This window comes from Corynebacterium sp. 74A (assembly GCF_008930665.1).
Lineage (GTDB): Bacteria > Actinomycetota > Actinomycetes > Mycobacteriales > Mycobacteriaceae > Corynebacterium > Corynebacterium megadyptis.
The window spans coordinates 1-57,085 of record NZ_PQMG01000003.1 but is presented as its reverse complement, the minus strand read 5'-3'; the positions used below and the strand labels follow the sequence as shown (position 1 = coordinate 57,085).

General features: G+C 63.3%; 53 protein-coding genes (1 of these 53 cut by a window edge). 37 read left to right on the top strand and 16 right to left on the bottom strand.

Annotated elements, in window-relative coordinates; all coding sequences use genetic code 11:
- Positions 1-528, top strand: partial view of a homoserine kinase gene (thrB, locus tag GBB11_RS05345; RefSeq protein WP_151549074.1) — the 3' portion only. It extends 396 nt beyond the left edge of the window; only the last 528 of its 924 coding nucleotides appear in the window; the start codon falls outside the window, past its left edge; its stop codon occupies positions 526-528.
- Between the two features lie 112 nt (positions 529-640).
- Here thrB and GBB11_RS05340 read toward each other — a convergent pair whose 3' ends face one another.
- From GBB11_RS05340 to modA, 3 genes are read right to left on the bottom strand one after another with little or no spacing between them, the layout of a single operon-like run.
- Positions 641-1,399, bottom strand: a complete 759-nt coding sequence (locus tag GBB11_RS05340; RefSeq protein ID WP_151549073.1) for a metalloregulator ArsR/SmtB family transcription factor — start codon at positions 1,397-1,399, stop codon at positions 641-643.
- Positions 1,400-1,410: 11 nt separating this feature from the next.
- Positions 1,411-3,402 carry an ATP-binding cassette domain-containing protein gene (locus GBB11_RS05335; RefSeq protein WP_151549072.1) on the bottom strand — a complete coding sequence of 664 codons (1,992 nt, stop codon included), beginning with the start codon at positions 3,400-3,402 and terminating at the stop codon, positions 1,411-1,413.
- A gap of 23 nt (positions 3,403-3,425) precedes the next feature.
- Positions 3,426-4,193 (bottom strand): molybdate ABC transporter substrate-binding protein, encoded by a 768-nt coding sequence (gene modA, locus GBB11_RS05330; RefSeq protein WP_192796323.1) that lies wholly within the window; start codon positions 4,191-4,193, stop codon positions 3,426-3,428.
- A gap of 133 nt (positions 4,194-4,326) precedes the next feature.
- Between modA and GBB11_RS05325 the strand changes: the two genes are divergently transcribed.
- Positions 4,327-4,899 (top strand): MogA/MoaB family molybdenum cofactor biosynthesis protein, encoded by a 573-nt coding sequence (locus GBB11_RS05325; RefSeq protein WP_369408537.1) that lies wholly within the window; start codon positions 4,327-4,329, stop codon positions 4,897-4,899.
- A gap of 19 nt (positions 4,900-4,918) precedes the next feature.
- Here the strand turns inward: GBB11_RS05325 and GBB11_RS05320 are convergent, their stop codons facing one another.
- The 3 genes from GBB11_RS05320 to glp all read right to left on the bottom strand — a co-directional run bounded on the left by GBB11_RS05320 (position 4,919) and on the right by glp (position 7,449).
- Positions 4,919-5,584, bottom strand: a complete 666-nt coding sequence (locus GBB11_RS05320; RefSeq protein WP_151549069.1) for a molybdenum cofactor guanylyltransferase — start codon at positions 5,582-5,584, stop codon at positions 4,919-4,921.
- Complete coding sequence (moaC, locus tag GBB11_RS05315) at positions 5,581-6,057, bottom strand: cyclic pyranopterin monophosphate synthase MoaC (RefSeq protein ID WP_151549354.1); 477 nt, start codon at positions 6,055-6,057, stop codon at positions 5,581-5,583. Before moaC ends, GBB11_RS05320 begins: the two co-directional genes overlap by 4 nt.
- Positions 6,058-6,165: 108 nt before the next feature.
- Positions 6,166-7,449, bottom strand: coding sequence for a gephyrin-like molybdotransferase Glp (glp, locus tag GBB11_RS05310; protein ID WP_151549068.1), 1,284 nt, complete (start codon positions 7,447-7,449; stop codon positions 6,166-6,168).
- Between the two features lie 64 nt (positions 7,450-7,513).
- Between glp and GBB11_RS05305 the strand changes: the two genes are divergently transcribed.
- Entirely contained in the window at positions 7,514-7,933 is a 420-nt protein-coding gene (locus tag GBB11_RS05305) for a molybdenum cofactor biosynthesis protein MoaE (RefSeq protein ID WP_370513510.1), read from the top strand.
- Positions 7,934-7,957: 24 nt separating this feature from the next.
- Here GBB11_RS05305 and GBB11_RS05300 read toward each other — a convergent pair whose 3' ends face one another.
- The 3 genes from GBB11_RS05300 to GBB11_RS05290 form a co-directional block, all read right to left on the bottom strand.
- Positions 7,958-8,215 (bottom strand): MoaD/ThiS family protein, encoded by a 258-nt coding sequence (locus GBB11_RS05300; protein ID WP_151549067.1) that lies wholly within the window; start codon positions 8,213-8,215, stop codon positions 7,958-7,960.
- Between the two features lie 59 nt (positions 8,216-8,274).
- The gene (moaA, locus tag GBB11_RS05295; protein WP_151549066.1) at positions 8,275-9,351 is read right to left on the bottom strand and encodes a GTP 3',8-cyclase MoaA; all 1,077 of its coding nucleotides are present in this window, start codon (positions 9,349-9,351) and stop codon (positions 8,275-8,277) included.
- A gap of 88 nt (positions 9,352-9,439) precedes the next feature.
- Positions 9,440-11,236 (bottom strand): long-chain fatty-acid--CoA ligase, encoded by a 1,797-nt coding sequence (locus tag GBB11_RS05290; RefSeq protein ID WP_151549065.1) that lies wholly within the window; start codon positions 11,234-11,236, stop codon positions 9,440-9,442.
- A 593-nt stretch (positions 11,237-11,829) separates the two neighbouring features.
- Between GBB11_RS05290 and rho the strand changes: the two genes are divergently transcribed.
- From rho to GBB11_RS10915, 20 genes are all read left to right on the top strand, one after another.
- Positions 11,830-13,845, top strand: coding sequence for a transcription termination factor Rho (rho, locus tag GBB11_RS05285; protein ID WP_192796322.1), 2,016 nt, complete (start codon positions 11,830-11,832; stop codon positions 13,843-13,845).
- Between the two features lies 1 nt (position 13,846).
- Positions 13,847-14,920, top strand: a complete 1,074-nt coding sequence (gene prfA, locus GBB11_RS05280) for a peptide chain release factor 1 (protein ID WP_151529950.1) — start codon at positions 13,847-13,849, stop codon at positions 14,918-14,920.
- Between the two features lies 1 nt (position 14,921).
- Positions 14,922-15,782 (top strand): peptide chain release factor N(5)-glutamine methyltransferase, encoded by an 861-nt coding sequence (gene prmC, locus GBB11_RS05275; protein WP_151549063.1) that lies wholly within the window; start codon positions 14,922-14,924, stop codon positions 15,780-15,782.
- A gap of 194 nt (positions 15,783-15,976) precedes the next feature.
- Positions 15,977-19,132, top strand: a complete 3,156-nt coding sequence (locus GBB11_RS05270) for an alkaline phosphatase (protein WP_151549062.1) — start codon at positions 15,977-15,979, stop codon at positions 19,130-19,132.
- Positions 19,133-19,238: 106 nt separating this feature from the next.
- Positions 19,239-20,054 carry a TIGR03943 family protein gene (locus tag GBB11_RS05265; protein WP_151549061.1) on the top strand — a complete coding sequence of 272 codons (816 nt, stop codon included), beginning with the start codon at positions 19,239-19,241 and terminating at the stop codon, positions 20,052-20,054.
- A gap of 15 nt (positions 20,055-20,069) precedes the next feature.
- Positions 20,070-21,101 carry a permease gene (locus GBB11_RS05260; protein ID WP_225979129.1) on the top strand — a complete coding sequence of 344 codons (1,032 nt, stop codon included), beginning with the start codon at positions 20,070-20,072 and terminating at the stop codon, positions 21,099-21,101.
- 176 nt (positions 21,102-21,277) lie between these two features.
- On the top strand, positions 21,278-21,934 hold the full coding sequence (locus GBB11_RS05255) for an L-threonylcarbamoyladenylate synthase (RefSeq protein WP_151549060.1): 657 nt from the start codon (positions 21,278-21,280) through the stop codon (positions 21,932-21,934).
- Between the two features lie 287 nt (positions 21,935-22,221).
- On the top strand, positions 22,222-23,421 hold the full coding sequence (locus tag GBB11_RS05250) for an MraY family glycosyltransferase (RefSeq protein WP_151549059.1): 1,200 nt from the start codon (positions 22,222-22,224) through the stop codon (positions 23,419-23,421).
- Between the two features lie 42 nt (positions 23,422-23,463).
- Complete coding sequence (locus tag GBB11_RS05245; protein ID WP_151529956.1) at positions 23,464-23,886, top strand: hypothetical protein; 423 nt, start codon at positions 23,464-23,466, stop codon at positions 23,884-23,886.
- A 475-nt stretch (positions 23,887-24,361) separates the two neighbouring features.
- The gene (gene atpB / locus GBB11_RS05240; protein WP_151549058.1) at positions 24,362-25,138 is read left to right on the top strand and encodes a F0F1 ATP synthase subunit A; all 777 of its coding nucleotides are present in this window, start codon (positions 24,362-24,364) and stop codon (positions 25,136-25,138) included.
- Between the two features lie 86 nt (positions 25,139-25,224).
- Positions 25,225-25,464: an ATP synthase F0 subunit C gene (locus GBB11_RS05235; RefSeq protein ID WP_018019996.1), complete on the top strand. Its 240-nt coding sequence runs from the start codon at positions 25,225-25,227 to the stop codon at positions 25,462-25,464.
- A 30-nt stretch (positions 25,465-25,494) separates the two neighbouring features.
- Positions 25,495-26,064, top strand: a complete 570-nt coding sequence (locus GBB11_RS05230) for a F0F1 ATP synthase subunit B (protein WP_151549057.1) — start codon at positions 25,495-25,497, stop codon at positions 26,062-26,064.
- A 5-nt stretch (positions 26,065-26,069) separates the two neighbouring features.
- Positions 26,070-26,888 carry a F0F1 ATP synthase subunit delta gene (locus GBB11_RS05225; RefSeq protein WP_151549351.1) on the top strand — a complete coding sequence of 273 codons (819 nt, stop codon included), beginning with the start codon at positions 26,070-26,072 and terminating at the stop codon, positions 26,886-26,888.
- Positions 26,889-26,944: 56 nt separating this feature from the next.
- Positions 26,945-28,621 carry a F0F1 ATP synthase subunit alpha gene (gene atpA, locus GBB11_RS05220; protein WP_192795993.1) on the top strand — a complete coding sequence of 559 codons (1,677 nt, stop codon included), beginning with the start codon at positions 26,945-26,947 and terminating at the stop codon, positions 28,619-28,621.
- Positions 28,622-28,672: 51 nt separating this feature from the next.
- Complete coding sequence (locus GBB11_RS05215) at positions 28,673-29,650, top strand: F0F1 ATP synthase subunit gamma (protein ID WP_151549056.1); 978 nt, start codon at positions 28,673-28,675, stop codon at positions 29,648-29,650.
- Between the two features lie 3 nt (positions 29,651-29,653).
- Positions 29,654-31,099, top strand: coding sequence for a F0F1 ATP synthase subunit beta (gene atpD, locus GBB11_RS05210; protein WP_151549055.1), 1,446 nt, complete (start codon positions 29,654-29,656; stop codon positions 31,097-31,099).
- A gap of 10 nt (positions 31,100-31,109) precedes the next feature.
- Positions 31,110-31,478, top strand: a complete 369-nt coding sequence (locus GBB11_RS05205; RefSeq protein WP_151549054.1) for a F0F1 ATP synthase subunit epsilon — start codon at positions 31,110-31,112, stop codon at positions 31,476-31,478.
- A gap of 271 nt (positions 31,479-31,749) precedes the next feature.
- Entirely contained in the window at positions 31,750-32,208 is a 459-nt protein-coding gene (locus GBB11_RS05200) for a DUF2550 domain-containing protein (RefSeq protein WP_225979127.1), read from the top strand.
- Positions 32,209-32,247: 39 nt separating this feature from the next.
- Positions 32,248-32,940: an endonuclease NucS gene (gene nucS, locus GBB11_RS05195; protein WP_151529964.1), complete on the top strand. Its 693-nt coding sequence runs from the start codon at positions 32,248-32,250 to the stop codon at positions 32,938-32,940.
- Positions 32,941-33,037: 97 nt separating this feature from the next.
- Positions 33,038-33,331, top strand: a complete 294-nt coding sequence (locus tag GBB11_RS10915; protein ID WP_192796161.1) for a hypothetical protein — start codon at positions 33,038-33,040, stop codon at positions 33,329-33,331.
- Between the two features lie 25 nt (positions 33,332-33,356).
- Here GBB11_RS10915 and mce read toward each other — a convergent pair whose 3' ends face one another.
- Complete coding sequence (mce, locus tag GBB11_RS05185; RefSeq protein WP_151549052.1) at positions 33,357-33,815, bottom strand: methylmalonyl-CoA epimerase; 459 nt, start codon at positions 33,813-33,815, stop codon at positions 33,357-33,359.
- A 175-nt stretch (positions 33,816-33,990) separates the two neighbouring features.
- Between mce and GBB11_RS05180 the strand changes: the two genes are divergently transcribed.
- The gene (locus GBB11_RS05180) at positions 33,991-34,332 is read left to right on the top strand and encodes a thiamine-binding protein (RefSeq protein WP_151549051.1); all 342 of its coding nucleotides are present in this window, start codon (positions 33,991-33,993) and stop codon (positions 34,330-34,332) included.
- An 8-nt stretch (positions 34,333-34,340) separates the two neighbouring features.
- Complete coding sequence (locus GBB11_RS05175) at positions 34,341-35,246, top strand: tetratricopeptide repeat protein (protein ID WP_151549050.1); 906 nt, start codon at positions 34,341-34,343, stop codon at positions 35,244-35,246.
- On the opposite strand, the gene glgB is transcribed toward GBB11_RS05175, so the two are convergent.
- On the bottom strand, positions 35,243-37,450 hold the full coding sequence (gene glgB / locus GBB11_RS05170; RefSeq protein ID WP_151549049.1) for a 1,4-alpha-glucan branching protein GlgB: 2,208 nt from the start codon (positions 37,448-37,450) through the stop codon (positions 35,243-35,245). The genes GBB11_RS05175 and glgB overlap by 4 nt on opposite strands.
- 326 nt (positions 37,451-37,776) lie before the next feature.
- Positions 37,777-39,807 carry an alpha-1,4-glucan--maltose-1-phosphate maltosyltransferase gene (locus GBB11_RS05165; protein WP_151549048.1) on the bottom strand — a complete coding sequence of 677 codons (2,031 nt, stop codon included), beginning with the start codon at positions 39,805-39,807 and terminating at the stop codon, positions 37,777-37,779.
- Between the two features lie 308 nt (positions 39,808-40,115).
- Here GBB11_RS05165 and GBB11_RS05160 point away from each other — a divergent pair, with 308 nt between their 5' ends.
- From GBB11_RS05160 to GBB11_RS05130, 7 genes are all read left to right on the top strand, one after another.
- A complete protein-coding gene (locus GBB11_RS05160) occupies positions 40,116-40,973 on the top strand; it encodes an ABC transporter ATP-binding protein (RefSeq protein WP_151549047.1) in 858 nt (285 codons plus the stop codon).
- Between the two features lie 20 nt (positions 40,974-40,993).
- The gene (locus tag GBB11_RS05155) at positions 40,994-41,815 is read left to right on the top strand and encodes an NUDIX hydrolase (RefSeq protein ID WP_151549046.1); all 822 of its coding nucleotides are present in this window, start codon (positions 40,994-40,996) and stop codon (positions 41,813-41,815) included.
- Between the two features lie 33 nt (positions 41,816-41,848).
- Positions 41,849-43,021: an SAM-dependent methyltransferase gene (locus GBB11_RS05150; protein WP_151549045.1), complete on the top strand. Its 1,173-nt coding sequence runs from the start codon at positions 41,849-41,851 to the stop codon at positions 43,019-43,021.
- 56 nt (positions 43,022-43,077) lie between these two features.
- Positions 43,078-43,875, top strand: a complete 798-nt coding sequence (locus tag GBB11_RS05145) for an electron transfer flavoprotein subunit beta/FixA family protein (RefSeq protein WP_151549044.1) — start codon at positions 43,078-43,080, stop codon at positions 43,873-43,875.
- Positions 43,876-43,905: 30 nt separating this feature from the next.
- Complete coding sequence (locus tag GBB11_RS05140) at positions 43,906-44,856, top strand: electron transfer flavoprotein subunit alpha/FixB family protein (protein WP_151549043.1); 951 nt, start codon at positions 43,906-43,908, stop codon at positions 44,854-44,856.
- 117 nt (positions 44,857-44,973) lie between these two features.
- Positions 44,974-46,098, top strand: a complete 1,125-nt coding sequence (locus GBB11_RS05135) for a cysteine desulfurase family protein (protein WP_151549349.1) — start codon at positions 44,974-44,976, stop codon at positions 46,096-46,098.
- 93 nt (positions 46,099-46,191) lie between these two features.
- Positions 46,192-47,268, top strand: a complete 1,077-nt coding sequence (locus GBB11_RS05130; protein ID WP_151549042.1) for a GTP-binding protein — start codon at positions 46,192-46,194, stop codon at positions 47,266-47,268.
- 42 nt (positions 47,269-47,310) lie between these two features.
- On the opposite strand, the gene GBB11_RS05125 is transcribed toward GBB11_RS05130, so the two are convergent.
- Complete coding sequence (locus tag GBB11_RS05125; RefSeq protein ID WP_151549041.1) at positions 47,311-48,084, bottom strand: spermidine synthase; 774 nt, start codon at positions 48,082-48,084, stop codon at positions 47,311-47,313.
- An 8-nt stretch (positions 48,085-48,092) separates the two neighbouring features.
- Positions 48,093-50,060: a chorismate-binding protein gene (locus tag GBB11_RS05120; protein WP_151549040.1), complete on the bottom strand. Its 1,968-nt coding sequence runs from the start codon at positions 50,058-50,060 to the stop codon at positions 48,093-48,095.
- A 104-nt stretch (positions 50,061-50,164) separates the two neighbouring features.
- Between GBB11_RS05120 and GBB11_RS05115 the strand changes: the two genes are divergently transcribed.
- From GBB11_RS05115 to GBB11_RS10830, 4 genes are all read left to right on the top strand, one after another.
- A complete protein-coding gene (locus GBB11_RS05115) occupies positions 50,165-50,848 on the top strand; it encodes an aminotransferase class IV (protein ID WP_151549039.1) in 684 nt (227 codons plus the stop codon).
- A gap of 247 nt (positions 50,849-51,095) precedes the next feature.
- Positions 51,096-52,193 carry a tRNA 2-thiouridine(34) synthase MnmA gene (mnmA, locus tag GBB11_RS05110; protein ID WP_151549038.1) on the top strand — a complete coding sequence of 366 codons (1,098 nt, stop codon included), beginning with the start codon at positions 51,096-51,098 and terminating at the stop codon, positions 52,191-52,193.
- Positions 52,193-53,179, top strand: coding sequence for a hypothetical protein (locus GBB11_RS05105; protein ID WP_151549037.1), 987 nt, complete (start codon positions 52,193-52,195; stop codon positions 53,177-53,179). Before mnmA ends, GBB11_RS05105 begins: the two co-directional genes overlap by 1 nt.
- Positions 53,180-53,326: 147 nt before the next feature.
- Positions 53,327-53,485, top strand: a complete 159-nt coding sequence (locus GBB11_RS10830) for a hypothetical protein (RefSeq protein ID WP_192796026.1) — start codon at positions 53,327-53,329, stop codon at positions 53,483-53,485.
- Between the two features lie 57 nt (positions 53,486-53,542).
- Here GBB11_RS10830 and GBB11_RS05100 read toward each other — a convergent pair whose 3' ends face one another.
- A complete protein-coding gene (locus GBB11_RS05100; protein ID WP_151549036.1) occupies positions 53,543-54,214 on the bottom strand; it encodes a 3'-5' exonuclease in 672 nt (223 codons plus the stop codon).
- Positions 54,215-54,356: 142 nt separating this feature from the next.
- Between GBB11_RS05100 and ligA the strand changes: the two genes are divergently transcribed.
- Positions 54,357-56,390, top strand: a complete 2,034-nt coding sequence (gene ligA / locus GBB11_RS05095; protein ID WP_151549035.1) for an NAD-dependent DNA ligase LigA — start codon at positions 54,357-54,359, stop codon at positions 56,388-56,390.
- Here the strand turns inward: ligA and GBB11_RS05090 are convergent.
- Positions 56,362-57,018 carry an amino acid-binding ACT domain protein gene (locus GBB11_RS05090; protein ID WP_192796027.1) on the bottom strand — a complete coding sequence of 219 codons (657 nt, stop codon included), beginning with the start codon at positions 57,016-57,018 and terminating at the stop codon, positions 56,362-56,364. The two genes, ligA and GBB11_RS05090, sit on opposite strands and share 29 nt — an antisense overlap.
- Between the last annotated feature and the right edge of the window lie 67 nt (positions 57,019-57,085).

Genomic DNA, 57,085 nt, shown 5'->3' with positions numbered 1-57,085 from the left:
GCTTTCGAAGGGCATCCCGATAACGCCGCGGCCTCCGTGCTGGGCGCCGCGGTGGTGTCGTGGACCGATATTCCCGTGGACGGGCGCACTCAGCCGCAATACCATGCGGTGTCGCTGCCAGTGCACGAGTCCATTCAGGCCACCGCCTTGGTGCCGGATTTCCACGCCTCTACCGATGCTGTGCGCAAGGTCCTGCCCTCGGATGTCACCCACATCGACGCTCGCTTTAACGTCTCGCGTACTGCCGTGATGGTGATGGCCCTGCAGCATCATCCAGAGTTGCTCTGGGAGGGCACTCGCGACCGGCTGCACCAGCCCTACCGAGCCGATGTGCTGCCTGTGACCGCTGAATGGGTCAACCGGCTGCGCAACCGCGGCTATGCCGCCTATCTCTCCGGTGCTGGCCCGACCGTGATGGTACTCTCCACCAAGCCGGTCGAGGCCGCGATCCTCGATGATGCCCGCGCCTCTGGGCTGAAAGTGATGGAATTGCCGGTAGCCGGTCCGGTGCGCGTCGAGCGCTCCTAAAACCTTATGGGCGCGGAAGCTGCTGGCTTTTTAGAAGCGCCATAAAGCCCCGTTGTTATCTGTGTCTGCGCGGCAGACGCGGCAACAACGGGGCTCGCTGCGTCAGTAGGAGCTAACTCTGCTGCGTAGAAGCGCAGTCCAGCCGAATATCGCATTGCCCTGGGCGCGCATAGGGAACCAAGGTCAAGGTGGTGTGGTGATCGGCCACGGTGCCCAGCGCGGCTTGGGCGAAGCCGTGGTGGATCGAGCAGACCAGCGGATCGGGTTGGGTGGACTCGGAAACAAAGGGACAGCGGTTCAAAGAAATGACCCGTCTCTCGGGCGCGGCGGGATCCTCCTGCGGTTCATCGGGGTCGTAGCCGGTCCGACGCATCAGGGTCACCAGCGCTGCTACCTGTTCTGCGTAGTCCGTGCAGTGCTCGCCGCCGTAGCCGACCCGCTGCGCCCAGCGGTGTCCTAGTTGCACCGCATTGCGATGGGCGGCAGAGCTATCTGTGGTGCAGGCCAAGAGCTGGGCGAGCTCATTGACCAGCTCGATCTGCTCGGTGCTGATCTCCGCCGAATCGGGGATACGGGCGTGGATCACCAAGCTGGGTCGGCCCCGCCCACCCGTGGCCGGGGTGGTACTACTACGCACCGCGCCGCGGGCGAGCAGTTCATCGATGTGGCCGCGTACGGTATTGACGTGCATGCCGGTATCGGATGCCAAGGCAGAGATGCTCGCGCCATCGGTGTGGGCGCGCACCGCCTCGAGCACGAGGCGTTGTTTGGCGCTCAGGGGCAGCGAATCGTCGAAAAGCGCGCGGGTGGGCGCGGGACCTGGTGACGGGCTGCTCGCAGGGCGGGACGACTCGGCATGCGGGGTGGGCATGGTGGAGTAGTTTACTCGGCGCACCGGCGCGGAGAACGCTCGGTGCGGGGCATGGGGTGTACCGAGGTGGCTAGCGCTTTGAAGGTGCAGCAGACCGTGCTGCCGACCTTCAGCCCCAGCTCGGCGACGCTGCGCGCGGTCACCGCGGCCCGCAGCAGCTGGGTGCTCTCGGCCACGCGCACGTGCACACTGACCTGTTCGCCGCTGTGTTCCAAGGCCACGACGGTGCCGTGGAGGCAGTTACGCGCCGAGGTGCGCGCGGTGGTGTCGCTGGGGGTGATACTCACGGCGGTGGGGGCGAGCAGCACGGCGACGTCGCTATTCGGAGATAGCGGGCTGGTGTGGCTCTCGGGCATGGGGGCTGTGTGGTCCTGGGTGGTGGCGTCGATCAGCTGCCCAGCACAGCGCACCGTCACCAGACCCGCGCTGTGCGAGACCACCGTGGCATGTAGCCGGTTGAGGCCGGCGAGATACGCCATGAACTCGGTCGGCGGCTGGTGCATCATCTCTTCCACGGGGCCGAAGGCGGTGACGTCTCCGGCCTCGAGGACTGCTGCGTAGTGCGCCAAGGTGGCGATATCAACCACATTGTGGCTAATGAGGAGCACGGTGCGCTGCTGGGCGCAGGCCTCGAGTACTGCCCGCCAGCGGCTGGCGCTCGCGGCGTCGAGGGCGGCCATGGGCTCGTCCAAGATGAGCGTATGCGGGCGAGCCGCCAGGCCGCGCAGCAGAGCCACTTGGGCTTGTTGGCCGCCCGAGAGCTCGGCAACGGGCAGCTCGGCGAGCTCCGCGAGGCCTGCCGCGACAAGCAACTGGGTGGCGGTCTCGGCGCTGCCACAGACCACCGTGAGTACCCGGTGCACCCGCATCCGAGGCGGCAGCGCGGGATCCTGGGTGAGGAGCACGATGCCGCGCTGCCGCATCGGCACCACCGTGCCTGCGGTACCTGCGGGGTCGAGGATCCGCTCGCCGAGCTGGATGCGAGTGCCATGGAGCTCGCCGACGATCATGCGCGCTAGGGTGGTTTTGCCCGCGCCGTTTTCGCCGACCAGTGCGGTGGTGCGGGCCTGGGGAAAGGTGGTGCTGTGTACGCCCTCGCCGATCGTCAGCGCTGCGGCTGTCTCGGTGGGGGCGGTGAGGTTGTCGAGAGCAGCCGCATCGATCGGGCCGAGCGTTGCTCGGTGGGCCTTCCCGGCGCTGTGGGGACGCAGCCATAGAGCCGCCCCGCCCAGTGCCGCCCCGAGCACCGCTACCGCCAGCAGCATGAGCACCGCTGCCAGCACGAGGGCGCGTTCGGGGTCGATCTCTCGCTCGAGATAAATACCGATCGGCAGGGTGCGGGTCACCCCAGGATAAGAGCCGGCGAAGGTGAGAGTGGTGCCGAACTCGCCCAGGGAGCGGGCACACGCCAAACCGGCCCCGCTAGCAAGCGCCGGCAGTACCGTGGGGATGAGGATATGCCGGTTGATCGCCCCCGTGCTCATCCCCACCGAGCGGGCCGAGGACTGTACTCGGGGACTCAGCTGGGCTAGTGCTTGTTCGATGGTGATGACCACGAAGGGCATAGCGATAAACACATGCGAGGCCACCACGCCTGGGAAGGCGAAAGCAAAGCGCAGCCCGAAGAGATTCAATAGCGGTGCGCCCACCCCGTAGACCCCGAGCAGCGTGGTGAGTGCCATGCCGCCCACCACCGGCGGCAACGCCAAGGGAAGCAGCACCAGCAGTCGGGTGATCGTGCGCCCAGCCCGCAAGGTGTGCACCCACAGCGCCACCGCCAAGCCGAGGACAGTGGAGATCAGCGTGGCCCAGAGCGCCGAGGAGATCGTCACCCCGATCAATTCCCGGGTGGCGGGTTCACGCACAATCTCCGGCACCCGGCTCCACGGCACCCGCCACAGCAGGGTGAGCACAGGGGCAATAATCACGCAAAGCCCACACCACGCGGCCACGATGATGGGAAGGGTTTGGCGGGTGCGGGCAGGGGTGAGTGCGGCAGGCATCGCGATGACTTCTGCGAGAAAAACTAGGAGCTGGCGGGGCTAAAGCCGTGGCGGGACCACGCCTCATCGGCGGCGCTACTATGCAGCGCCCGTACAAAGGCAGCGGCTTCTGGCTTCTTCTCGCTCTGCGCAACCACAGCGGCCAGATAGCGGTTAGGGCTCGCCTCGGCGCCGGGGATCTCGAAGGCGCGCACGGCGTCGCCGGCGGCGATCGCATCAGAGGCGTAGACCAACGCGGCATCGGCCCCGCCCGAGGTGACCTTGCCCAGAGTGTCGGTCACATTCGACTCCAGCGATGCGGGGCGAAGGGACGGCAGGGTGGCGTCGATAAGCGTCTGTGATGCCGCCCCGCAGGGCACCTGCTCATCGCAGAGCACGACGGTGGCATCGAGCAGGGACTCATCGAAACCGGTGATCTCGCCGGGATTATCCGCGGGTACAACCAACACCAGATAATTGCTGGCGATGACCTCGGGGCTGTCGACTACGCCTTGCTCGACGGCGCGGTTCATGGTGCGCTCATCGGCGGTGATGAGCACATCCGCGGGAGCACCATCGACCAGCTGCTGTACCAGCGCCGAGGAGCCCGCGTTGTGGATCACCAACTCGGCCGGGCTATCCAGCTCGGAGCCGAGATCCGCGAAGTCATCATTGAGCACCCGCGTCGAGGCGGCAGCGAAAACATCGAGTTGGGTGGCGTCTCCGCCGGGAACATCCGTGGGGGAGGAGCAGGCGCTGAGCACGCCGGCTGCGACGAACACACTACTCAACGTCGTCAGGAATGTACGCATGCACATATGGTACACAGCGTATCGCGGGTGACCGCGCTGCCTGCACACCTGACGCACTAGCCTACAGTGGCACTACGCAGCAGCCTGAACACTGCCTGCCCCGCCGCCGACACGCATGAGGAGCCACACTATCGTGACTGAACACATTGCCCACCAGCACACCCACCACAGCCCCCAACCCATTGCCTCCATGCCGGATATCTTCGGCGCGGTGATCACCGTCTCCGATCGCTGCGCCCGCGGGCAGCGGCAGGATCTCTCGGGCCCCATCGCCCGCGAGGGATTGCGCTCGCATGGGGTGACAGTGGAGGAGATCACGGTCGTCGAAGACGGCGTGGAGTCGGTGCAGGGCGCGATCATCGCGGCGATCGAGGCAGGCGCGCGGGTGGTGCTGACCACCGGCGGCACCGGGGTATCGCCGCGGGATCTAACCCCCGAGGCGACGGCACCCTTGCTCGATGTGGAACTGCGCCAAATCTCCACCCAGATCCTGCTGCGCGGGCTAGAGAAAACCCCGCTGGCGGCATTGTCGCGGGGACTGGTGGGCATCGCCCGCCGCCCAGGGCAGCAACCCGCAGTGATCGTCAACGCGCCGGGCTCGCGCGGTGGGGTGAAGGATGTGCTGGCAGTAGTAGGCCCGCTACTGAGTCACATTGTGGATCAAATGGACGGCAGCAGCGAGCACGAAAACCAAGAGCACCACTAGCCGCCTCGCGTTGCGAGCGCTAGCCGTGCCGCTGGCCGGTCGCCGGCGGAAACTCCGCCAACGCGGCGAGCGTGTCATAGTCACGTTCGGAGCCATCGCCCGTCACAGTAATGATGCGCTGATTCTTCATTAACGCCGATACGGCAGCCCCAGCGCATTCCTCTAGTGCCGCCACCGCCTGCTCTAATGCCGCGGTGCGCCACAAAGCGCACAAAGGCTGGCGGTGGCCATCGCTACTACGCACCAGAGCGACATCGCCGCCCGCTGTGTCCGCGCTGTGGGGCGCGTCTGCCTGCTCTGCCACATCCTCGCCACCGGCCACAGGTGCCGCGAGTGCCGCGGCCAGCTGCGGATAGAGCTGGGCAGAGTGGGGCGCGTCCACCGCGAGAACAAGCGTGGTGGGACTCGGCGTGCGATCCACCCTCAGCTGCTGCACACCTGCGGCGATGGCGGCGACAGGTCCAGCGAAGGTGGGACGTTCGGTGGCGCGCAGAACAGTCTCCGGCAGCTCCACCGGGCGGGTAGTGACCACGCAGATGGCCGTGGGTGTGGTGCTCGCCTCGATGGTGGCGAGGCAGTGATCGATCAGCCGGCGGCCCGCCACCTCGACGGTGGCTTTATCGCGGCCACCCATGCGACTGCCGCGGCCCCCGGCCAGCAGGATCACATCGAGCTGGGTGCTCATTGGGGGATCTCGCGGGACCAGTCGCCGGAGCGCCCACCTGACTTGGAGATGATCGCGCTGCGTCGAATATAGGCAGAACGATCCACGCCCTTAACCATGTCGATCACGGCGAGTGCCGCCACCGAGACCGCCGTGAGTGCTTCCATCTCCACACCGGTGCGATCAGCGGTGCGCACCGTGGCGGTAATGGCCACGTGATCGTCCTGCAATTCCAGTTCCACCGAGCAGCCATGCACGCCGATGGTGTGGGCCAGTGGGAGAAGCTCGGGCACTTTCTTTGCCGCCGAGATCCCGGCGATGCGGGCCACGGCGAGCACATCGCCCTTCGGGACGCGGTTATCGCTCAGCGCACTCATCACCTCGGGGGAACACGCCACCTCGCCATACGCGGTAGCTTCGCGCACGGTGGGGTTCTTGGCGGTCACATCCACCATGTAGGCGGTGCCCGCCTCGTTGAGGTGGGTGAAAGTCAGATCTTTGCTCATGAAACGTCCTTGGAAAATACGTAAGTCGTGGATAAAAGTACGGTGGCGCGCGCCCGAATCGTACTAGCCGGTGCTCAGCAGCCGGCGCACCGCCCTTTAGAGCCGGGTGCTGAGCACCGACACAGCTGCACCGTCGGTGATATCGCCTGCCCTAGGTGGCACGATCGCCAGCCCATCGGCGATCGCGAGCGAGCTAATGAGATGTGAGCCGAGGCCGCGATCATGGGCGGGTACCGCCCGCACCGTCGCATCGGTAATGGAGCCCTCGCGCTCAAGACACACGGGCACGAAACGGGCGCGCCGAGAATCGCTGGGGAAGTGCCCACCAGCGGTGGCGTGAATGATGGGAAGATCCCAGTGATCCGGGGTGCTCGCTCTGCTGCGTAGTAGCCGAATGAGCGGAGCTACGTAGAGGTGGAAGGACGCGTAGACACTCACCGGGTTGCCCGGCAGGCAGGTGATGAGGGTGTCGTGGATCATGCCGAGGCCCTGCGGCTTGCCGGGTTGTTGGGCGATGGGGCCGAACCATACTCCGTGGCGGCTGAGTACCTCCTTGACCACGTCGAAGGAGCCTGCCGATACTCCGCCGGAGGTGATGATCAGATCGGCGCGCTCGTTCAGCGACCGCAGGGTGTCTTCGAACTCCGCAGGGGAATCGGAGCTGCTGTGAACGCGGATGCATTCGGCGCCGAGAGCGGCAACCAGTGCTGCCAGCATTGGCCCATTGGAATCGGGGATGTGGCCCGCCCCGAGTTCCTCGCCGGGGCCGCGGAGCTCATCGCCGGTAGACAGTACTGCCACGGTGGGCAGGCGGTAGACGCTGAGCTCGGCGTAGCCGATGGAGATTGCCGTCGCGATCGCGCCGGCATCGAGCACCGTGCCTGCGGTGAGTACGAGTTGTCCGACGCTGACATCTTCCCCAGCGGCACGGATATGCTGGCCAGGAGCGGCTGTGCCGTTCAGGCGCACCTCGGCGGGGCAGTCGCTGCGCCCGATGGGCATATCCGAGGCCTCCACCGGCACTACGGCCAGCGGGGAGTCTGCGGGCGGGCCACTGAAATCGATGGGGGCGCCGGTCATGATGCGTACCGCTTCGCCCGAGCGCGGGGTGTGCGGGGCACTGCCGGCGGGCACGTCCGCGACCACCGGCAGGGTGGTGGTGCCGTCGGTGAGATCTGCGTGATGCACCAGGAAGCCGTCCATCGCCGAATTATGAAACACCGGGATGGGATAACGGGCGGGAAGGTCTGTGGCGAGCACTCGGCCGCGACAGTGTTCCGTCGCACACATCTCGGTGGAAGTATCAGTGGCGTTGAGGTAGCGCTGGCCGAGTTCGACGACGGCGCGCAGGTGATCGTCGACATTGCGAATCTGTGGCATAGTGGGCAAGTCTAGCGAGTAGCGATGAGCAGCGGAGTCAGCCGCAGCGTAGAAAGGATACCCCTTGGCCGTCACCAGTTCCGGAATGTGCACCGAGCCGATCGATATGGCCAAGCTTCATGCTTCGGTCGCACGCCCCGAGGCGGGTGCGGTGGTCACCTTCGATGGGCGGGTGCGCAATCACGATCACGGCCATAGCGTGAGCGCGCTCGAATACTCCGCGCATCCGGCGGCCTCACGCATCATCGCCGAGGTGGCAGACGACATCGCCGAGCGCTTCGATCTGCACGCGCTGGCCGTTTTTCATCGCACCGGTTCTCTGCGCATCGGAGACGTGGCGCTCGCCGCGGCAGTATCCTCTTCGCACCGTCAGGACTCTTTTGCCGCCATCGCGGCGCTTGTCGACGCCGTCAAGCTGCGTCTACCGGTGTGGAAGAAACAGTATTTCGCCGATGGCAGCTATGAGTGGTCGAACTGCGCTTAAGCCTTATCCAGCGGCGGCAGTAATTTAGCCGCCGGCGAAAGGCGGCAGGAGATCCATGCTCTCTACGGTCGCCAGCTGGCGGGATTCATCCGCCTCGAGGTGGTCGTCGATGAACACCGCACAGTTGGCAAGTACCGGCGCTGCGGTGGGGAAACGGCGGTGCAGCGCGGCCAGCGCATCGGACACCGCCGACTCCGCCGGCAGGTGCAGGGTAATGTGCTCGCGGCCCACCGCATCCGCAGCGGCGGCGAAGAAACGAACCTGAAGATTCACATCAGACATCACGGGCGGGTTCTCCTCTGAGACAATCACACGATTTGGGTCTGGGCGGCGGCCTATCTTTAGCCGCCGATTTCGGACATGAGGCGCTGGGGCTGGATGAAGCTGTGATCATCAATCCCGTGACCGGCTTTTTTCTCCGCCATGCCCGCGGCCCAGGCGGCCATGATCTCTTCATCACTCGCCCCCGAGCGCAGCAGCGTACGCAAGTCAGTTTCGCTGCGGGAGAATAAGCAATTGCGCATGAAGCCATCGGCGGTCAGTCGCGAGCGATCGCAGTCGCCACAGAAGGGACGCGTCACCGCGGCAATCACACCGATCTCCCCAGAGTGGTGCGGGTGCTGGCGCTCTACAGCATGCCACAGCTGGGCTGGGGAGGAACCGCGGGGTGTGGAGGATGCGGTGAGCTCAAAGTCTTCGGCGAGGGTGTCCACGATGTCCTGGGCGGTGATCATGATGTTGCGGTCCCATTTCTCGGGCGGGCCGAGGGGCATCTGCTCGATAAAGCGCAGCTGAGCACCGGTGCGCACCGCAAAGTGGGCGAGAGGCAGAATATCGCCTTCGTTCGAGTTAGGCATCACCACGGTATTGATCTTGACCGGAGTGAGCCCGACCTTGAGCGCGGTGTCGATGGAGGCCAGCACGTCATCGAGCCGGTCGCGCCGCGACAGGGTGTGATAGCGGTGGCGGTCGAGCGAATCCAAGGAGATATTCACGCGATTCAGGCCAGCGTCGACAAGCTCGGCGGCCCTTTTATCCAAGCCGAGTCCATTGCTGGTCAACGCGGTGAGCGGGGCGCGGCCTTCGTCGGTGCGCAAGCTGGTGGCGAAGGCAATGATGTCAGGAAGGGAGCGGCGGAGCAGGGGTTCGCCGCCGGTGAAGCGGAGCTGACGAATGCCGAGGCGTTCCACCGCGATGCGCAGGAGACGACACAGCTCCTCATCGGTGAGCGTCTTTTCCTGAGCTAGCCACTTCAGCCCCTCGGCCGGCATGCAATAGGTGCAACGCAAATTGCATTTATCGGTCAACGACACACGCAGATCGCGGGCCGTGCGGCCGAACCTATCCTCTAAGAGCAGGGTGGTTGGTTCGGACGCGGCCTCGCGCTGAAGGGAATGAGGGGCAGCGTCATTGTTCATGGTGCAGACAAGAGTATAGATACCCCGACTGTGATGCCACCACGCCCCTCGGGTTTTATGCGGCGCCCACGTGCGGTTCCCGCTGGACCTACTGCTGCGCTGCGGGATCTTTCCCCTCGTTGGCCCCGCGATCCGCCGGGCTGTCTGTGCGCTGCGTACTGTCCTGCGGGGTGGAGGCGCCGGGTCCGATCAGCTTGATCACCGAATAGTCTCCATCGCGCAGGTGCATGCGCAGATCCTTCTTGTCGAACTTATCCACGCTGGTCTTGTCGATGCGTTCGACAAAGGTCCAATACTCGGGCAGCATCCAGCGGGGCAGGCGCTCGCGCAGGCTATCGCGCAGCCGCTCCGCCGTCGCCCGGGTGGGATCTACTCCCGGGTGCAGCACCGTTACCGAGAGGGGGCGCTCGCCCCACTTATCGTCGGGGTAGCCGATCACTGCGGCCTCGACGACATCGTCGTGTTCCATCACCATGTTTTCCAGCTGCACCGAGTAAATCCACTCGCCACCGGAGCGGATCACATCCCGGGCACGGTCCTCGATGGTGAGGAAGCCATCCTTGGTCACCGAGCCCACATCGCCCGTCTTCAACCAGCCATCCTCGGTGAATTGTTCTGCGGCATGATCCACTGGTTCGCCGCGAAAGACCGAGGCCGGGTTTTCGCCGTGCTCGGTGGGGGAGTCATAGTAGCGCTCGGTCACATAATTGCCGCGCACCTGAATCTCGCCCTGGTTGCGGTCCGTGGAGGACTGGATAGCGCCATCGTTGACCACTCGGAACTCCACCGAGGGCGAGAAACGCCCCTGGGAGGTGCGATAGAGCCAGCGCCGCTCGCCGGAGGCGCCCACCGGCGGGCGCGAGACCGTGCCGACCGTGGAGGTTTCCGTCATACCCCACACGTGCACCACATCCACGCCATAGCGCTCCTCCCACAGCTGGATCAGCACCGGCGGCACGGGGGAGCCGCCAACGAATAGCTCGGTGAGGCTCATGCGCTGCGGCGGGTGGGAGAGATAATGCACCATGAGGGAAATCCACAGGGTGGGCACCCCATGCGCCATGCGCGGGTGGCAGGTCTCGATAATCTCCGCCAGCCGCGGGGCCGAGACATCGGAGCCGGGCAGGATCAGCGGGGTGCCAGACATAAAGGCCGTGACGGGCACACCCCAGCTCAACACGTGATAGATCGGCACGCAGCATAAAAAGGGCACGCCGTGGGCAATTGCCATCGCATCGGAGGAGCGCAACTCCAGGGTCTGGATATAAAGGGAACGGTGCGAATACGCCACGCCCTTCGGAGCGCCCGTGGTGCCGGTGGAATAGCACATGGCCGCGGCCGTGGTCTCATCCAATTCCGGCCAGTCATAGTGCGCTGGGCGCCCATCGAGCAGCGCCTCATAGGAGTACACGGGCAGATGCTCGGGAATGAGTGTGCGCAGCCGCTCGTGGTCCTCAAGCCCGATAAACACCACCGCGCTCACGGTGGGGCAGCCGCGCAGAATAGAGCCCAGCGGCGCGGCGAGAGAAGGATCGGCGACGATCACCCGCGACTCGGCGTGATTAATAATGTGACGAATCTGATCGTGCATCAGCTGCTTGTTCAGCGGCGCAAATACCGCCCCCATGCAGGAGGTGGCGAAGAGCACCTCGAGATGCTCGGCGCAGTTAAACATGAAGGTACTCACGCGCTGGTCGCCATCGATACCCAGCTCATCGCGCAGGGCATGAGCGAATGCGGCGGCACGGGAACCGATGTCCGCGAAGGTCGTGGTCTCGGGGCCATGAGTGGTCCACGTGGTCACTGTGGTGTCGCCGAACACGGTGGAGCCGTAGGTGAGGATTCGCGCCAAGGACAGGGGAATATCGTGCATGGTGCTGCGCATACGGTCTAGCTTAACTGCTTGCCGCGACACTCTTGTGTCTGATTGCGGGCCCAACCCCACATGGCACAATGCGGGCGATGCCTCTTCGCAGGAGAGTTACAGCTCTGTTATGATCGAGAGTCAGTAGCACGCAACTTAAGAATGATTGAGGATCGTGCTCTACGCTCTTGGTGCGAACACAGGCGTCAACGAGGCTTTAGACGTCGCACACTCCCCGCACACTCTTTGCCACTTCGCGGTGGCTAACTGCAGACTGCGGTGCGTGTGGTGCGGCTCACATCACATTGTTTGATCGCCCTTGTAGGAGGCGGCTGACCGCCACTGCTTATCGACGTTGCGTCGACGGCCGTGAGCCTGCACTCCGTGACGCCTCGCGTTTACGCCACGCGTATAGACTATCTGCCGACATTTCACCGCTGGGTAATCATGATCCACAGGTAGTCCCCATATCAAACTCCACAGTAGCTTTTAACCTCGAATGCCCATCCGTGCCCTACCGATTAGGGCAGGTGTTCGTATCCGCTGCATACGGCGTGTTTCCTGCACAGCCGCGGCGATCACGGGGGATGAAGAAAAGCGATGAAAGGAACTCTGTGACCGACAAGGACACTTCCGCTAAGGACCTGAACTCCCTGCGGCTGCCGGAACTCCGCGCGATGGCCCGCGACTTGGGTCTGCGTGGTCTCTCCGGTAAGCGCAAAGTTGAGCTCGTTGACGCCATTAAGGCCGCCCAGAACGGCGCGGCCGGAGGCAACGGGGGACAGGGCTCTCAGCGCGCTGCGGCGAAGAAGGATGCCTCCGATTCCTCCGCTGAGGCAGAGGATCACTCGCCACGTTCGCGACGTCGTCGCGCTACTACCAAGGCCCACACCCCCGAGCAGCACGACGCTGCCGATGAGAAGAAGGCCGAGAAGAACTCCGATAAGGGCGACAAGAACGAGAAGCCGGAAAAGGCCGCCGAGTCCTCCTCCCAGTCTTCCGAGACTGACGACGAGCCGGTGTACTACGAATCTCGCTCCGCAGCCCGCCGTGCCCGCCGCCATAAGCAGCGCCAGATTCAGCGCGAGCGTCGCGATAATGACCGCGGCGAGGACGATAATGAGCGCGGTGACTCCGAGGACAACTCCTCCAACGACAATCGTGATCGTCGCGACCGCGACAACCGCAACCGCGACCGTGATAACCGCGACAACCGTGATCGCGACAACCGCGGCAGGAACAAAAACCGCGATAACCGCGATGGCGATGATTCCGGTCGGGATGACAGCGATAACAACGACGACCAGGGCGGTAACCGCCGCAATCGCCGGGACCGCAATGACAGGGGCGGTCGCCGCAATCGTCGTGATCGCAACAACCGCCGTGGCCGTAATAATGACCGCAACAATGATCGCAATAACGATCGCGGCAACGACGGCCAGGATGATAATGACAACCGCAATGATGACCAGCTGCAGCCGGTAGGCGGCATCCTAGACATCGTGGATAACAACGTTGCCTTCGTGCGTACCACCGGCTACCAGGCCGGAACCCAGGACGTTTTTGTCAATCAGAACATGATTCGTAAAAACGGGCTGCGTCGCGGCGACGCCATTACCGGCCAGGCCAAGGTCGGCGGGAATAACCGCGGCAATAACCGCCGCCAGAAGTACAACCCGCTGGTCCGCGTGGATACCGTCAACGGCATGAGTGTGGACGAGGCTCGGCAGCGCCCAGACTTCTCCAAGCTCACCCCGCTGTATCCGAACCAGCGTCTGCGCTTGGAAACGGAGCAGCGGATCCTCACCACCCGTGTGATCGATCTGATCATGCCCATTGGTAAGGGACAGCGCGCACTGATCGTCTCCCCGCCGAAGGCTGGTAAGACGACGATTCTGCAGAACATTGCGAACGCTATCGCCACCAATAACCCGGAGTGCTACCTGATGGTGGTGCTGGTGGACGAGCGCCCCGAGGAAGTCACGGACATGCAGCGCAGCGTCAAGGGCGAGGTTATTGCCTCGACCTTCGACCGCCCGCCGAGCGAGCACACCGCCGTCGCCGAGCTTGCCATCGAGCGCGCCAAGCGCCTGGTGGAGCAGGGCGAGGACGTGGTGGTGTTGCTGGACTCCATCACTCGTCTGGGCCGCGCCTACAATAATTCCTCCCCAGCCTCGGGCCGCATCCTCTCCGGTGGTGTGGACTCCAATGCTCTCTACCCGCCGAAGCGTTTCCTCGGTGCTGCCCGCAATATCGAAAACGGCGGCAGCCTCACCATTATCGCCACGGCCATGGTGGAGACCGGCTCTGCCGGCGATACCGTGATTTTCGAGGAGTTCAAGGGCACCGGCAACGCCGAGCTGAAGCTGGATCGCAAGATCTCTGAGCGCCGCGTATTCCCGGCCGTGGATGTCAATCCCTCCGGCACCCGTAAGGATGAGCTGCTGCTCGCCCCGGAAGAGGCCCGCATCATGCACAAGCTCCGCCGTATCCTGTCTGCGCTGGACAATCAGCAGGCCATTGACCTGCTGATCAAGCAGCTGAAGAAGACCAAGAACAACGGCGAGTTCATGGTGCAGGTGGCATCCTCCGCGCCGATGGCGGCCGACCAGGAGGAGGAATACTCCTAATATGAGCCAAGTTTCAGCAGTTGATGACATCCTGGCCGAATATCACGGCTTGGAGCAGCAGATGGCTGATCCTGAACTCCATAACGATCAAAAGGCCGCGCGCCGCGTCGCAAAGCGCTACTCGGAGCTCGGCCCGATCGTGAAGGTGTATAAGGAACTGAAGTCCACCCGCGAGGACCACGAAGCCGCGAAGGAAATGGCCTATGAGGATCATGACTTCGCGGAGGAGGCCGAGCGGCTGGGGCAGCGCGCCATCGAACTCGAGGAGCAGCTCGCCGATCTGCTGGCGCCGCGCGATCCCCACGATGGCGATGACATCGTGATGGAAGTGAAGTCCGGTGCCGGCGGCGAAGAAGCCGCTCTCTTCGCCGGTGAGCTGGTGCGCATGTACCAGAAGTTCGCCGATAAGAATGGCTTTTCCACCGAGGTGCTGGATCTCGCCGAGTCTGATCTGGGTGGCGTCAAGGACATCACCCTCTCGATCCGCTCAAAGCAGCCCTCCCGCGATGGTGCGTGGAGCGTGTTCAAGTTCGAGGGCGGGGTGCACCGCGTGCAGCGGGTGCCCGTCACCGAATCGCAGGGTCGTATCCAGACCTCCGCGGCCGGTGTGCTCGTCTACCCCGAGCCCGATGAGGTCGAGGATGTGGAGATCGACGAAAAGGACATCCGCGTGGATGTCTATCGTTCCTCCGGTAAGGGCGGCCAAGGCGTGAACACCACCGACTCGGCCGTGCGCATCACCCACCTGCCCACGGGAGTGGTGGTGACCTGCCAGAAGGAGCGCTCGCAGATCCAGAACCGTGCCCGCGCCATGCAGGTGCTGGCCGCTCGTCTGCAGCAGATGCGCGAGGAAGAAGCCGAGGCGGAGGCTGCCGAGGGCCGCGCTAATCAGGTGCGCACCATGGACCGCTCGGAGCGTGTCCGCACCTACAATTGGCCGGAAAACCGCATCTCTGATCACCGCATCAACTACAAGGCCAATAACCTTGATTCGGTGCTGGATGGTCAGCTCGATGATCTCTTCACCGCGCTCCAGGCGGCCGAACGTGCCGCGCGCTTGGAGGCGGAGAACTAACGTGACCGACCTCACGGTCCGTCAAGCACTACAGAAAGCAACCGCTCGTCTCGCCGCGAGCGGTTGCTCTTCTGCGCTTCACGACGCCTCCTCGCTGCTCGCCCACCACCTCGGCATCGACCGCTCCCGCCTGTTTTTTCATCACGGTGACGTTCTGCCCCGACCCACGGACTTCGAGGAACTCCTTTCTCGCCGCACCACCAGGGAGCCGCTCCAGCACATTCTCGGCAGCGCCGCCTTCGGCCCCCTCGACCTTGCCGTGGGGCCCGGGGTATTCATTCCGCGCCCCGAAACCGAGGTACTCGCCGAATGGGCCGTGCAGCGCCTAGAGGACATGATGCACGCGGGGATAGCCGCGCCCCGCGTGGTGGATCTGTGCACCGGTTCGGGCGCGCTGGCCTGCTGGATTGCCGCGGCTGTGCCGCAGGCGCGGGTGAGCGCGGTGGAGCTGAGTGCGCGGGCGCGGGAATATACTACGCAGAACGCCGCGCAGTACCCGAACCTCGAGGTGCTCGCGGGTGACGCCACCGATCCGCAGCTGCTTAGGGCGCTGGATGGCCAGGTGGATCTGATAGTGACGAACCCGCCGTACGTGCCGGAGGACAGCGTCGTCGAGCCAGAGGTGGCCGCCGATCCTCATGCGGCAGTATTCGCTGGTGCGGACGGGATGAGCGTGATCGAGCCGATGATTCCCGTGCTGGCGCGGCTGCTTCGCCCCGGTGGAGCAGTGGGGATCGAACATGATGATGCCACCTCACAGTTAGTGCGGGCCGCCCTTGATCGGTGTGGAGCCTTCAGTCCCGCCGAGGTGCTCGACGATCTTAATGGCATCCATCGATTCGTGATAGCTTTCCGAAACTAACAAGTTTCTTATTCGTCACCGAGTATTCACATGTGTGTAGCGTCACGGTACGGGCCGTGTCACGCTCCCTTTTTAGAGTGATCCCTTGAGGCATCGACTATGCCCGAGCCACCTCAGTGCCCGCTGCGGTTTCCTAGAGCAGCGACGGCGAGTTGGCTCCCGACGTGGATAGCTAAAAGGGATACAACAGCATCATGGCGATATCGACTCGAGTGCCCCGACTGTGCGCATCGGGCCTGCTCATCGCAGCACTCACCGGATTCGGACTAGCCCCGCTCGGCCATGCCGAGGACACAGCAACACCCACCCCACCCAGCGACGGCGGCGACTGCATCTCCATCACTGACGACGGCACTGTCCGCGCTCCTGGGCCAGGCGACTGCGCTCGCTTCGGCACCGCGGGGCCGGGCCGGAGTGCGGAGACCGCCCGCAACGTGATCCTCATCGTGGGCGATGGCATGGATCAACAAACCATTACCGCAGCCCGGAATTATCTCAAGGGCGCGGGCGGACGGTTCGAGGGCATCGATAACCTGCCCGCCACCGGCACCTACACCCATCACTCCATTGACCGCGACGGCAGCTTCAACCTCGTCACAGACTCGGCCGCCTCCGCCACTGCGTGGACGAGCGGCACTAAAACTTATAACGGCGCCATCGGCGTGGACCTTGAGGGCGAGCCGGTGCCGAATATCGTCGAAATGGCCAAAAAAGCGGGCATGCGCACGGGCAATGTCACCACCTCGGAAATCCAGGATGCCACCCCAGCGGCGCTCGCGGCGCATGCGGTGGGGCGCAAGTGCTATGGGCCGGAAGAGGACAAGCACGAACGCTGCCAAGGAGGCGAGTACTCGGCGCAGTATCGCAACAATGGCGGATTGGGATCCATTTCGGAGCAGCTGGTGGAAACCCGCGCCGATATCACCCTCGGCGGCGGCATGGAATCCTTCCGCGAGATCGTGCAGGAGGGTGGCCCGGCGCGCACCCCCTATCTGGATAGCACGATGACCTGGCAGGAAGGCCGCAGCGTGCTTGATAACGCCACCGACGCCGGCTACACCGTCGTCACCACTGCCGAGGAGTTGGCCGCTGTAGAGCGGGCCTCACAGGAGGAGCCGGTGCTGGGGTTGTTCAACGACGGCAATCTCACCACCCGTTTCGCCCCCTCGACGGCCACCGTCGGTGGGGCGCAGAAGCCGCCCGAGACCTGTAGCGCCAATGACATCGGTAGTGAGCCCGAGTTGGCCGAGATGACCTCCACGGCCCTGCGGCTGCTGGACGATCCTGAGGCCGAGACCGGATTTTTTCTGCAGGTGGAATCCGCCAGCATTGATAAGCGCAATCACGCCGCCGATGCGTGCGGAATGATTGGTGAGGTCGAGCGCATCGACGAGGCTATCCAAGAAGCCCTCGACTTTGCCCGCGCCGATGGCAACACCTTGGTGTTGCTGGCTGCCGATCACGCCCATTCGGCGCAGATCATTCCCGATAGTGCGGAGTCGGTCAGCCCCGCGACCCGCTTGGCCACCAACGATGGAGTGGGCCAGGCCGTCGGCTATGGCACGCTGCCCTCAGAGGTGATCGAAGGGAAGGAGAAATTCTCCACCCAGCACAATGGTGCCGAGCTGCGCGTGGCTGCTTTCGGTCCAGGAGCAGAGAATGTGATCGGCACGATCGACCAAACAGACATGTTTTATGTGATGGCCAATGCGCTGCGCCTCGGCGATTGGGAGGTGGCTGAGTCCTCTCCGTTCCAGAGCATCGACCTGAAGAAGTCTGCCGAGGCACGCGATGATGTACGCGAGACGTGCTATCTCGTCACCGCCGATGGCGGCGCGCCCCAGCCGGGAGACTGCGCGCAGTATGGCAAGCAGGGGCACGGGCTGTCTACGGATAAGGCAAAGAATGTGGTGCTGATGATTTCTGATGGCACCGGTAATTCTGAGATCACCTCGGCCCGTAACTATCTCGTGGGCCCCTCGGGACGGCTGCCTGGCTATGACAACTTCGACTTCACCGGCAGTGCTACCACCTATGCGCTCTCCCGCAGCACCGGCCAACCGGATCTCGTTACCGACTCCGCGGCCTCTGGCTCGGCGTGGAATTCGGGGATCAAAACCTATAACGGCGCGGTGGGCGTGGATGTCACCGGCGTGCCGGTGCCCACCATGGCGGAGCTGGCCAAAGCCAAGGGCATGAAAATCGGCAATGTCACCACCGCTGAGGTCCAAGATGCCACCCCAGCAGCCTTCGCCACTCACGCCTTGAACCGCAAGTGCTATGGGCCGGAGAAGGAGAAGAACAATGAGAAATGTCAAGGCCCAGACATGGACTCGCAGTATCGAGAGAATGGCGGACTCGGGTCGATCTCGGAGCAGATCGTGGATCTGCGCGCCGATGTGACTCTTGGCGGCGGCCGCGAGGCCTTCGAGCAGATTGTGCAACGCGGCGGAATGTGGGCGGGCAACGACTGGACCGAAGGTAAGAGTGTGCTCGAGAACGCCGAAGCTCAGGGCTATCAGATTGTCAGCACCACCGAGGAGATGCAGCGGCTCAGCGACGCTCATACCGGCAGCCCGGTGCTGGGTCTGTTCGCACCTGGCAATCTGCCGCGACACTATGCCCAATCGATCCCCACCGAAGACGGCGCCATCGCCCCCGCCCAGCAGTGCAGTGCCAATAGCGAGCGCGGCCCGGAGATCCCATCGCTGGAGCAGATGACCACCACGGCTTTGGATTTATTGCGTAACGACGCCGGCTTCTTGCTGCAGGTTGAAGCCGCCTCGGTGGACAAGGCCGGCCACGACGCCGATGCCTGCGGCCAGTTCGGTGAATTCAGCGACTACGACGCCACCCTCGCCGCAGTCCGCGAATGGGTAAAGACCACCGGCGAGCCCACCTTGATCATCTCCACCACCGATCATGCCCACACCTCCCAGATCACCAACCCAGGGGCGATCACAGCTGGCCGCACCATCACCCTGGCCGGCACCACCCCAGGAGTGGAGATGACCATGAACTACGCCACCGCGCCCTCCAATGAGGATGACGTGGCGCTCGGCGGTCAGACCCACACCGGGGCGCAGATTCAGGTAGCCGCCTCTGGGCCTGGCGCACAGAACGTGGTGGGGCAGTTGGATCAAACAGATATTTTCTACGTGGCCGCCAATGCCCTCGAGCTCGACACGGATCCAGGTGTCATCGATCTCAGCCCGCAATGGGATAAACAGGCGCAGTACGACGCCACCTCCTCGAATACGCACACCGTGTGGTGGATTCTGGCCGGTGTGGCGGTGATCGTTGTGGTCGGCGGAATCGCTCTGTTCAGCAGTCGCTCCCGCACCTCCTAGGTCTCGCGGCTAGGGCGGTGGCGCGCCCTAGCCGCGCAGATACCTACACTGAATTTTCAGATCACTCTGCTGCGTAGTAGCCCCGTGGAAAGGACATCTACTCACCATGGCTCCGTGTGAGCATTCATCTCCGCCTCAGCAGGCCTGCTGCGCCACGATGCGCGAGACCAGCCCCGCACAGGGCCTTTCTACCGTGCTGGCCTCCACCATCGTGGTGCTGCTGAGCATCGTGTTGCTGGTATTGGCGATCACTGGGCAGCTCAACAACTATGTGCAGCCCTTCTTTCGGCCGATCATGATTCTCACCGGGCTGGCGCTTTTCGGTTTGGGAGTATGGTCCCTCGTGCGGGTGCGGCTCGACGCGGCCACCGCAGCGGGGGAGCACCCAGTACGCGCCACCTCGTGGGTGTTGCTTGTGCCCGTCCTACTCGCGGTGTTGAGCGCGCCGGACCCGTTAGGGGCGTCGATGTTGGGATCTGCGGCCGTGGGTGGGGCGTCGACAAGCATGGGGGATCCGCAGGCGCAACGCGCCCAACAACTGGTGCGGGTGGAGCGCAATCCCGATGGCACCATCGCCTTTCCCGAGCTGGCGCGCGATGACGTCAATGAGATCACGCTCGAGGATCTCGCCAACCGCTTCTACTTTGGCTCCAAAGAGGACCTCGATGGGGTGCAAGTCCGAGTGGTCGGCTTCGCCTCAGAAGGCGCGGAGGGAGACTGGTTTCTTGGGCGGTTCAAGATCTATTGCTGCGCGGCCGACGCCATTCCCTATCAAGTACGCCTAGAAGGCCTTGCGGAACCAGTTTCAGATCAGTGGTACGAGCTCAGCGGCACAGTAGACACCGCTGCCGACGAACAATGGCCGGTGCTGCGGGTGGAAGAAACTGAGCCGATCGATCAACCCAACCGCCCTTATCTCTAAGAAAGCAGGTGTGAGATGACCACGCACGCGCATCCCCCGCACACCGCGAGCGATCTGTCCCAGCGCAGGCACGGAACAGGGACGCGAAGCTGGTGGCTCATTCCCGTCGTTGCGGTAGCTCTGCTCGCCGTAGCGTTGCTGGTGGTACGCATCCGCGGGCCTATCCTGCCCATGAGCGGCGCAGTGGAATCCTGGGCCTCGATCACCGTGGCCATCACGCTGCAGGCCATGCCCTTCTTGGTGCTCGGCGTGATCGTGTCGGGGGCGATTTCGGCGTTTGTGTCTGATACTGCACTACGCACAATCACTCCGCGCAATGAATTTCTCGCCGTGCCCACCGTGGCCAGCTCCGGTCTGCTACTTCCGGGTTGTGAATGCGGCTCGGTTCCGGTGAGTGGGTCACTGATTCGGCGCGGGATTCCGCCTGCTGCAGCACTTGCGTTCATGCTCGCCGCGCCAGCGATCAATCCGGTGGTGCTCGTCTCTACCGCCGTGGCCTTCAATGGTTTTCCCCTCATGGTGTGGGCGCGGTTTCTCGCCTCGCTCGCCGCCGCGATCCTCGTGGGATGGATGTGGATCAGCATCAGGGGAGAGGAGCACATGGACATCGGCCGCGGCCACGACCACAGCCACGCGAAGAAACTGGACGTGTTTCGTGCCTCCGCACTGAGCGATCTGATGAACGCTGGGGGCTTCCTCGCTCTCGGCGCGATGGCCGCGGCACTGATCAAGGTGACTGTGCCGCGCTCCTGGTTCGAGACGATCAACGAGTACCCGCTCATGGCCGTCGCCGTGATGGCGGCGCTGGCGATCGTGCTCAGCCTCTGTTCTGAGGCTGATGCCTTTATCGCCGCCTCCTTCACCCATGTCTCGCCCACAGCGCAGCTCGTCTTTCTCGTGGTGGGCCCGATGGTGGATATTAAGCTCATCGCTATGCAATACGGCATGTGGGGCAAGGCCTTTGTGCTGCGTTTCGTGCCCTTCGCGCTGGCCTTTTCCATCCTCAGCGCGGTGATCGTCGGAGGTATTCTCTTCGGCGGACTATAGCGCCGCCGCCGTGCGCTGGAGCCACCTGCCGCTGCTGGGAGCCTCGCCACTCGGCAGCTGGACGCACCCGAATAGGCGGCCTGCCGTGGACGGTGTTATCGCGCCGTGTGCTCTGAGGCGTACTATTTTTGCTACACCACCACAATTGCCGCTGACGTATAAGGAGAGAATTCGACGTGTCTCGGATCTTCGATTGCTCCCAAGATGACAAGCGCGAGCTCGGTGTCCGCACCGCCGCAGCCGAGGTTGCGGAAGGAAAGCTTGTTGTTCTTCCTACCGATACCCTCTATGGCTTGGGATGCGATGCCTTCAATAATCAGGCGGTGAATCAGCTCCTCGCCACGAAGCGGCGGGGACCAGATATGCCGGTGCCGGTACTCATCGGAAGCTGGGACACAGTACGCGGCCTCGTTCACACCTATACGCCCAATGCACAACGCCTCGTGGAGGCCTTTTGGCCCGGCGGGCTGTCCATCGTGATCGAACAAGCACCGTCTTTGCTGTGGAACCTCGGCGATACCCGCGGCACCGTGATGCTTCGCATGCCGCTGCACCCCGTGGCCATCGAACTGCTGCGCGCAACCGGCCCGATGGCCGTATCCAGCGCCAATATCTCCGGACAGCCACCGGCCACCACCGTTGTCGACGCCAAGCAGCAGCTCGGCAACGCGGTGTCTACCTATCTCAACGGTGGGGAGTGCGCCATGGGTCAGCCCTCGAGCATCGTTGATCTCTCCGGAAACAAGACACGGCTGCTCCGCGAGGGCGCAATCTCTGCGGAACGGATCGCAGAGGTGCTGGAGATCGACCCAGAGCAGCTTCGCGCCCGCTAAAGTACACGAGGACGTACCGCTCACGTCGCCATCGCTCGGCGCGCGGTGATGCGGCAGTACGGCAGCATGCGGCGGCGTGTAGCATGCGGCGGCGCGCGAAAAGAAACCAATCGGCCCGTACCGGAGCCGCGGCCACCCCGCGAGTGCTGGCGGTGGCCTAAACTGCTGAGACGAAGAGTGTACAGGGTGTGGGGCCAATCTAAGGGGCCACGCTGCTGCGTAGTAGCAGTAGTGGATATGGCTTGAGGCGCTACATCTGGGTAGCACGAGAAGGAAAGGACAACACCATGGGCGCTGGTGGAGCGGGTGTTCCCCTGCGTGAGCTGGCGCTCATTTTGCTGGCGGCGTGCGCGGTCACCTATCTCACCACGGGCATCATTCGGCATGCGGTGGTGCGCGCCGGGCTGCTGGCCGATATCCGGGATCGGGATGTGCACACAATCCCGAAACCACAGCTCGGCGGGGTAGCGATGTTTACCGGGCTGGTGCTGGCGGTGGTGATGGCCTCCCAGCTGCCGGCGCTGACGCGTGGCTTTATGCCCATGACCCCCGAAATGCATGCGGTGTTTTGGGCGAGCATCGTGATTGTTGTGGTGGGTGTGATCGATGACATCTTCGAGCTCGACGCCGTCACTAAGCTCATCGGCCAGATTCTGGCCGCCATTGTGATGAGCGCTCTCGGGCTGTCGTGGACGTTGATCTATGTGCCTTTCGGCGAGGGCACCACCGTCATCCTTGACAGTGTCCAGTCCACGATCTTTACCACTGTGTTTACAGTGGCGTTGATTAATGCCATTAACTTCGTCGATGGCATCGATGGTCTCGCCGCAGGACTGGGCATGATCGCCGGGGCGGCCATTCTCGTATTCTCCCTGACGGTGCTGCACGATCAAGGCGGGGCTGTCTCGGCCTATCCACCGGCCATTATTGCCGCTGCCCTGGTGGGGGTGTGTGCCGGTTTCTTGCCGCATAACTTCGAGCCTTCCCGGATTTTCATGGGCGATACCGGAGCGATGCTCATCGGGCTGCTGCTTTCTGCCGCGGCCACCTCCGCCTCGGGCAAGATCAACATGAGCCTCTACGGCACCGAGGACATCGTCGCCCTGCTCAGCCCCTTCATCGTGGTAGCGGCAGCGATCTTCATCCCCGTGCTGGATCTGGTATTGGCGGTGGTGCGGCGCGTCTCCGCGGGGCGCTCGCCCTTTGCCGCCGACCGCAAGCACCTGCATCATCGCCTGCTCGACATCGGCCACACCCACCGCCGCGTGGTGCTCATTTTGTACACCTGGGTCTCGGTGGTTGCCTTCGGCGCTGTGGGGTTTACGGTGTTTCCGGCGCGCATCGCCGGCGTGATCTTCGGGGTGAGCGCCCTGCTCGCCGTGGTTCTCACGGTGCTGCCTTCGCTGCGCCGCGCGGCAGGTACTCGAGGCAGTGGGGAAGGGCGCCGTATGCGCCGCAGCTCGACCCCTGTGGCGCGGGGTTCCTAGCGGGGCGCTGCGCTTGTGCGTAGTGTGTACAATTTCCGCATTATGACTGAAAAAACCGCCTCCCAATACGATGATCCGCGGCGCCCCTTGGTGCGCGCCATGAAGATGGGCTCGCTGGCACTGGTGGCCGTGACGGTGGTGTCCTTGCTGCTGTGGTGGCTCATCCGCGATCTCCCCGGGGTGTGGGGCGTGCTCCTCGGCGCGGCTATTGGTGGCGGTTTCGTGTTGCTTACCGTGCTCAGCACCCTTCTTACCTCCCATACCTCCCCGGAAATGACGGGTGTGGTGGTACTGGGCGGCTGGCTCGTGAAGATCGTCGTGCTCATCATTGTGCTGTGGGCCCTGCGCGATTTGACGTTCTATGATCCGATTGCGCTCGTTGTGACCACGGTGGCGGCGCTGGTGATCGTGCTCGGCGCCGAGGTTTGGGCAATTATGACCACGAAGGTGACCACCATCAACTAGCTGCGATTGCGGGCGGATGCTTATCGACGCCTACTCGCTGCCCGCTCAGGGCGCTTTCGCCCGCGACAATCCCCTCTACTGGGGGATACCTCTGGGGCAGGTGGTGCATCTATTCACTCTGCTCAATAGTTATCGCGAGAACCTGTGCCGGAGGAGCCACCCCCATAACAGGGGCGAAAAGCCCCTGTGAGACAGCTTACAAGAGGGGAAAAATGCCCGCTACGCGCGGGTTTTTCTTGTGTCTGGGCGAGGGGTGGGCAAGGCCGTTTCATCTTTCGGGTGAACTTGAGACAAGCCTGATAATCTTATCGACGGGCAAACGCTCTCATGCGCTGTCCACAATTGGCCGTCACGAGATGTGCGACGGAGTCCGGTACGGCCAAAGAAAATCAGACGTCCATCGCACCGAAGCTGCTCTGTACAGGGCGTTTCGGCCCGAACACGGGAGAGAACGCTGAGCGTTACAACACTGTCCATGAAGGGTGAGTTCCATCCGCCCTCTCTGGAACACGAATTTTCCCCGGGTCCAATTTGGTTCGACGATACTTGGTTCGCAATCGACCGTCTGATGTTCGTCCGCCTGCTTATGGCGGTGCTGTTGGCGATCTTCTTCCTCGTGGCTATGCGCAACCCGAAGGTTGTTCCGCGTGGCCTCCAGAACGTAGCCGAGATGCTCCTTGACTTCGTTCGTATTCACATTTCGGAAGATATCTTGGGCAAGAAGGAGGGCCGCCGGTTCTTACCGGTCATTGCCACCATCTTCTTCCTTGTTCTGGCTATGAATATCCCCTCGATCATTCCTGGCCTCAACGTATCCCCGAACGCCAGAATCGGCATGCCGCTGGTCTTGGCAATTCTCGGATACATCGCCTTCGTCTATGCGGGTGCTAAGCGCTACGGATTCTTCAAGTACGTCAAGTCCTCTGTGGTGATTCCTAATCTCCCATGGCTGCTGCACTTCTTGGTGATCCCGCTGGAGTTCTTCTCCACCTTCGTGCTGCGCCCCGCAACCCTCACTCTGCGTCTTATGGCCAACATGTTGGCCGGTCACATCATCTTGGTGCTGCTGTTTTCTGCCACCAACTTCTTCTTCTGGCAGATGAATGGCTGGACCGCGCTGTCCGCAGTGACCCTATTCGCAGCGATTGCATTTACTCTGTTCGAGATGCTGGTCATTTTCCTGCAGGCGTATATCTTCGCCCTGCTGTCGGCCGTGTATATCGAACTCTCTCTGCACGCAGACGAACACTGACCCGCTGATTTCAGCGGACCAAAAAACCACACAATTCCAGGCTCAGTTAAGGAAGCGCTGAGCCCCTAGAAAGGGAACGACACATCATGAACGAAGTCATCCTCGCACAGGCCGCTAACGGTCTTGACGGCTCCATCGCCACCGTCGGCTACGGTCTCGCCACTATCGGTCCGGGCCTCGGCATCGGCATCCTCGTTGGTAAGGCCCTCGAGGGCATGGCTCGCCAGCCTGAGATGGCCGGCCAGCTGCGTACCACCATGTTCCTGGGCATCGCTTTCGTCGAGGCCCTCGCCCTCATCGGCTTGGTTGCCGGCTTCATCCTCTAAGACGAACAGACACGAAAGCACTAAAGACTCATGACGAACGTCTATACCTACTTAGCAGCCGGTGAGGAGGAGTTGCCCATGGAGGGACACTTCTCCGTGCTGTTGCCTGCTAACTACGACCTCGTCTGGTCCTTTGTTTCGCTCATCGTAATCCTGTTCCTCTTCTGGAAGTTCGTACTTCCGAAGTTCCAAGAGGTCCTGGCCGAGCGTGAGGACCGGATCAAGGGCGGCATTCAACGCGCCGAGGCCGCACAGGCTGAGGCAAAGGCCGCGCTGGAAAAGTACAACGCGCAGCTTTCTGAGGCCCGCGCCGAAGCACAGCAGATCCGCGAAGAAGCCCGCGAAAAGGGCAAGAAGATCGTGGACGAGATGAAGGCCGAGGCCACCGAAGAGAGCAACCGCATTATTGAGTCCGGAGAGAAGCAGCTTCTTGCCCAGCGCGAGCAGGTTGTTTCTGAACTGCGTTCCGAGATGGGACAGAACTCGATCAACCTTGCTGAGCGTTTGCTCGGGGAGCAACTCTCCGATAACGTCAAGCGTTCTGGCACGATCGATAACTTCTTGTCCTCGCTCGACAGCGTGGCTCCGGCAGGAAAGTGAGCGATATGCACGCAGCGAGCCGCGAGGCGCTAAACCAAGCGTTCGGATATGTTGACCGCGTGGCCAACAGCTCCGATAACGCAGTAGCAGTTGCCGCTCAGACGGGCACCGAGTTGTTCGACATCGTCGATGCCCTGGATGTTGACCGCGGCCTGCGTGTGGCAGCAGCCGATACAGCCGCTCCGGCCGACGCTCGCGCCGGCCTGATGAAGACGGTGTTTGGGGGCAAGGTCTCTGAGACCGCCCTTGGCGTGCTGTGCGACATTGTGAAGCTCAACTGGTCCAACCCGCGCGAAATGCGCACCGGACTTGTTGAGGTTGGACGACGCTTCCTGTTCCGCTCCGCACAGGAGCAGGGTCAGCTGAAGCAGGTGGAAGGCGAGCTCTTCCGACTGAGCCGCATCCTGGAAGATGAGCCCGAACTGACTCATCTTCTCAGCGACCGGACCCAACCTGCATCTCGGAAGCGTGAGCTGTTTGCCAAGGTTCTCTACGGCAAGGTCACCGCGGTGACCGAGGCGCTTGCATTGCAAGCCGTTGGTCGCCCAGAGAAGAACCCGATCGATGATCTGGCTTCTCTCGTTGACTCCGCTGCAGAGGTCTCTGGCCGCTCAGTTGCCCATGTCGTTGCTGCATCAGAGCTCAACTCCACGCAGGAGCAGGCACTAGCGGACAAACTGGGACGTATTTACGGTCGTGCGATGAACGTCCATACCGAGGTTGATACCAGCCTCCTCGGTGGAGTGATCATCCGCGTCGGTGATGAAGTGATCGACGGCTCTACCAAGGGCAAGATCGAAAGAATGCGCCGCGCATTCGCCTAAACCCGCATCGCGGGTCACAGGCACTACGCACTGACACGACTACATTTTTGGACAACATGCTGGACGAAACAACCGAGAGCAGGAAGAACATGGCGGAGCTGACGATCTCCTCCGATGAGATCCGTAGCGCGATTGCTAGCTACACCTCGAGCTACTCCCCGGAGGCCTCCCGCGAGGAGGTCGGCGTGGTCATTTCGGCAGCTGACGGTATTGCCCAGGTTTCGGGGCTGCCGTCGGTGATGGCGAATGAGCTGCTCGAGTTCCCTGGCGGCGTGATTGGCGTCGCTCAGAACCTTGACACTGACCGCGTCGGCGTCGTGGTTTTGGGTAACTACGAGACTCTTAAAGAGGGCGACGAAGTAAAGCGGACCGGAGAGGTCCTTTCGATTCCGGTTGGGGATGACTTCCTCGGCCGCGTTATCAACCCCCTAGGCCAGCCCATCGACGGCCTGGGCGAAATTGCATCGCAAGAAGAGCGTGCACTGGAGCTGCAGGCACCGTCCGTGCTGCAGCGCCAGCCGGTCGAAGAGCCGATGCAAACCGGCATCAAGGCAATCGACGCAATGACCCCGATTGGTCGCGGTCAGCGTCAGTTGATCATTGGTGACCGCAAGACCGGTAAGACCGCGGTCTGCATCGATACCATTCTGAACCAGAAGGCCAACTGGGACAGCGGCGACCCGCAGAAGCAGGTCCGTTGTATCTATGTGGCCATCGGCCAGAAGGGCTCGACCATTGCTGGAGTCCGCGAGACTCTGCGCGAGCACGGTGCACTGGATTACACCACCATCGTGGCGGCCCCGGCCTCCGATGCTGCAGGCTTCAAGTGGCTGGCTCCCTTCTCGGGTGCCGCTCTGGGCCAGCACTGGATGTACCAGGGCAAGCACGTGTTGGTAATCTACGATGACCTCACCAAGCAGGCTGAGGCGTATCGAGCGATCTCCCTGCTGCTGCGCCGTCCTCCGGGACGCGAGGCTTACCCCGGTGACGTGTTCTACCTGCACTCCCGTCTGCTGGAGCGCGCTGCGAAGCTCTCCGACGACATGGGTGCCGGTTCGCTCACCGCTTTGCCGATCATCGAGACCAAGGCGAACGACGTGTCCGCCTTCATCCCGACCAACGTGATCTCCATCACCGACGGTCAGGTCTTCCTCGAGTCCGACTTGTTCAACCAGGGTGTCCGCCCCGCTATTAACGTGGGTATCTCGGTCTCCCGTGTGGGTGGTGCCGCTCAGACCAAGGGCATGAAGAAGGTCTCCGGTAACCTGCGTCTGGATCTGGCCGCATACCGCGACCTAGAGGCATTCGCTGCCTTTGCTTCGGATCTGGATTCCGCTTCCAAGCGTCAGCTCGAGCGCGGACAGCGCCTCGTGGAGCTGCTGAAGCAGGCAGAGAACAACCCGATGAGCGTGGAGGACCAGATGGTGTCCATCCACCTCGCGAACGAAGGCGTCTTTGACTCCGTTCCCGTTGAAGACGTCCGTCGTTTCGAGTCTGAGCTGCACGAGCACCTGCATGCATTTGCCGGTGACGTGTTCGAGCAGATTAAGGGTGGCGTTCCCTTCTCTGATGAGTCCAAGGATCAGCTGCGCCAAGAAGCCGATAACTTCGCGGCCAGCTTCCAGGCCTCGGACGGAACCCCGATTATCAATGAGCCGGAAGTTGATGCACTCGACGAGACGGAAGTCAGCAAGAGCAAGATTTCCGTGTCCAAGAAAGCTGCTAAGAAGTAAGCAGTGATGCACACAATGACCGTCCAAGGAAAAGAAGGGAGGCGATGATTCATGGCTAATCTTCGCGAGCTTCGCGACCGCATCAGGTCAGTGAACTCCACTAAGAAGATCACTAAAGCTCAAGAAATGATCGCCACCTCGCGAATCACCAAGGCCCAAGCACGGGTTGAGGCCTCGCAGCCGTATGCGGTCGAGTTGCACCGTGTGATCAACAAGCTGGCATCCGCCAGCTCCCTGGATCATCCGATGCTGCACGAGCGTGAAAATGGCAAGCGTGCCGCCGTGTTGGTGGTTTCGAGTGACCGAGGAATGGCCGGTGGCTACAACCACAACGTGTTCAAGAAGGCAGCGGAGCTGACGCGCATGCTGGAGGATCGCGGTTACGAAACGGTGCGCTATGTCACCGGTAACAAGGGTGTTGGCTACTACAGTTTCCGAGGCGAAGAATTTGCGGGTGCGTGGACTGGTTTCTCGCAAGACCCGTCATGGAAAGAAACGCACGACGTGCGTCGTCACCTGATCGATGGCTTCCTAGCCAGCTCCGAGGGCTACACCAAGCCCCGTGAGGGCTTGAAGAGCGATGGGGGCGAGGGCGTTCAGGGCTTCGACCAGGTCCACGTTGTCTACACCAAGTTTGAGTCGATGCTGACCCAGACCGCCGCTGTGCAGCAGGTGCTGCCCATCGAGCCGGTTCTGGAAACTGAGGAGTTCGACTCCGAGGACTCCATCCTGACTCAACACCAGGGTGTTGCAGCGGACTACCTTTTCGAGCCCGACGCAGACACTCTTCTGGCAGAGCTTTTGCCAAAGTATGTCTCGCGCACCGTGTACGCCCTGTTCCTGGAGGCCGCTGCGGCAGAATCCGCTTCCCGCCGCACCGCCATGAAGTCCGCTACGGACAATGCAACCGAGCTGGTCAATGACCTCTCCCGCGTTGCCAACCAGGCTCGACAGGCTCAAATTACGCAGGAAATCACAGAGATCGTCGGTGGCGCGGGAGCGCTCGCCGAAAGCGGAGAAAGTGACTAAATTATGTCTACAGCTCTACAAGAGCACGATGCTCAGACCGCAATTGCCGGTCGAGTAGTTCGTGTCATTGGGCCGGTTGTCGACGTGGAATTCCCCCGCGGCGCTCTTCCGGCACTCTTCAACGCCATGACAGTCGAGGTCACCCTCGAAGCAGTGGCAAAGACCATTACCCTCGAGGTCGCTCAGCACTTGGGCGATAACCTCGTGCGCGCCATCTCCATGGCCCCCACCGACGGCCTCGTCCGCGGTGCAGAGGTCAAGGACACCGGCAAACCGATTTCGGTACCCGTGGGCGACGTCGTCAAGGGCCACGTGTTCAACGCCCTCGGTGACTGCCTCGACGAGCCGGGTCTCGGCCGCGACGGCGAGCAGTGGGGCATCCACCGCGAGCCTCCGGCCTTCGACCAACTCGAGGGTAAGACCGAGATCCTCGAAACCGGCATCAAGGTGATTGACCTTCTTACCCCCTACGTTAAGGGTGGCAAGATCGGTCTATTCGGTGGTGCAGGTGTGGGCAAGACCGTGCTCATCCAGGAGATGATCACCCGTATCGCCCGCGAGTTCTCCGGTACCTCGGTGTTCGCCGGCGTCGGTGAGCGTACCCGTGAGGGTACGGACCTCCACCTCGAGATGGAGGAGATGGGGGTGTTGCAAGATACCGCGCTTGTCTTCGGCCAGATGGATGAGCCGCCAGGAGTGCGTATGCGCGTGGCTCTGTCCGGTCTGACCATGGCGGAGTACTTCCGCGATGTCCAGCACCAGGACGTGCTGCTGTTCATCGACAACATTTTCCGTTTCACTCAGGCTGGCTCTGAGGTGTCCACCCTGCTGGGTCGTATGCCTTCGGCCGTGGGCTACCAGCCCACCCTGGCTGACGAGATGGGTGTCCTGCAGGAGCGCATTACCTCCACCAAGGGCAAGTCCATTACCTCGCTGCAGGCCGTGTACGTCCCCGCGGACGACTACACCGACCCCGCCCCGGCCACCACCTTCGCCCACCTCGACGCCACCACCGAGCTTGACCGTGGTATCGCATCGAAGGGTATTTACCCGGCCGTGAACCCGCTGACCTCTACCTCTCGTATCCTCGAGCCCGGTATCGTCGGCGAGCGTCACTACGCAGTGGCGCAGCGCGTGATCGGTATTCTGCAGAAGAACAAGGAGCTGCAGGACATCATCGCCATCCTCGGTATGGATGAGCTCGGTGAGGAAGACAAGATCACGGTGCAGCGTGCCCGTCGTATCGAGCGCTTCCTGGGCCAAAACTTCTTCGTTGCTGAGAAGTTCACCGGTCTGCCCGGCTCCTACGTGCCGCTGGAGGACACCATCGACGCGTTCGAGCGCATCTGCAACGGCGAGTTCGACCACTATCCGGAGCAGGCCTTCAACGGTCTTGGCGGGCTGGACGACGTCGAGGCTGCCTACAAGAAGATCCAAGCGGAAGGTTAAGGGCTAAGCTATGGCTGACATCGCCGCAGAACTGGTCTCCGTGGAACGCGTGCTGTGGTCCGGTCGGGCCACCATCGTCACCGCGCAGACCATCGAAGGTGAAATCGGCGTGTTGCCAGGGCACGAGCCTATGCTCGCTCAGCTCGTCGAAAACGGCGTGGTGACTCTGACCGCGACAGACGGCCAGAAGAAGGTCGCCGCCTGCCAGGGCGGCTTCCTCTCCGTCACCCCGGAGAAGGTCACCGTGCTGGCCGACTATGCAACGTGGGCCGACGAGGTGGATTCTTCCGCCGCTGAGTCCGCATTGGCCTCGGGCGACGCTGTGGAGAAGGCTCGGGCAGAAGCCGAGCTGAAGGCAGTTCGTCGCCACGCGGGCTAAAGCCCCAAGGCTGACACGCTACTGAACAAAGGCGCTATCCCAGACAGGGATGGCGCCTTTTTCTCGTGCTCTACGGATCTCGCTAAAGCGCCTCTCGTGCCACACTCAGCGTCTCTCAGCAGACATCAGAGGAGATGCCAGCGAGATGGCGTCGAAAAGCGCAGGTAGAGGTAATAATGAAGAAGATGATCTGCAATGGATGTAGACTGGGAATAATTTCCGAGTCTCTGAGTACCTGATGCGCGGCGGGAGAGTGGCAATGGAAGTGCGAGTGATCGCCAGTCTGATTATTGCGGCAGCCGGAGTGGCGGCCCTCCTCGTTCTGTGGCGATTTTTTACGCTGCGATCCCAGGGCACCCCCGTGATTATGCGGCGGCTGCCCGCCGAAGGAGTGCATGGCTGGCGTCACGGAATGCTCCGCTATCGCGGCATGGTGCTCTATTACTACAAGGTGCGCTCCCTTTTGCCTTCCCCGAATATGGTGTTCAGTCGGTCCGATACCCAGGTGGTATCCCGGCGCCGGATCACCACGGGGGAGGCTTCTTTTATGGAGCCGAACCTCTCCATCCTCGAGCTGGATATCGCCGGCCAGCACTACGAAGTAGCCTTGGACGCGCACGGCGAGATGGCGCTGACCGCCTGGATCGAAGCGGCGCCGTCACGGCAGCGCGTGCGCACCAATCTGCGGGCCGCACGCTCGTATTTTCGCGAAAGCCAGGGGCATCAATAGCGCTCTGGCCCCATCGCTGACTCTGTTAATGTAGTCAGAATGCGTCTTGTGATTGCTCGTTGTTCCGTTGATTATGTGGGTCGGCTCGAGGCCCATCTTCCCACCGCCGACCGGCTGTTGATGATCAAAGCCGACGGCTCCGTGTCCATCCACGCCGATGACCGCGCCTATAAGCCGCTGAACTGGATGACACCTCCCTGCACGCTCACCGAACAGGCCATCGACGATGCCGACAAGGCCGAGGCTGGGGTGCGGCTGTGGGTGGTGGAAAACTCCAAAGGTGAGCAACTACGCATCACAGTCGAGGCCATTCACTCCGAATTGGAATACGACCTCGGCGAGGACCCAGGCTTGGAAAAAGACGGGGTGGAGCAGCACCTGCAGGAGCTCTTGGCCGAACACATCACCACCTTGGGGCCTGGCTATACCCTCATTCGCCGCGAGTATTTCACCGCGATCGGGCCGGTGGATATTCTTTGCCGCGACGAAAAAGGCCAGACCGTCGCGGTCGAGATCAAGCGGCGCGGGGAAATCGATGGCGTGGAACAGCTCACCCGCTACGTGGAACTACTTAACCGCGACGAGCTGCTGAAACCGGTACGAGGCATCTTTGCCGCCCAGAAGATCAAACCCCAGGCACGCACCCTTGCCGAAGATCGCGGGTTCTCCTGCGTAGTCCTCGACTATAACGAGCTGCGCGGGCTCGAATCCGACGAGCTGCGCTTGTTCTGAGCAGGGAAAAGGCGGGTAGGCGGCGTCGATAAGCGGCGGTGCTACTACGCAGCAGAGTGGCAGTGGATCAACCGCAGATACACGGGAGGTAAGTGTCGTGCCGCGGAGGAATCGCAGAAACACCACGGGCCGCTATGCCCGGCGGCCGTTGCCGCGCGATGGCAGCGGTTATTGGGGGACCCGAGTGGAGGAGGGGCCGAGCTATAGCTTCGGTCGGGATTATTATGTGCGCGAGATGGGCGGGCCATCCGCGGTGAAGGACTATGTGTGCCCAGGCTGTCAGGGGCCGATCTACGCGGGCACGGCGCACATTGTGGCGTGGCCTAAAGACACGATGCGCGGTGCCGCTGATCGTCGTCATTGGCACCGCGCATGTTGGGCGCGGCGGTAGGGGCCGCGCCTTAAGGGAGGGGGAGTTACTTCACCGGCTCAGTGAGCTCGAGAAGCACGCCGCCGGCATCCTTCGGGTGAACGAAGTTGATGCGGGCGCCGCCGGTGCCCTGCTTCGGTGCATCGTAGAGTAGGCGCACGCCCTGGTTGCGCAGGTGCTCGCAGAGGGCGTCCATGTTGTTGGTGCGCAGACACATCTGCTGCAGGCCGGGGCCCTTCTTATCGATGAACTTCGCGATGGTGGACTGCTCGTTCAGCGGGGCGAGGAGCTGAATCATGCCGTCGGTGGCGGACATGTTCTTCGGGCCGATCATGGCCTCGTGCACGCCCTGTTCTTCATTGACTTCGTCGTGGTGGTTCACCCAGCCGAATGCGGAGCGGTAGAACTCCACGGCGGCGTCGAAGTCGGGAACAGCGATACCCACGTGGTCCAAGCAGACGACGTACTCGTGGGGAATCTCAATGCCAGAAATGTCATTACTCATGCTCCCCACTTTAAGCCACTTAGCAGCGGCTGTGGGGCAGAAGGTGGCCGTGACAACTGAGAGAAACCACACTGTGACACAACACGAGCGCGTGTCGCTTATCGACGCCGCCCGCTGCCACCACACTCATTGCTGGTTGCAGCGCGGCCGAAAACGCACAGCTAGGATGTGTGCCATGTTAATTGCCTTTTCTGTAGCACCTACCGTCACTCCCACGACGGACGCCGAGATGTCCGAGGCTGTTGCTGAGGCGGTGCGCGTTGTGCGTGCCTCCGGCCTGCCGTGTGAAACCAATGCCATGTTCACCCTCGTCGAGGGCGACTGGGATGAGGTGATGGACGTGGTCAAGCGCGCCACGGAGGCGGTGATGGAGGTGAGTCCTCGGGTGTCGCTGGTGTTGAAGGCCGATATCCGGCCCGGCTACAGCGACCGGCTGAAGGGCAAAGTAGCATCGCTAGAAAAGCACCTGAGTGAGGATGCGGCCGAACTCACGGTAGACGACACTACGCAGAACTAAGGAGCACCATGGCTGAGAACGCACCTGAACGATTTGTTGCTGGAGCTATTGATCTGGGGGAGGTGAAATCCCGCGCAGAGGCGAAGAGCAACGCCCATAGCCGCGATGGTGGACAGACCGTGGCACCGGTGGTGGATGTCACCGAGCAGAATATTAAGTCCGAGGTGCTGGAGCGCTCCATGCAGGTGCCGGTGGTGGTGCATATCGGTACCCAGCGCTCGCCCGAGTCCGCGGAGATGCACACCGTGTTGAGCCGTCTCGCCAATACGCAGGAGCAGATTAGCTGGATCTATGCCTATCTGGATGCCGATAGCACCCCGCAGCTCGCCCAGGCGCTGGGCGTGCAGGGCTTGCCGACCGTGCTGGCACTCGCCCAAGGCCAACCAATAACCGACTTTCAGGGCGGCCAGCCCGAGGAGGCGCTGCAGCAGTGGACCGCCGCCGTGGTGGGCGCTGTCGCCGGCAAACTCGAGGGATTGCCGGGCGAGGAGCCGGAGGAGGATCCGCGTATCGCTCAGGTGCGTAGTCTCCTTGACGCCACAGAGCCTGATCTCGACCAGGCGCTGCCGATCCTCGAGGAGGCCCTGGCCGAACGCCCGGAGGATCCGGAGCTGGTGCAGCTGTCTAAGCGTGCCGAGGTAATCCAGCGTGCCCGTGCAAGCGAGGCTGCCGTGGACGATGAGGGGGATGCGGCGCAGGGTGCCGTCGATAAGCACTACGCAGCAGCGGATGCACTGATCGCGCACGGGCGTGTGGAGGAGGCCTTCGACGGGCTCATCGCGGCGATCACCCAGGCCGAGGGTGAGGAAAAGGCGGCCCTCAAGGACCGCCTCATCGAGCTTTTTGGCATGTACGAGACCACTGACCCGCGCGTGTTGGCGGCGCGGGGCAAGCTGGCCTCGGCGCTGTACTAGCGCTCGCTATCCAGCCGGTACCACTGCGCGGACAGCGCCGGGATGTGCAGCGTCGTGGAGTAGGGGTAGCCATCCCAGGCGCTGTCGGTGGCATCGAAGCCGCTTCCGATATCGTTGCCCGCGCCCTCATAGGCGCCGGCATCGGTGTTGAGGAGCAGCGACCATCGTCCGGCCTCCGGCACGCCGAGGGTATAGGCCTGCTGGGAGGAGCCACCGAAGTTGAATACGCAGAGCAGCTTCTCGCCCTTGTCGCCGGTGCGGTAGAAGGCGAGGATGTTATTGTCCGCGTCGTCGGACTTGGCCCACTGGAAACCGGCGGGGTCGCTATCGAGCGAATAGAGCGCCGGTAGCTCCTTGTAGTTGGAGTTGAGATCGCGCACCAGCTGGTGCACGCCGCGATGGTATTCGCCTTCCCAGCCCTCCATGTTTCCCCAATCGATGGAGCGGTTTTCATTCCACTCCTGCACCTGGGCAAACTCCTGGCCCTGGAAGAGCAGGTTCTTGCCTGGGTGCGCCCACATGTAGGCGAGCAGGGTGCGTACGCCGGCGGCCTTGTTCCAGGGATCGCCCGGCATCCGGGTCCACAGGGTGCCCTTGCCGTGCACCACCTCGTCGTGGGAGATGGGCAGCACGTAGCGCTCCGAGTAGGCGTAGACCATCGAGAAAGTGATCTCGTTGTGGTGGTACTTGCGATGGATTGGGTCCTGCGCAAAGTACTCGAGGGTGTCATTCATCCAGCCCATGTTCCACTTCAGGGAGAAGCCGAGGCCGTCGTTGTAGGTCGGGGCGGTTACGCCCGGCCAGGAGGTGGACTCCTCCGCAATGGTGAGCACGCCGGGGAAGGTGCTGGCCACGGTGGCGTTGACTTCCTGCAGCAGCTGCTTGGCCTCGAGGTTTTCCCGGCCGCCGAACTGGTTGGGCAGCCACTCGCCCTCATCGCGGGAGTAATCCAGATACAGCATGGAGGCCACCGCGTCCACGCGCAGACCGTCAATGTGGAACTCCTTGCACCAATACAGCGCATTGGCGACGAGGAAGTTGCGCACCTCGGTGCGGCCGAAGTCGAACACATAGGTGCCCCAATCTCGCTGCTCGCCGCGGCGCCAGTCGGGGTGCTCGTAGAGAGCCTCGCCATCGAAGCGGGCGAGGGCGAACTCATCCTTGGGGAAGTGCGCCGGCACCCAGTCCACGATCACGCCGATACCGCGGGCGTGGAAGGCATCCACGAGGGCACGGAATTGATCGGGGGTGCCCCAGCGCGACGTTGGTGCGTAGTAGCCCGAGACCTGATAGCCCCACGAGCCGCCGAAGGGGTGCTCCGCCACCGGCAGGAACTCCACGTGGGTGTAGCCCATGTGATCGACATAGTCCACCAGCTCCACGGCGAGATCCTCGTAGGTGCGCCCCTGCTTCCACGACCCGAGATGCACCTCGTAGACGCTCATCGGCTCGGTCTGAGCATTGGAGCGCGCCCGCTTGGTGATCCAGGCATCGTCTTTCCACTCATAGGTGGATTCGGTGATGATCGACCCCGTCGCTGGAGGCACCTCCGCCTGACGAGCCATGGGATCGGCCTTATCGCGGCGGTAGCCCTCCTTGGTCTGGATGGCGTACTTATATACCTCGCCCACGCCGACGTTGGGGATAAACACCTCCCAGACACCCGAGGACCCGAGCGAACGCATCGGATACTGGGCCGGGTTCCACCCGGAGAAACTTCCCACCACAGCGACACCGATCGCGTTCGGCGCCCACACCGCAAAGGAGGTGCCGACCACCGGGCCCATCTCCGTGTCGATGGTGCGCACATGCGAGCCCAGCACCTCCCAGAGCCGCTCATGACGGCCCTCACCAATCAGGTACAGGTCCGTCTCGCCGAGCGTGGGCAGGAAGTGGTAGCCATCAGCGACAGTGATCGGATCCATCCCCGGCCACGTGACGCGCAGGCGATAGTCAATCGGCTCCGAGGACTCGAGCAGCATGGCGAAAATGCCATCCGTGGTGTGCACCGCCTCGTGGGTGCCGCCATCAGCAGTGAGGATCTCCACCTTCTCCGCGCCGGGCTGGCGGGTGCGGATCACCGCGCCGCTCGGGGTGGCGTGCCAGCCGTAGAAAGCATGGGGGTCGTGGTGCTGGCAATACCGCAGACGCTGCAAGTCGTGGTCGGGGATGCCGAGGGTGGGATCGTGAGGATCGAAGGGCATGGGGTGAGCTTTCTGTCGGATGGTCGGGTGTCTGAGCTACTACGCAGAAGAGTACGCGGTGTAGCGGATCGGTCTGAGAGCTATCGTGTCTGCGGCCGGATAGGCGGTGGGCACGTGCCCTTGCAAGGTGGCGCACGGCGCTGTGGGCTGGGGTGGAGCGGATGCTACGAAGGGGGAGGGGCATTAAGAAGCGGCGGTTCTCAGCGGCGCGAGCCGCTTATCGACGCCGTCTCGCTGCCACCCGCACTCTGATGCGTAGTGCTACCCGCCGCAGTCGGTGCCGCGCCGGGCATCGCAGCTGCCAGCCCTCAGTGCCGACGGTGGGACTAGAGGCGGTAGTCCTCGATGGTGCGCCACGCCAGTGCTTCGCGCCGGGCAGGGGGTACGTCGGGCAGCACGAAGATGTGCGCGACGTTCTCCCAGGGCTTGAGATTGACGTAGTTGGCGGCGCTCCAGGTGTAGCGGTTGCCGGTGATCTGGTCGGTGACCTCGAACTCGGCATCCCAGTCCTGGCCGATGGCCTCCATGTTGAGGTGTACGGTCGCTGCGTGCTCGTTCCACGGGTCGAGATTGACGATTACCAGCACGGTGTTCCCGGTGAGAGCGTCCACCTTGGAGTAGGCGATCATCTGGTCGGAGTCGATGTCGTGGAAGTGGATGGAGCGCAGCTGCTGCAGGGCGGGCTGCTCGTGGCGAATCCGGTTGAGGGTGGTGATATAGGGCTCGAGGGAGTCGCCATTGCGCAGTGCGGCCTCGAAGTCGCGGGGGCGCAGCTCGTATTTCTCGGAGTCCATATACTCTTCGCTGCCAGGGGCCACGGCCTCGCCTTCGTAGAGCTCGAAGCCGGAGTACATGCCCCACAGCGGGGAGAGGGTGGTGGCTAGGGTGGCGCGGATAGCGAAGGCGCCGCGGCCGCCTTCCTGCAAGGAGGCGTGGAGAATGTCGGGAGTATTGACAAAGAGATTGGGCCGCGAGATATCGGCCATGCGGGCAATCTCTTGGCCGAACTCGGTGAGTTCCTGCTTGGAGGTCTGCCAGGTGAAGTAGGTGTAGCTCTGCGAGAACCCTGCCTTGGCCAGGCCGTAGAGGCGCGGGCGGCGGGTGAAGGCCTCGGCGAGGAAGATCACCTCGGGGTTGGTTTCATGCACGGTGGCGATGAGCCACTCCCAGAAGTTGGTGGGCTTGGTGTGCGGGTTGTCTACGCGGAAGGTGGTCACGCCTCGTTTAATCCAGAACTTCACCACGCGCAGGACTTCGTCGTAGATGCCCTGTTGATCGTTGTCGAAGTTGAGCGGGTAGATGTCCTGGTACTTCTTGGGCGGGTTTTCCGCATAGGCGATGGTGCCGTCCGGCAGGACGGTAAACCACTCGGGATGATCCTTAGCCCAGGGGTGATCGGGGGCGCATTGCAGCGCCAAGTCGAGGGCGATTTCGAGGTCCAGTTCCTTGGCGCGGGCGACGAGGGCATCGAAGTCCTCGAGGGTGCCGAGCTGGGGGTGGACGGCGTCATGGCCGCCGTCGCTGGAGCCGATGGCCCAGGGCGAGCCCACATCGTTCGGCTCGGTCACCAGGGTGTTGTTGCGGCCCTTGCGGTTGATCTCACCGATGGGGTGGATCGGCGGGAAGTAGACGGTATCAAAGCCCATGGCCTTAATCCGCGGCAGTTGCTCCGCGGTGCTGGCGAAGGTGCCGTGCACGGGGGCGCCGGAGTCATCCCAGCCGCCGGTGGAACGAGGGAAGAGCTCATACCACGAGCTGACCAGTGCCTTGCGGCGCATGACCTCGACCTTGTGGGTGCGGCCGCGGGTGAGTAGCTCGCGCAGCGGGTGCAGGTCCAAGATGCCGAGGATGTCCTTCGAGAGTGCGGGCGCGACGCGGGCGCGGACCTCGGCGTCGGAGCGCAGCGTGGCGGCGACGTCGAGAAGCTGCTGCTGATAGGTCTTCGGCGCTTTCTTGGCGGCGCGCTCGAATAGCTGGGCGCCGGTCTCCAGATCGTTGGCCAGCTCGGCCGCGGACTGGCCGGCGTGGATTTTCGCGGTGACCGCGTGGCGCCAGGTGGCCATGGGATCGGACCAGGCGTCCACGCGGAAGCTCCACTGGCCCGGCACATCGGGCACGAAGATCGCGTGGTGCTCGTCCTGGTCGAAGGCATCGGCGCTCATCGGGATGCGCTTCATCTTCGGAGCCACGGAGGACTCTTTGGGTCCTTTAACGTTGAGGGTGGCGGAAATAGCATCATGCCCCTCGCGCCAGACGAGGGCGAAGACGGGAACGACCTCACCAACGACGGCCTTGGAGGGGCAACGATTCCCTGAGATGTACGGGCGGACGTCATCAATACCGAGTCTGCCAGTCACAATAGACACCACTTTCTCTCGCTCCGCGCCGCCTGAAAAGGGCTCGAGCGCGGGGCAGTTTTATATAGACGATTTTGTATAGACGATGCGACGTTGAACCCCAAGTCTACTGGCTTAGAAGGGGAATTACAGGGTGCTGCTTTTGGTATTTTGACCACAGTTATAGGTGATAGTGACCAGTGCTCGCCCCGCGCTCAATCGATCCCGCCACGCGCCACCGCAGCCGCTGGGGCACTGCTGGGGCGCAGCTAGGGCGCCGCAGGGGGAGGCCAGGGTGTGGCTCGCCCACAGCACTGCATTTTTCCGCCATGATGGAGGCTATGAGTTCCTCGCCTGTAGCCCCCACGGATCCGGACCTGCTGATCGATTTTCGCGATATTTCCTTCGTGCGCGATGGTCGCGCCCTCCTGGGCGATATCACCTGGCAGGTGGAGCTGGACGAGCGCTGGGTGGTGATCGGCCCGAACGGTGCGGGCAAGACCACCCTGTTCCGCCTGGCCGCCGCAGAAGCCTTCCCCACCAGTGGTGTGGCCTTTCTCATGGGCGAGCAAGTGGGCAAGACCGATATGCGTGATCTGCGCACCATGATCGGCATGACCTCCTCGGCGATCGGCACCCGCATCCCCGAGGATGAAAAGGTGGCGGATCTGGTGATCTCTGCCGGCTACGCCATTCTCGGCCGCTGGCGCGAGGCCTATGAGGAAATGGACTTCGAGCACGCCATCGACACCCTCGAGCAGGTGGGCGCCCTGCATCTGCGGGATCGCACCTGGGGAACGCTCAGCGAGGGCGAGAAGAAGCGGGTGCTCATCGCCCGCGCCTTGATGACCAATCCCGAGCTGTTGCTTCTCGACGAACCGGGCGCAGGCCTGGACCTCGGCGGCCGAGAGGACCTCGTGGGCTATCTCGGCGATCTCGCCATGGACCCCGATGCGCCGGCCACGGTGATGATCACCCACCACGTGGAGGAAATCCCCCGCGGTTTCACCCACGCACTGCTTCTCGACGAGGGCGGCATCGTCGCCCAGGGTCTCATTGATGATGTCCTCACCAGTGAGAACCTCACCACCACCTTCCACCAGCAGATCACCCTAGATCGCATCGACGGCCGCTATTTCGCCCGTCGCTCCCGCACCGGTGGGGCGCACCGCGCCCCGCGTTCCTAGGGCTACTACGCAGCAGAGTGATGGAGCGTCCCACCGCCCGCGATCTCTCCCAGGCCGCCCTGCGGCTGCCGCCGGGCCACACTCCGCCCACACCGCGGCTGGCGGCCACGGTGGTGTTAGTGCGCGACGGACAGGCCGGTCTTGAGGTCTATGCCCAGCACCGAGTGAACTCCATGCCCACCTTCCCCTCGGCCACGGTATTTCCCGGCGGAGGGGTAGACCGAGGCGACTATCTTTCTTCCGCCATGCACACTGCGCTGTGGCAGGGGCCGTCGCCTGAGCAGTGGTCGCACCGACTCGGAGTTACGCCGAGCCACGCCGCGGCGATTGTGACCGCCGCGGTCCGCGAACTCTTCGAAGAAACCGGCACGCTCATTGCCTTCGACGGCACGCAGGAGCTGCTGCGGCGGGCGGACAGGTTTCATCAGCAACGCCTCGCGCTCGAGGCCAAGCAGCTCGGCTTCGGCGATTTCCTGCACACCCAGCAGCTGCAGATAGCGTCCTCGCTGCTGCACCCCTTTGCCCGTTGGATCGGCCCTCCAGGCGCGGCGCGCAGCTTCGACGCTTTTTCTTTCGTGGTGGTCGCGCCGCGCGAACAGCGACCCGATGCGGTCTCTGGGGAAACCACGACGGCCGGCTGGTATCGGCCCCAGGAGCTGCTTGCACGGTGGGCTGAGGGGACGGTACAGCTCGTGCTGCCGACCTGGTCGAAGCTGCGGGTGCTCAGCGCCGTGGATTCTGTCGCCGCGCTCTGTGCGACGCTGCCAGAGGTAGACATGGAGCCGATCGTCGATAAGCCGGAATGCAACAGCTATTTCGGACGTGTGATCTCTGATGCGTAGTAGCAGTGAGGGCGGCAACTACACTGTAGGGCTATGTCCTTGAGCCCGAGCGAGGTGCATTTTCTCGCATCCCACGGTCCCGCCATCGCGCACTGGGCGCGGGAGCATGCCTGCACGAAGGCGAGCATGATCGCCGATCACGCCGCGGCCCGCGCGGAGTTCAGCGACTATGGTCGCGCCGTCGTTGAGCTGGTGAGTGCTCGCCGCTCTGCAGCGCAGAAGTTCCGCACTGGTGGCGAGGCGCTGCTGATGTGCCAAGAATCCGCCCAACAGGCCACCCCGTGGCAGGTGGCGGCCGCCCGCGCCGAGCGGCTACGGGCGCTGTGTGGAGAGCAGGCGTTGGTCACTGATGTCACCTGCTCGATTGGCAGCGAGGGCCTCGAACTCACCCACGCCGGGCTGCGCTATCTCGGTTCGGATCTCGATCCGGCGCGGGTGGCCATGGCGGCCCACAACCTGGCGCAGGGGTGGTGCGTGCGCGCCGATGCCCTCGCCCCGGTGGCGCCCGACGCCGATGTGGTGCTGGCGGATCCGGCGCGCCGGGCTGGCGGGCGGCGCATCACCAAGGTGCAGGATCTGGTGCCGCCGCTGCCGGATCTTCTGGCGGCCTATCCGGATACCCCTGTGGTGGTGAAGTGCGCCCCGGGTATCGACTACGCAGAATGGCCGGGGCTAGTAACCGTGGCGAGCGTGGCGGGGGCGGTCAAAGAAACCTGTCTCTATTCCGAGCAGCTCGGCGCGAGCGGCCGCGAGGCCTGGGTGATTGATGAGGCGGGCACGGTGGATCGCTACACCAGCGCCGAGGAGCCGCCGGAGGCGCCCGTGGGCGAGGTGGGCCGCTATATCATCGACCCCGATGGGGCCGTGGTGCGGGCGGGGCTGGTGCGCGCCTATGCCCAGCGTCATGGGCTGTGGATGCTGAATGAGCACATTGCCTATCTCACTGGCGAGCAGATCCCGCCGGGCGCGAGCGGCTTCGAGGTGCTTGAGGCCGTGCCATTGAAGCAGCTGCGGCAGGTGATGAAGCGGCGCGCGGCGGGAAGCCTGGAAATTTTGGTGCGTGGGGTGGATGTGGATCCCGATGTCTTACGCAAAAAACTGAAACTGCGTGGATCGCAGGCCTATGCCTGCGTGATCGCCCGCCTCGATCGGGGCGCGATGGCCTTTGTCTGCCATCCGCGGAAGCATTACGATGGTGTCCGCTAAGCAAATAGACAACAAAAGTGTGTTGAAATACTGCCCGAAGGAGATTGAACGAGCTCATGCCAGCATTGGTTGCACTGGTCAAGCACGTACCCGATACGTGGTCCACGAAGTCGCTCGAGGAGGATTTCACCCTCGATCGCGAGGCTGCGGATGAGGTGATCGATGAGATCAACGAGTACTCGGTGGAACAGGCACTACGCATCAAAGAGGCGCACCCCGATGCCGGCTTCCGCGTGGTGGCGCTGAGCATGGGCCCCGAGGGCGCCGAGGAGTGCCTGCGCAAGGCTCTCGCCATGGGTGCCGATGACGCGGTATTGCTTGTCGACGATTCTCTGGCGGGCTCCGACACGATGGGAACAGCCTGGGCGCTGCATAACGCGATCAACACCATCGACGATGTGGCGCTCATTATTGCTGGTAATGCCTCCTCTGATGGGCAGATGGGCATGATCCCGGGCATTCTGGCGGAGTATCGCCAGCTCCCGGCGCTGACCATGGTGGCGGATGTGGACGCCGATCCGGAGGCAGGGACCGTGCAGGCCACGCGCACCGACCACCAGGGAAGCTACGAAATGAGTGCCTCCTACCCAGCTGTTGTCTCCATCAGTGAGCGCGCCGCGAAGCCGCGCTTTCCTAACTTCAAGGGCATTATGGCTGCCAAGAAGGCCGAGATCACGCGGATCGATCTAGCCGCTATCGGGGTGGATCCCTCCCAGGTGGGCGTGGCCCACTCCGCCACCGTGGTGCAGTCCGCCACGCCGCGTCCGGAGCGCGGCTCCGGCCAGATTGTCCGCGACAACGGTGACGGTGCGAAGGCCATCGCCGATTACCTGTCCTCCGAGGGCCTGCTCTAAAGCGCAGTCAGAAAGGCGTAGTGAACAACAATGACGTACGTACTTGTCAAGCATTCCAATGGTGAGCTCGACGCAGTCACGGCCGAGCTGATTAGCGCTGGCCGCCAGCTCGGCGAGGTCTCGGCGGTGGTGGTGGGCACCCCCGGTACCGCCGAGGATTTTGCCGCCCAGCTGGGGCAGTGGGGCGCGGAGATGGTGATCGCTGCCGAGTCGGACTCCGTCACCGAGCGGCTCATCATCCCCGAGGTTGATGCCCTGTCGATGCTCGCCGCGGGCCAGCCCGGCCCGATCGTGGTGGCAGCCGGGGTAGCTGGATCTGAGATCGCCGGGCGGCTGGCGGCGCGTGTCGCCTCGGGCGTGCTCAACGATGTGGTGGCGATCAACCCCGATGGCACCGCATCGCAGTCTATCTTCGGCGACCAGTACTCGGTGACAGCCGCTGTGGGCGGCGAGAGCCCGATCTATGCGCTGCGCGGCGGCGCTATCACTCCAGACGCGGCACCGGCCGCTGGGGCGCTGGCCACTATCGATCTGCCCGACTCCTCGCCGCTGGATGCTCAGGTCCACTCCTTCATCCCCACCGAGCGTGGGGATCGTCCGCAGCTCACCCAGGCGCCTGTGGTGGTGGCCGGTGGGCGTGGCCTGTCTTCTGCCGATGGCTTTAAGGCTCTGGCCGAGCCGCTGGCGGATCTTTTCGACGGTGCGGTGGGGGCGACCCGCGACGCAGTGGACGAGGGCTTCTACGACGGCAACTATCAGATCGGCCAAACCGGTGTGACTGTCTCGCCGGATCTGTATATCGGCCTTGGTCTCTCCGGTGCCATCCAGCATAAATCCGGTATGCAGACCTCCAAGCGCATCGTAGTGATCAATAGCGATGAAGACGCCCCGATCTTCGAGATCGCGGACTTCGGCGTGGTCGGCGATGTCGACGAGGTGGTGCCGCAGCTGATCGAGGAGATTAACAACCGTCGCGGCTAGAACAACCCCTTCACCCGTGCCCTTCACTTGGGGGTAGCGGCAGGCGCGGGTAGGGAGTACGGAATGGGGCTCTACTGCGTAGTAGCACGACCGGATGTAGGAGAAGCCATGGAAGCAATGAAGCGCATCTATCTGGACTACGCAGCAACAGCACCGCTGCGCGACACCGCTCGCCAGGCGTGGATCGAGGCCTCGGGGGCGCTCAACCCCGGCGGGCAGTACAGCTCGGGGCGGGCGGCGAATGCGCTGCTGTCCGAGGCGCGTGAAACTATTGCCGAGTGCCTCGATTGCGAACCCATCGAGGTGATTTTCTGCAGTTCGGGGACTGAGGCAGACAATCTGGCCGTCGCTGGGTTTGCGCAGGCCCAGCCCGAGCTGCCCGTGGCGAGTAGCCCGATCGAGCACCCAGCTGTGCGGGAGGTCGTGGCTCGCCGCGAATACGAATATTTCACCGTCAGCCCCGGCGGCGCGGTGGAAGAAGACTCCATCCGCTCGGTGCTGTCCACACCGCACTCGGTGGCCACGATGATGTTGGCCAATAACGAAACCGGGGTCGTGCAGCCAGTAGAAACTCTGGTGGATGCAGCCGCGGCGGTGGATACGCCCGTGCATATCGACGCCGTCCAGGCGGTGGGGCACATCCCAGTGAGTTTCCGTGAGCTCGGGGCACACACCCTGGCGGCGAGCGCGCATAAATTCGGCGGTCCTCGCGGGGTGGGTCTACTCCTCGCGCGACGCTCGCCGGCGCCGCAGCCGATTCTGTGTGGCGGCGGGCAACAGCGCGGTATCCGCCCCGGCACAGTAGACGTGGCGGGGGCAGTGGCCACGGCTGCGGCTGTGCGGGAGGCGTGCGCGGAGATGAGCGTCGAAAAGCAGCGCCTAGAAGATTTACGGGAGCGACTACGCAGTGGACTTCGGGGCTCCATCGAGAATGTGCTCATGCATGGTGAGGGGCAGCAGCTCTTGCCGGGGCATCTGCACTTCAGTGTGCCCGGGGCGGAGGGCGATAGCTTGATCATGCTCGCCGATAGTGCCGGGATCGAGTGTGCCACGGGCTCGGCGTGCGCGGCCGGGGTGAACCGCGCGAGCGAGGTATTGCTGGCGATGGGGGTATCCGAGGCGGATGCGCGCTCGGCGGTGCGTATGACGCTGGGGCGCACCACGCGCGAGGAGGATATTGTGCGCATCGTGGAGGAGTTTCCGCGGATTGTTGAGGTGGCTCGCGTCGCCGGAATGTGCTGAAGCAGAGCGGCGGTGCGGGCCGTGTGCCGTGCGACTGGGCGTCCGCGCGGCCGTTTAATGGAATCGGTTTCCAATAGTGTAGTGTGATGGGCCATGAGTTCACCTATCACACCTGCTGCCACGACCCCTGTCACCGTATTGTCGGGGTTTTTGGGGGCGGGCAAAACCACGCTGCTCAATCACCTGCTGCACGATGCCCGCGAGCGAAAAATCGCGGTCATCGTCAACGACTTCTCCGAGATCAACATCGACGCCGACCTCATCGCCAAGGGCAGTCACCTCGAGCGCGGGGAGGAGCGCTTCGTGGAACTATCCAATGGCTGCATCTGCTGCACACTGCGTGAGGATCTCGTGGATAGCGTCGGCGAGCTAGCCCGCTCGCGGCGCTTCGATCACATCGTCATCGAATCCACTGGTATCTCCGAACCGATGCCCGTGGCGGCCACGTTTGAGTGGACCTTTGACGATGGCACCCGCCTGTGCGATGTCGCCCCCATCAACTCGATGGTCACGCTCGTGGACGCCTCCAGCTTCATCACCCAGCTGCAGCGGGGCGCCAGCTTCGACGAAAACGACGAGCGCACCATCGCCGATCTGCTCGTGGAGCAAACAGAATTCGCCGATCTCATCCTCATCACCAAAACCGATATCGCCGGCGAAGCCGCAACTGGGGCCACTATCGAGGCGGTGCGCGCGATGAACCCGCGGGCGCGTATCGTGCCCGTGACCCACGGCGAGATCGCCGCCGACGCCATCCTCGACTCCGCCCTCTACGACGTCCAGACCGCGGCAACCTATCAGGGCTATACCGAGGAGCTTGCGAATCCGCACACGCCCGAAACCGAGGAGTACGGGATTTCCTCTGTGGTCTTTCGCGGGGATCGCCCCTTTGATCGCGAGCGCTTGGTACAGGCACTACGCAACACAACTGGATTGGTGCGTTCCAAGGGGCATTGCTGGCTCGCCGACCGGCTCGAGATGGCCCACGTGTGGAGCCAAGCCGGGCCCAACCTCACCATCCAGCCAGCCGCGCCCTGGGCGAGCGCGGGGGTGGCTCCCTCCAATGAAGTCGTGCTCATTGGGGTGAATTTCGATCAGCGTGCGGCCCTGCAGGCCTTCGAGGAGGCTATGCTCACCGATGAGGAGGCGCGGGCGCTGGTGCAGGTATAACTGCCGCGGCGGCCGTGGCAGTAGCGGTGTGCTCGGGTGAGGCTAGCTGAAGTCGCATCGAGCGGGAACGATGCTGCTGCGTAGTACATCGGGGTCAGGCAGCGCCCGATCGGAGGCCACCACCACCGCGTTGGCGGTACGGGCAGATCCTGATTTCAACACAGCGGCGGGAGCGATAATCCCGGTGTGCGCGAAAAACTCGTCGAGCACTAAACGTTCGGCCCGCGCCGCACCGGAGGTGTTGGCGATGTAGATCCCGTCCGCGCTCAGGCTGCGGTGCACGTTGTGCGCGAACTCGCGCTCGGTGAGGGCTGCGGGGACAGCACCGCCGGCGAAGCAGTCCCGGATGATAACGTCGCGCGATTCCGGCCGGAAGGATGCGGTGGTGGCGGAGGCCTCGCCGACGCGGATTTTCACCTGTGGGGCGCGCGGGATGTCGAACCATTCTCGCACCTTCTCGGCGAGCACTGCGTCGTATTCCACCACCGAGTTACGCGAGCGCGGATACACGTCCGCGAAGTAGCGCGGCAATGAGCAGCCGCCCCCGCCTAAGTGCGTGATGCGCAGCCGCTGCGGATCGAGGTGCGCCCGCACATGCGTGTCGACGCAGGCCGCAATCCATTGCATGTAATCGAAAGCGAGATAGCGCGGTTCTCCGATGACGAGGTGCGAAGAGGGATGGCCATCAATATAGAGCCACCAGCCGTTCTCGAACTTCAACGTCGCCTCGCCGTAGCTGAGCTCATAGCGTCCAGCACGAGCCTGCGAGCTGGTTCTCGGATGCTTCTCGGAGCGGGAGCGGTTGCGGCGTGCCATATCAGTCCTTAGGTGGTCGGTGGGGTAGTCGAGCAGGTGGCTGCGTGGTCCTCGGGCGGTTGCTCGAGATTGTCGATTCCCATCAGTTCGCGGAATAGGTGCGACTTCACCATGATCTCCTCCCATTCCGCAGCCGGGGTGGATAGGGCTGTGATCGCTCCGCCTACTCCGAAGCTCACCCTGGTGCCCCTGATGACAAAGGAGCGGATCACCATGGCGAGATCGATGGCGCCGCTGCTACTGAGATAGCCGAGCGCCCCCGAATAGATCCCACGCGGGGCGCCTTCGAGCTGGTGAAGGATGTTCATCGTCGATATCTTGGGCGCGCCGGTCATGGAGCCACCGGGGAAGCAATCGCGCACGAGAGAGAGGGCATCGTCTCTACTGCGTAGTAGCCCAGAGACAGTAGAGACCAACTGGTGCACGCTCGGGTAGCTTTCAACGTCAAAGAGTTTCTCTACCGTGATCGAGCCTGGCTGGCAGTGGCGGGTGAGGTCGTTGCGTACCAAATCAACGATCATCAAGTTTTCGGCTTGCTCTTTTTCCGTGTGCAGCTCGGCGGCTAAAGCGCGATCGATGGCGGGGTCGCTGTCGCGGCGTCGGGTTCCCTTGATCGGTTTCGATACCGCCCGGCCTGAGGCGTCGATGCTGAGCATCTTTTCTGGCGAGCAGGACAGGATCTGCACGTCGGGAAATTCGAGCAAGGCCGAATAGGGGGCGGGGTGGCGGCGTCGTAGATAGTCGAAGGCCGCGCACACATCCAGCTCGGCCTCCACCTCCAGCTGCGTAGTCAGACACACCTCATAGGTGTCGCCGTCGAGGATATGGCGTTGCGCCTGGACGATTGTGTCCATGTAGGTGGCGCGATCGTCGCGGATACGCGGCGGCGAGAGCAGTGTCACCGGCGGGCGCGAGGGCGCCTGGCTGGGCTGGGCCGCAGGGGGCTGTTCGGCGGGGAGGGGAGGAAGCGCGGAGATGGCGTCGATAAGCGACTGTTCGAGACCACCGCGGCCGAGCAGATGCATCTGGCCCAGCTCGCGATCGACGACGACGCAGCAGTCCACCCACATCCACTGGCTGGCCGGATCGGACGAACGGGCCGTGGTGGCGGCGTCGGGGTCGTGCGTGGGCGTCTCGTAGTCGAAGTAGCCCACCCAGCCGAGCGTGAATGCTCCCAAATCTGGGGCGTCGCGGTCGATGTGCACGGTCGGCATGCTGGGCGCATCGTCGAAACCGAAGGACTCCACCCGGGAGCCGATGCCAAGATAGCTGAAGCGGTCGGCGGCGGCGCTGAGCCACATGGAGGCTGATGCGTAGTAGCGCGCCCACTGGCGGACTACGCAGTAGAGCTCCGACTCCTCGACGAGATGCGCGAAAGAATGAATCTGCGCCTGGCAGCCGGCATGCTCGGCGGCCAAGTGCAGGAAGTTATCGAGAATCTGCAGCCCCGCGTCCGTGCGAATCGACTCGGGATGAAACTGCACACCCCACTGCGGCAGACTGCGATGCGCGATCGCCTGAATCACCCCATCACTGGAACGGGCCAGCACCTCCACGCACTCGGGTAGGCGGGTAATCGCCAGCGAATGATAGCGCGTCGCTGCGCAGTCCTGCTCCACGCCACGAAACAGCGGATGGTCGGTGTGGCTGATCGAGTCGACCCGCCCGTGCATCGGCTCCGGGGCGTGGCGCACCTCGCCGCCATGGACCACCGCCATCGCCTGGGCGCCCAGACAGATCCCCAGCACCGGAATGCCCCGAGCCGTGGCCGCCTCCAGCGCCGCGCTGGAACACCCCAGCGCCGTCGGATCGTGCGGACTGCCCGGGCCCGGCGATAAGACGATCGCGTCCACTGAGTCGAGCGGGGGCAGCGGAGCGCTGTTGCGTAGTACGGTCACACTCGCGCCGAGACGGTGAAAGTAGTCAACGAGGTTATAGGTGAACGAATCGACATTATCGATCAACAGAACCTTCATGGGCCTTAATCCTAGAAGCAGCCGCCCACCCCGGCCGACGTGCCCCGCGCATCCGCCGCCAACTACGATGAGGCCTCACATGACCACCGCCGGTAAGGAGGAGCATGAACCAGCGACCGCAGGGGCATTTCACCACCTTCCTCAACACCCGCCCTATCCGCGGCTGGCAGCATCACCTGCACCGCCTGCACCGCGATGCCCGCGCTTTCGGCAGCTGCCTCGACATGCCCCTCTCGCTTCTCGACGCCACCCTCCAGCCCCATCTCGCCGCCCTGCCCAGTGATCCCTGCGTGGTGCGGATCACCGCCTATAAGGACACCGTCGAGGTGAGTACCCGGGAGCTGCCGGCCCGCTGCGGGGCGCCGATCAACCACGTGGAAGAAATAACGTATCGGCGCTACTACGCATCAGAGAAACACACCGATATTCAGCCCGTCCGAGAACTCGTCGCTGCTGCCCGGTCACGTGGACACGACGACATTGTTTTCCGCTGCCCGGAGACAGGCGAACTCACCGAGGGATCTTTTTGGTCCCTGGTAGTGATTCGCGGCGGCCAGGTCCGCATCCCCGCCAGCCCAGATATTCTTCCCAGCACCACCGTCGCGCTCTTGCGGGAGCAGACACCGCAGCTGGGATGGCAGCCTGAGCATGTCTTCCGGCTCTCGGACTATGACGGTGCAGTCGCCCTCAACGCGGTGCATGGGGTCCGTCAGATCGGCGCGGCACGTAGGTCTGCGCAGCAGATGATCGACACGCTGACACGGCAGTGGCAGCACCCACCCAGCTAGGGCTTTGGGGCGTATCTGGCAGCGTGTCCGGCGGTCGCCGCTGCTGGAGGGGAATACCTACAGCCACTCTGATGCGTAGTAGCAAGCCGCGCCTGTTAGGATGAGGCCTCGTTTAACACTGGCGCCACGCCCCGGCGCCGCACAGGAGTACACCAGCGCCAGCGCCAGCGACCCAGCGGCGCCGCCGGCCCTAACTACAGTCTTCGCGTCCACGGGCGTGGGGAGCGCAAAAGGAGGAGATCGAGCAGTGCGGGTTCTCGCAGCGATGAGTGGTGGGGTGGATTCTGCAGTGGCCGCTGCCCGGGCGGTCCGGGCGGGCCATGAGGTTATTGGTGTGCATTTAGCGTTGTCCCGCGATCCGCAGTCGGTTCGCGAGTCCTCGCGCGGGTGCTGCTCTTTGGAGGATTCGGCGGATGCGCGCCGGGTGTGCGATAAGTTGGGCATTCCTTTTTATGTGTGGGATTTCTCCGATCGCTTCAAAGAGGATGTGATCGATGATTTCATCGATTCCTATGCGGCCGGTGAGACCCCGAACCCGTGTCTGCGCTGCAACGAGAAGATCAAGTTTCGAGCCTTGCTCGAGCGGGGTGTGGCGCTGGGCTTCGATGCGGTTGTCACGGGGCACTACGCACAGCTGACCCAGCCCAGCGATGGCGGCGACGGCTATCTGCGGCGTTCTGTGGACCCAGATAAAGACCAGTCCTATGTGCTGGGTGTGCTGGGCATCGAGGAGATCAAGCGCTGCATGTTCCCAGTTGGTGATACTCCCAAGCCGCAGATCCGCGAGGAGGCGAAGGAGATGGGATTCGCTGTCGCCTCCAAGCCGGACTCCTATGACATTTGCTTCATTCCCGATGGCAATACCCAGGCGTTTTTGGGCAAGCACATCGGGGTGCGCCCGGGCGCGATCGTCGACCAGGAAGGCGCGGTGTTGCGCCAGCACTCCGGGGTGCACGGGTACACCATCGGCCAGCGCAAGGGCCTAGATATTAAGGCCCCGGCCGCGGATGGGCGACCGCGCTATGTCACCGATATCGACGCCTCCACGGGCACCGTGGTGGTTGGTCCGCGCGAGGCCCTCACCGTCACCCGCATCGAGGCCGATCGGGTGAAGGTGCTCCACCCAGACATGGAGGGCGTGTTCGACTGCGAGGTCCAGGTTCGGGCGCATGGCGGCGTCGTGGCGGCGCGCGCGCAGGTGGATCGTGACGCCGATCGGCTCGTGGTGGACTTGCAGGAGCCGTTGCGCGGCGTCGCTCGCGGCCAAGCCGCCGTGCTCTACCGCCCCGATCCCGGCGGCGATATCGTGCTCGGCTCCGGCACTATTTGTGGGACGGGTCGATAATGGTTGCCTACTCTGTCGGCCCCATGCCTGGGCTTTCGCTTATCGACGCCGCCTCCGTGATCGCAGGCGAAACCGGCGATCACCGGTCCATCCCGCAGCTACCGCAGCGCGGTATAGGTTCCGACGCTATCGGCCGCACTGCCAGTCTGTTCGAGGGGCTGCAGGTCTCCCGCGGCCCGCGTTCCTGGCGCATGGATGCGCGTCCCCAGATCGCCAGCCGCCGCATACTCGACCGCACCGAACGGGACTTGGACGAGCTGGAATCCTGCTGGGGCACCGGCGTCGGCGGCGTCATCAAAGAACAGATTGTGGGCCCGTGGAGTCTGGCTGCCTCCATCGAGCTCAGCAATGGCCAGCTCCTCCTCCGCGACCCTGGGGCCATGCGCGATCTCAGCGCCAGTCTGCACGAAGGCATCACCCGCCACATCGCCGAGCTTCGGCGACGCTACTACGCATCAGTGTGGCTGCAAATCGATGAGCCGCTTCTCGCGCCCATTCTGCGCGGCACCCTCACCCCGGCGACCACCTTGGATCCCATCCCAGCGATCCACCGCGATGAGCTCACCCCGGCGCTGGCTGCACTCGGCTCCAGCGCCGACCGTCGTATCCTGCACGTTCCCAGCCTCTCCCCGGATCAGATCAGGGTGGGCATGCATCTCGACACGATCCTCAGCACCGCCACTGGCTGGGATACCTCCACGAAAGATGCGCTCGCCGAGTCGATCGAGCAGGGCACTAGCCTCGGGCTGAGGCTGGTGCGTAGTACAGATCATGTCGACGAACTCGGGGAGTGCCCCCGCGCCCGCGCCCAGGAGGCTGCCGCGCTCATCGATGAACTGGCGCTGCCACGACACGTCCTCGTCGATTCGGTGGATATCGCCCCGGCAGAGGATCTCAGCCGGGGCGATCTGCTCAGCGCGGCGCGCGCACTGAAGACGGCCCGCGTGGTGAGCGAGATGCTCAGTCGAGACGCCGGGGATCTCTAGGCGGCAACAGCGCACAGTTGGGCGAGGGGATGTGTGCGGGCGAGGTGGCGTCGATAAGCGCTGCGCAGGCGAGGGAGAACTCGGATGCGGTGCAGTGAGCTAGGATTAGCAGCGCATCGATCACCTGCCGATCCAAGGAGAAACGTCGTGCGCCGAGAAGAAGGCGAGGAGCTGGATCCAGATTCGCTCCCTAAAAACAAATACGGCTTGCCGGACTTCACTGGAGACGATCGCTCCAGCACCATCATCGGCATCGTCGTCTCTGTGATTTTCCTAGCCGTGATCGCGGCGGCGATTATTCTCTAAGCCCGCTTCTGCGGTGCTCGGGAGGGATATGCGCCGCCGCGTCTACGGATTGTGTGTCTAGCCTCGCATGGGCCACACGGTCGACACCGTGGAGGAGTCCTTGCCGCGGCTATCGAGGTATTTCTTCAGACTCGATTGTTGCTCGTAGTACCACACGGCCTGCTGTTCCATAAGCTCATCGGCGTCCATCTGCGCCAGCTCGGGCCACATGCGCAGCTGCTTCCACGCGATGCGCGCCGCGGCGAGGGCATCGGCGGTGGCTTCGTGGGCGTTGTCGAGTCGCACCCCATAAAACTCGCACAGGCTGCCCAGGGTGCGCCGGCCCTTGCGATAGGGATCTTTGGCTTTGTCAATCACATACGGGTCATAGACCAGGCCTTTAATGACGAAGTCTTGGGAGCGTTGGCGCAGAATCGTCAGGTCAAAGGTGCCATTGAAGACCACGAGGCTTTGGCCATCGGACCAGCCTTGATAGATCCGGTCGATGGTCTCACGCAGAACCTCATCGTGCGGGCGGCCATGCTCGCGGGCATAGTCGGTGCTGATTCCGTGCACCTTCGTCGCGGCTTCCGAAATCGGCACGCCTGGATCGGCGAGTAGCTCCAGCGGCTCCACCGAGCGCCCCTTGATGGAGACGATCGCGGAGGTGACAATGTGCGCCTCCATGGGGTCATTGGTGGTGGTCTCAAGGTCGAAGGTGAGCATGTTCTGCGGATCGAAGTGGTTCATGGTTACTTAGCTTAAACTGCGCACCGGACACTAGGTCGCCACGTGCGGTTCGGGCTGGACGCGTGACGACGCCATCTCGCGCAACTCTAATGCGTAGTAGCACCACAATCCTGCGGGTGGGCACGCGCTAAACTGTCGGATTGTGACTACAGACGATCTGCGCAAAAAGTGGGACGAGCTGGCGACGACTGTGCGCCATCACCGCGAGAAGTACTACAACCAGCAGCCAGAGATCTCGGATGCAGAGTTTGATCAGCTTTTTCGTGCGCTAGAGACCCTGGAGGCTGAGCACCCCGAGCTGCGGGTGCCGGATTCGCCGACCCTGCAGGTGGGCGCGCCGGTGTCGGAATCGTCGAGCTTTGCCAATGTCACGCACCTCGAGCGGCTGTATAGCTTGGATAATGTGTTCGCGCTCGATGAGCTGCGGGCGTGGCTGGAGCGCACTCCGGCGTCGGAGTACCTCACAGAGCTGAAAATCGATGGCCTGTCGATCGACTTGGTGTATCGCCAGGGCCAGCTGGAGCGCGCTGCCACCCGTGGCGACGGCCGGGTGGGGGAAGATATCACCGCCAATGCCAAGGTGATCGAGGACATTCCGCATCAGCTGCAGGACAGCGCGGAGTATCCGGTGCCCGAGCTGGTCGAGATCCGCGGCGAGGTGTTTATCGCCATTGAGGACTTCGCCGACGTCAATGCCGCGCGGATCGCAGAAGGCGGCAAGCCCTTTGCTAATCCGCGCAACGCCGCGGCCGGGAGCCTGCGGCAAAAAGACACCGCGGCGGTGCGGCGAAGGAAACTACGCATGGTCTGCCACGGTATCGGCGCCCGCGATGGCTTTAGCCCCGCCTCCCAGCTTGAGGCCTATGAGGCGATGACGGCCTGGGGGTTGCCGACCTCGCCCTATACCACCACGGCGAGCAGCACGAAGGAGATCATCGCCCAGGTCAATTACTGGGAAAAGCACCGGCACGACGCCGTGTTTGAGCTTGATGGTCTGGTGGTGAAGGTCAATAATCTGCAGCAGCAGCGCGATTATGGTGCGACATCCCGGGCGCCGCGCTGGGCGATCGCCTATAAGTACCCGCCGGAGGAAGTAACCACGACGCTCATCGATATTCGGGCGAGTGTGGGCCGCACCGGGCGTGTCACCCCGTATGCGGTGATGGATCCGGTGTTCGTGGCCGGTTCGACGGTGAGCATGGCCACCCTGCACAACCCCGAGGAGGTGGCCCGCAAGGGCGTTCTCATCGGCGATACCGTGGTGATTCGCAAGGCCGGCGAGATCATCCCGGAGGTATTGGGCCCGGTGGCCGATACGCGTGATGGCAGCGAGCGGGAGTATATCTTCCCCACGCTCTGCCCTGAGTGCGGCACGCGACTGCGCCCGGCTAAGGCCGATGACGCTGATTGGCGTTGCCCCAATACCCGCTCGTGTCGCGGTCAGCTCACCGGCCGGCTGTCCTATCTGGCCTCGCGGAGCGCCTTCGATATTGAGGCTCTCGGCGAGAAGGGTGCCCAGGATCTGATCGACCGGGGGATTCTCCGCGACGAGGCGAGGCTTTTCGATCTCAGCGAGGAGGACCTGCGCGCCTCTGCCGTCTATACCACCTCCACCGGCGCGCTCAACGCGAGCGCCAAAAAACTCTTGGACAATCTCGCCGCCTCCACCGGAGTTGAGCTCTGGCGGGTACTCGTGGCGCTATCTATTCGCCACGTGGGCCCCACCGCCGCTCGGGCGCTTGCCCAGCATTTCGGTTCTATCCCAGCGCTTTTCGACGCTCCCCTGGAGGAGATCGCCGAAGTCGAGGGAGTAGGCCACACGATCGCTGAATCGATCGCCGACTGGTGGCAGGTGGACTGGCACCGGGCCATCGTGGACACGTGGGCCGCGAGCGGGGTGACCATGGAGGAAGATATCTCCGAGCAGGCGGAGCTGCCGCAGTTGCTGGAGGGCATGAGCATCGTGGTCACCGGCACCCTAGAAAACTTCACCCGCGAAGAAGCAAAGGACGCCATTGTCGCGCGCGGCGGCAAAGCGGCGTCCTCAGTATCGAAAAAGACCACCTATGTGGTGGCTGGGGAGAATGCCGGATCGAAGGAAACCAAGGCCCGAGATCTCGGCCTTGAGATCCTCGACGAGGCGGGCTTTATGCAGCTTTTAGGATTGAGCCAATAACGTGGCCCACGTTGCCGAGGTGCTCGACCTCGCTGGAGAGGAAATCGGGGCCGCCGGGGCGGCCCACCACTAGCAGCAAGTCAGTCTCGCCCAGCGGCACCACCGCTAGCGAGGCATCCAAGAGGGCCCAGCGTTCCGGAACCCATGTTTCTTCCTCTGGGTCGAGCAGGCGGGCGGAATGGACGTTGATCTCCGGGAGGTTGCCGTCGTCTTCTGGGGCGGCAGTGGAGGCGGCCACCCGCCCAGCGGGCCCGAGCACAATGGCCCACCCAGAGGTCATGGTGCGGGGGATGACGTCGACAAGCTCTTTCATGGCTACCTCGATCCGCCTAGAGTTCTCGGCGACAGCAGCCAGCATCTTGATCTGGCCGCGGCGATCGACCACGCCCGAGAAGGGGCGCAGCGAATCGATGATCACACCGGGGATTTCCTGCGCGGCGGAGACGATGCTGTCTGGGAGCGTGCCAGAAGGCAAATCCACCACGATGTCATCCATAACGGTGCCGCTGTCGAATTGGTGCACAACATCCACCGATTGGATATTGCCACCAATGACACCGATCGCCTCAGCAAGCATGCCGAGACTGCCGGGCTCGTCGGGCAGGAGGACTCGTATTAGGTAGGACACACCGTTCATAGTAGCGACTTTTGTGATCTAGGCGGCAGGAGGTGGGGGTCGTGGGGCCGCATGGGGC

What these genes read in the sequence shown, in the direction of transcription:
- GBB11_RS05100 (WP_151549036.1), bottom strand. Translation starts at nt 54,214, where the DNA reads ATGAACCACTTCGATCCGCAGAACATGCTCACCTTCGACCTTGAGACC.
- GBB11_RS05215 (WP_151549056.1), top strand. Translation starts at nt 28,673, where the DNA reads ATGGCTAATCTTCGCGAGCTTCGCGACCGCATCAGGTCAGTGAACTCC.
- GBB11_RS05155 (WP_151549046.1), top strand. Translation starts at nt 40,994, where the DNA reads ATGGAGCGTCCCACCGCCCGCGATCTCTCCCAGGCCGCCCTGCGGCTG.
- GBB11_RS05175 (WP_151549050.1), top strand. Translation starts at nt 34,341, where the DNA reads ATGGCTGAGAACGCACCTGAACGATTTGTTGCTGGAGCTATTGATCTG.
- mce (WP_151549052.1), bottom strand. Translation starts at nt 33,815, where the DNA reads ATGAGTAATGACATTTCTGGCATTGAGATTCCCCACGAGTACGTCGTC.
- GBB11_RS05120 (WP_151549040.1), bottom strand. Translation starts at nt 50,060, where the DNA reads ATGAAGGTTCTGTTGATCGATAATGTCGATTCGTTCACCTATAACCTC.
- GBB11_RS05265 (WP_151549061.1), top strand. Translation starts at nt 19,239, where the DNA reads ATGGCTCCGTGTGAGCATTCATCTCCGCCTCAGCAGGCCTGCTGCGCC.
- modA (WP_192796323.1), bottom strand. Translation starts at nt 4,193, where the DNA reads ATGCGTACATTCCTGACGACGTTGAGTAGTGTGTTCGTCGCAGCCGGC.
- GBB11_RS05115 (WP_151549039.1), top strand. Translation starts at nt 50,165, where the DNA reads ATGAACCAGCGACCGCAGGGGCATTTCACCACCTTCCTCAACACCCGC.
- GBB11_RS05290 (WP_151549065.1), bottom strand. Translation starts at nt 11,236, where the DNA reads ATGCGCAGCACCATGCACGATATTCCCCTGTCCTTGGCGCGAATCCTC.
- nucS (WP_151529964.1), top strand. Translation starts at nt 32,248, where the DNA reads ATGCGTCTTGTGATTGCTCGTTGTTCCGTTGATTATGTGGGTCGGCTC.
- GBB11_RS05335 (WP_151549072.1), bottom strand. Translation starts at nt 3,402, where the DNA reads ATGCCTGCCGCACTCACCCCTGCCCGCACCCGCCAAACCCTTCCCATC.
- GBB11_RS05125 (WP_151549041.1), bottom strand. Translation starts at nt 48,084, where the DNA reads ATGGCACGCCGCAACCGCTCCCGCTCCGAGAAGCATCCGAGAACCAGC.
- GBB11_RS05160 (WP_151549047.1), top strand. Translation starts at nt 40,116, where the DNA reads ATGATGGAGGCTATGAGTTCCTCGCCTGTAGCCCCCACGGATCCGGAC.
- GBB11_RS05320 (WP_151549069.1), bottom strand. Translation starts at nt 5,584, where the DNA reads ATGAGCACCCAGCTCGATGTGATCCTGCTGGCCGGGGGCCGCGGCAGT.
- glp (WP_151549068.1), bottom strand. Translation starts at nt 7,449, where the DNA reads ATGCCACAGATTCGCAATGTCGACGATCACCTGCGCGCCGTCGTCGAA.
- GBB11_RS05250 (WP_151549059.1), top strand. Translation starts at nt 22,222, where the DNA reads ATGGGCGCTGGTGGAGCGGGTGTTCCCCTGCGTGAGCTGGCGCTCATT.
- GBB11_RS05140 (WP_151549043.1), top strand. Translation starts at nt 43,906, where the DNA reads ATGACGTACGTACTTGTCAAGCATTCCAATGGTGAGCTCGACGCAGTC.
- moaA (WP_151549066.1), bottom strand. Translation starts at nt 9,351, where the DNA reads ATGAACAATGACGCTGCCCCTCATTCCCTTCAGCGCGAGGCCGCGTCC.
- GBB11_RS05235 (WP_018019996.1), top strand. Translation starts at nt 25,225, where the DNA reads ATGAACGAAGTCATCCTCGCACAGGCCGCTAACGGTCTTGACGGCTCC.
- GBB11_RS05205 (WP_151549054.1), top strand. Translation starts at nt 31,110, where the DNA reads ATGGCTGACATCGCCGCAGAACTGGTCTCCGTGGAACGCGTGCTGTGG.
- prfA (WP_151529950.1), top strand. Translation starts at nt 13,847, where the DNA reads ATGAGCCAAGTTTCAGCAGTTGATGACATCCTGGCCGAATATCACGGC.
- atpB (WP_151549058.1), top strand. Translation starts at nt 24,362, where the DNA reads ATGAAGGGTGAGTTCCATCCGCCCTCTCTGGAACACGAATTTTCCCCG.
- GBB11_RS05130 (WP_151549042.1), top strand. Translation starts at nt 46,192, where the DNA reads ATGAGTTCACCTATCACACCTGCTGCCACGACCCCTGTCACCGTATTG.
- atpA (WP_192795993.1), top strand. Translation starts at nt 26,945, where the DNA reads ATGCTGGACGAAACAACCGAGAGCAGGAAGAACATGGCGGAGCTGACG.
- GBB11_RS05145 (WP_151549044.1), top strand. Translation starts at nt 43,078, where the DNA reads ATGCCAGCATTGGTTGCACTGGTCAAGCACGTACCCGATACGTGGTCC.
- GBB11_RS05225 (WP_151549351.1), top strand. Translation starts at nt 26,070, where the DNA reads ATGCACGCAGCGAGCCGCGAGGCGCTAAACCAAGCGTTCGGATATGTT.
- GBB11_RS05260 (WP_225979129.1), top strand. Translation starts at nt 20,070, where the DNA reads ATGACCACGCACGCGCATCCCCCGCACACCGCGAGCGATCTGTCCCAG.
- GBB11_RS05135 (WP_151549349.1), top strand. Translation starts at nt 44,974, where the DNA reads ATGAAGCGCATCTATCTGGACTACGCAGCAACAGCACCGCTGCGCGAC.
- GBB11_RS05230 (WP_151549057.1), top strand. Translation starts at nt 25,495, where the DNA reads ATGACGAACGTCTATACCTACTTAGCAGCCGGTGAGGAGGAGTTGCCC.
- glgB (WP_151549049.1), bottom strand. Translation starts at nt 37,450, where the DNA reads ATGCCCTTCGATCCTCACGATCCCACCCTCGGCATCCCCGACCACGAC.
- GBB11_RS05300 (WP_151549067.1), bottom strand. Translation starts at nt 8,215, where the DNA reads ATGTCTGATGTGAATCTTCAGGTTCGTTTCTTCGCCGCCGCTGCGGAT.
- GBB11_RS05340 (WP_151549073.1), bottom strand. Translation starts at nt 1,399, where the DNA reads ATGCCCACCCCGCATGCCGAGTCGTCCCGCCCTGCGAGCAGCCCGTCA.
- GBB11_RS05270 (WP_151549062.1), top strand. Translation starts at nt 15,977, where the DNA reads ATGGCGATATCGACTCGAGTGCCCCGACTGTGCGCATCGGGCCTGCTC.
- GBB11_RS05150 (WP_151549045.1), top strand. Translation starts at nt 41,849, where the DNA reads ATGTCCTTGAGCCCGAGCGAGGTGCATTTTCTCGCATCCCACGGTCCC.
- GBB11_RS05245 (WP_151529956.1), top strand. Translation starts at nt 23,464, where the DNA reads ATGACTGAAAAAACCGCCTCCCAATACGATGATCCGCGGCGCCCCTTG.
- GBB11_RS05105 (WP_151549037.1), top strand. Translation starts at nt 52,193, where the DNA reads ATGGTTGCCTACTCTGTCGGCCCCATGCCTGGGCTTTCGCTTATCGAC.
- atpD (WP_151549055.1), top strand. Translation starts at nt 29,654, where the DNA reads ATGTCTACAGCTCTACAAGAGCACGATGCTCAGACCGCAATTGCCGGT.
- GBB11_RS05180 (WP_151549051.1), top strand. Translation starts at nt 33,991, where the DNA reads ATGTTAATTGCCTTTTCTGTAGCACCTACCGTCACTCCCACGACGGAC.